The organism is Geomonas limicola (assembly GCF_014193675.1).
Taxonomy (GTDB): Bacteria; Desulfobacterota; Desulfuromonadia; order Geobacterales; family Geobacteraceae; genus Geomonas; species Geomonas limicola.
This window is the reverse complement of record NZ_BLXZ01000005.1, coordinates 1-57671: the sequence shown is the minus strand read 5'-3', so window position 1 is coordinate 57671 and position 57671 is coordinate 1. Positions and strand designations below refer to the sequence as shown.

Here is a 57671-nt window from a genome sequence, read left to right as displayed (position 1 = left end):
GTCATCAGGCGCTCGGCCGTGTGCAGGGTGGCACTCTCGTTTTCGATAACACAGGGACCTGCCACCAGGACCAGCGGCCGGTTCCCACCGATTTTGATGCCGCCAACCGCGACTTCACGAACCATGCAAAAATCTCCTTTAAGATGAACCCGTCAGGCTAAAGAACCGGCTCCGGGAAGACGTACGGGACCAAAGGGACATAAATGGGGAAAATGAACGGCCAAGGCCCGCATCCTAGTCCCTAGTCCCTAGCCCCTGCCTTTTCCCCTACCCTTTCCTGTTCGCCTTGGTGGCGCCGATGAAGGCCTTGAACAGCGGGTGCGGGCAGAGCGGCTTGGACTTGAACTCGGGATGGAACTGGCAACCGAGGAACCACGGGTGATCCGGAAGCTCGATGATCTCCACCAGGTCGGCCTCTTTGTAGACGCCGGAAATCACCATCCCCTTCTCGATCAGCGCGGCGCGGAAACCGTTGTTGAACTCGTAGCGGTGACGGTGCCGCTCGGAAATCTCGGTGCTGCCGTAGGCCTTCTGGGCGAAGGTCCCCTTGGTCAGCGAGCAGGGGTACGCGCCAAGACGCATGGTGCCACCCTTGTTCTCGACCCCGATCTGGGCCTCCATGAGGTGGATCACCGGGCTTGCGCAGACCGGCTTGAACTCGCTGGAGAACGCCTCCGGGAGCTGGCAGACGTTGCGGGCGTACTCGACGGCCGCCATCTGCATGCCGAGGCAGATGCCGAAGAACGGGACCTTGTTGAGACGGGCATACTCGATCGCCTGGATCTTCCCCTCGGTGCCGCGCTCGCCGAAGCCGCCGGGCACCAGGATGCCGTCCACGGTTTTCAGGTACGCCTCGGGCCCCTGCTCCTCGATCTTCTCGGAATCGACGTAGATCAGGTTGACGCGGCAATCATTGGCGATGCCGCCGTGGGTGAGCGCCTCGGAGAGCGACTTGTACGATTCCTTGAGGTCCACGTACTTGCCGACCACGGCGATGTTCACCTGGCCGTCGGCCGGGTTGACCAGCTTGTTCACCACCTGCTGCCAGTGGGAGAGGTCCGGAGCCTTGGTCCAGATGTTCAGCTTCTCGACCACCTGCTCGTCCAGCCCCTCGCGGTTCAGCGCCAGCGGCACCGCGTAGATGTGCTCGGCGTCGCGGGAGGTGATGACCGCCTTCTCTTCCACGTTGCAGAAGAGCGCGATCTTCGCCTTCATCTCCTGGGGGAGTTCCTTCTCGCAACGGCACAAAAGGATGTCCGGCTGGATGCCGATCTCGCGTAATTCCTTCACCGAGTGCTGGGTCGGCTTGGTCTTCAATTCGCCCGCGGTCGAGATGTAGGGAACCAGGGTCACGTGCAGGTAGAGCACGTTGCCTGCGCCGCGGTCACTCTTCAGCTGGCGGATCGCCTCCAGGAAGGGGAGCGACTCGATATCGCCCACGGTACCGCCGATCTCGATGATGGCGATGTCCGATCCCTTGGCGTTCTCCAGGATGTTCGACTTGATCTGGTCGGTGATGTGCGGGATCACCTGCACGGTGCCACCCAGGTAATCGCCGCGACGCTCCTTCTCGATGACCGAGAAGTAGACCTGGCCGGTGGTGAAATTGCTCTTCTTGGAGAGCTTGGCCGAGGTGTAACGCTCGTAGTGCCCCAGGTCCAGGTCGGTTTCGGCGCCGTCGTCGGTGACGAACACCTCCCCGTGCTGGAACGGGGACATGGTGCCGGGGTCGACGTTGATGTACGGGTCGAGTTTCTGAATGGTGACCCTCAAGCCCCGGGCCTCCAAAAGAGCCCCCAAAGAAGCGGCGGCGAGGCCCTTACCGATAGAAGAGACGACGCCGCCGGTTACAAAGATAAATTTTGTCTTCACGTAACAACCTCCGGTAATAAAAAAGCAGTTCAAGGTTCTATGGTCTAAGTTCTAGGTTTCCAAACGCTGGCTCCTTGAAGGGATCTCTCTATCGCAGAGGACCTGCAGCACGACTGACCTTTCTCGCTCTTGTGACGCAGAACGCAAAATATCGACGTAAGACCGCTGGCAGCAGTCTTTGAACCTGGAACATGGAACGTAGTACTTGGAACGGCTTTTAGTTTTTAGCTTGGAACAGCTTCTAGACGATTTTGTTTTTCAGCTTGGCCAACACTTTTTCCAGGTCGGCAGGGGTGTCCACCCCTATCGACTCGAATTCGGTCTCCACGATCTTGATCCGGTAGCCGTTTTCCAGAACCCGCAACTGCTCGAGCTTCTCGGCCATCTCGAGGTAGCTCGGCTCGAGCCCCGCAAAGACCGGGAGGAACTCGCGCCGGTACACGTAGAGCCCAACGTGCTTGTAGCAAAGGAGCTTTCCGGAGACGAAGGCCTCGTCCTTGAGATCGTTCCACTTGTCGCGGAAAAACGGCAGCGGCGAACGGGAGAAGTAGAGCACGTTCCCCTGCGGATCGGAAACCACCTTCACCACGTTGGGCGACAGGAAGTCGTGCAGGGTCTTGATGCGCGTTTTGAGGGTCGCCATCGGGATGGCGGGATCCTCGAGCAGCGGGGCAATGGCCTGATCGATCATGGCCGGGTCGATGAGCGGCTCGTCCCCCTGGACGTTGACGATGATGTCGGCGTCCAACCGCTGGGCCACCTCGGCCAACCGGTCCGTCCCGGTCTCGTGGGTCGCGGCGGTCATCTCCGCCCGCCCCCCGAACTCGCGGACCTTGGCAGCGATGCGCTCGTCGTCGGTCGCAACGATGACCTCGGAGACCAGCGTCGCCTTCAGGGCACGCTCGTAGACGTGCTGCACCATGGGGCGACCCATGATGTCGGCCAGTGCCTTGCCTTCAAAACGCGTGGATGCATACCTGGCGGGAATAACCGCAGCTATCTTCATGTGCTTCTCGGTCGGTGGCCGACACCCGGAGGGCTGATGGCGCACCTGATAACAGTAGTATTTTCAGGCGGTTGCTAGGCTGGCTTGTGCTACGGCTGTGGGCCGGGAAGCATAGCCCAAACTGGCTTGCGTCCCTCTCATTGGCGGGACGAATCAAGTTACATCAAAAGAAAGGATCGTGTCAAGGAGGGAATCAGAGCGCGGCGTTCAGGCGATCGGACCAGGTGATGGTTTCCAGCTGCGCGGCGAGCAGTTGGTCCAGCGAGATGCCGCACTGCTCCATGTGGCGATTGACGGCAGGAAAATCGGCCTGCTCCAGCTTCTCAGCCAACAGCAGGAGTTCACCCAGCGGGCCGGTGCGCGCCAACAGGGCGTCGCGCACGTCGTCCACCAGGTTGAGCTTGGTCACCAGTTCGGACATGGAGACCTCGAACAGGACGTCGATGAGCGAGAGGATCCCGGCCATGAACGCGCGGTCCGCCACCTCCTGGACCTCGCCCGCCGCACCGGCCTGCACCAGGACCTCCAGGAGTTTCCCGCGCATGGCGGCGATCTCGAGGAGCGGGCTCTGCGCGCCGCCGGAATCGCTGGTCGCGTAGAGCGCCAGGGTGATCCAGCGCTTCAGCTGCTCGCGCCCCAGGACCATGAGTGCGTGGCGCAGGGTCTTGATGCGCACCCTGAGGCCGATGGCCACCGAGTTCACCAGCCGGAGCAGGTTGAAGGTGAGGCCGGGGTTCTTCTTGAAGGTCTCCTCGATCTCCGCCAGGTCCGACTCGGCCATCACCTGCTGCATGAGCTGCAGCATGGTCAGCTTGCCGACGTCGAGCCGGTTCTGCTTGAGGACCACCGGGCGGGCGAAGTAGTACCCTTGGAACAGGTCGAAGCCGAGCTGCGCGCAGATGCCGTACTGCTCGGCGCTCTCCACCTTCTCGGCCAAAAGGACCAGCGGCCAGGCACGCAACCCGTCGACGCAGCGGGCGATCTCCTCGCGCTCGACACCGAGCACGTCGAGCTTTACGATGTCGACGATGTGGTAGATGGTGGCGAAATCGGGGGAATAAACGTGGTCGTCGAGTGCGAGGGTGAACCCCTGGGCTTTCAGGTCGCGGCAGCGCGCCACCACCTCGGTATCAAGGAGGATGGTCTCCAGGAGCTCGATGACCACCTGGTCCTTGGGGAGCAGTTCCACCGCGTCGCTCATCAGCATCTCGCGGGTGACGTTGAAGAACCCCTTGTGGCGCCCCAGGACGTCCTGGAACCCGAAGTCGCTCAGCGCGTTCACGATGACGCTGGCACTCGCCGCATGGGTATCGCGGAAGTTGGCAGCGGCGAGGCTCTCGGCGGACCTGAACAACAGCTCGAAACCCACGATCTGCTGGGCCTTGTTCAGTATCGGCTGGCGCCCCAGAAAGAATTTTTCCCCCGTCATACGAGCCTCGTTTCCCGTACTGTGAGGCCGGTCCCGCCGGACCGCCCCTTTCCCGTCACTAACTGCAGAGTTTCAACACTTCCCGCGAGATCGACTCGAGGGGGCGCACGTAATCGACACCGCCCAATTTGATCGCCTCGTTCGGCATCCCGAAGACGATGCAGGTCGCCTCGTCCTGCGCGATGTTCAGGGCACCGGCCTCCTTCATCTCCTTCATGCCGTGTGCGCCGTCGTCCCCCATCCCGGTCATGATCACCCCGACCGCGTTCTTGCCGGCGTAGCGGGCCGCCGAGCGGAACAGGACGTCCACCGAGGGGCGGTGCCGCGACACCAGGGGGCCGTCTTTGACCTCGACATAATAGCGCGCTCCGCTTCGTTTTAAAAGCAGATGATGGTTTCCCGGGGCTATGAGCGCGCGGCCGCGCACCACGGTGTCGTTGTCGGCCGCCTCCTTCACGGTGATCCGGCACAGGCCGTCCAGGCGCTGCGAGAAGGCGCGGGTGAACCCCTCGGGCATGTGCTGCACGATGACGATCCCCGGGCAGTCCGCCGGCAGCGACTCGAGGAACACCTTGAGCGCCTCGGTCCCGCCGGTGGAGGCCCCGACCACCACCACCTTCTCGGTGGTCTGCATCATGGCGTGGGTCTTGGGCTTCTCCATGATGACGTCCGCGGTGAGCTTGGGGGCCACGGTGCGGCTGGGGAGGTGCGAGATCTTGCGCAGGCGGGCCTGGCTGGCAGCCTTCACCGCATCGCAGATGCGCAGCCTGGACTCCTCGAGGAAGGCCTTGGTCCCCATGCGCGGCTTCTGGATGATCTCCACCGCCCCGTACTCCAGGGCCTTCAGGGCGGTCTCCGACCCCTGATCGGTGAGGCTCGAGCACATCACCACCGGAATCGGGTGCTGGCTCATGATCTTGTGCAGGAAGGTGATGCCGTCCATGCGCGGCATCTCCACGTCCAGAGTAATCACGTCGGGGATCTCGTCCCGGATCCTCTCTGCGGCGATGTAGGGGTCTCCGGCGGTGGACATCACTTCTATCTGCGGGTCGGAGCTCAGGATCTCGGCCATGGTCTGGCGAACCACGGCGGAGTCATCCACGATGAGGACCCTGATTTTTTTGGGCATGCTACACCTCCGTTTTTCTCAGTCGCTTGAGAAACACCTCGCCGGTGTTGATGTTAAAGATGATCTTCCTGCCGCGCGGGCCGCCCAGGTCCTGGGTCGCCACCCTGACCCCGTTCTCCTCGAGCACGAGCCTCGCCATATCGATGTTCTGCATGCCGACGCTCTGGCGCCTGTCGTCCACGGTATCGAACATGTCCGAGCCGCCGAAGACTTTCCCCTCGATCTCGCTCACCAGCACCCCGTGCAGGTTCAGCTCCTCCAGCATGACCTCGATGGCGCAGCGCACGTACTTGCCGGCTTCCCTGCAGCAGTCGGAGTGATCGTTGCGGCACTTGGGCAAGAGCGCGTGGCAGATCCCCCCCACCTTGAGCCGCGGGACGTACATGGTCACCGCGACGCAGGACCCCAAGAGGGTGGTGACCCGCAACGGTTCTCCGGTGACCACGATCTCGCCCGGCTTAAGAAATACCATCTCCAGGTCTCTGCTTTTTTTCATTACCGCTGTCCGTTAGTCGTTCATCCCTGTTTTTGGTACACGGTCGGGTAGACGCTGCCAAAGGCGACGTCGAGGCCGCTTAAGGTTTCCGAGTGCCCCATGAAGATGAGTGCGTTGGTTTTCAGATGCCGGTGGAAGCGCCGCAACAGCGCCTCCTGCGTGGGACGGTCGAAGTAGATGATCACGTTGCGGCAGAAGATGATGTCGAACTGCTCGCGCATGCCGCCGAAGTCGTCGTCCATGAAGTTGAGCCGGCGAAAGCGCACCTTCTCCCGCAATTCCGGCACGATGCGCACCAGCCCCGAGGCGCGATCCTTACTGCGCAGGAGGTACTTTTTCTTCATCGTAAGCGGCACCGGCTCCACCAGGGGCTCGGCGTAGATGGCGTTCTTGGCCTTTTCGAGGACCCGGGTCGAGATGTCGGTGGCAAGGATCTGGAAATCGAAGCCCGGATTGTGCAGGGCGAACTCGCTTAAGACCATGGAGAGCGTGTAGGGCTCCTCCCCGGAGGAGCAGCCGGCGCTCCACAGGGAGAGGGTAGCGCCGGGATGGCGTTGGCACCAGCCCGGGAGCACCTTCTGGGTCAGGTATTCGAAGTGGTCCGGCTCCCTGAAGAAGTCGGTCTTGTTGGTGGTGACCATGTCGAGCATCTGCACCAGCTCGTTTTCCTGCCCCGTCGCCGAGAACAGGTAGTCGCAGTACTCCACGAAGCTGTGCATCCCGAGGGTGCGCAGCCGCTTGGCCAGGCGCGCCTCCAGCATGGTCTTTTTCACCTCGGGCATCTTGATGCCGCAGGTGTCGTAGATGAACCGGCTCAGCCGGCCGAACTCCTTGGCCGAAAGGCTCGGGTGGTCGATTTCGCGTGCCGCACTCTCCATAACGTTCGCACTCCTGAAGATAAGTAATGTTGCGGAAAAGGTTTTCTTTGGGGGGGCCGTGATGCGCCCTAAAAAAAGACCCGCTTCCGGGGAGGCGGGTCTTTTACAACGCCTTCAGCTTCCCGGCTCCGATTCCGGCCCCAAGGCGCCGGCGCGGCGCCCGGTGCGCGCCACCTGCCTAGGCGGCCTCCGCCTCTACCGATTGGACCAGTTGCGGTACGTCGAGGATGAGCGCCACCGAGCCGTCCCCCAGGATGGTCGCGCCGGAGATCCCCTCCACGTTCTTGTAGGCGCGTCCCAGGCTCTTGATGACGGTCTGGTGCTCGCCGATCACCTGGTCCACCACGAAGCCGATGCGCGAGCCGTTCACCTCGGTGATCACGATCTGCTCGATGTCCGGGGTTTCGCCATGGATCAGGAAGCGCTCGCGCAGCGGGATATAGGGAACCAGGTGCTCGCGCACGTTGGCCAGGTGCCGGCCGTTGGAGCGGGCCACATCCTGGCGGGTAAGTTCGACGCACTCGTCCACCAGGGAGAGCGGCAGCATGAAGAAGTCCTTGCCGATGAGCACCAGGAGGCTCTCGATGATGGCCAGGGTAAGCGGGATGCGCACCGTGATCCGGGTCCCCTCGCCGTGCACGCTGGTGATGTCGATGGTGCCGCGCAGCGCCTCGATGGCCCGCTTCACCACGTCCATCCCGACCCCGCGCCCGGAGATGCTGGAGACCGTCTTGGCGGTGGAGAAGCCGGGGGCGAAGATCAGGTTGAAGAGCTCCTTCTCGCTGAGCTCCGCCTGGGGGGTGATGATCCCCTTCTCGATCGCCTTGCTGCGGATCGCTTCCTTGTCGATCCCTGCGCCGTCGTCCTTGATGGTGATGAGCACGCTGTCGCCGGAGTGTACGGCCGCCAGGTGCACGGTGCCGTGGCGCGGCTTGCCGGCGGCGACCCGGACGTCGGGAAGCTCGATGCCGTGGTCCAGGGAGTTGCGGATCAGGTGCACCAGGGGATCGTTCAGCTTCTCGATGACCGTCTTGTCCAGCTCGGTCTCGGCGCCGTCGGTGGCCATCTCGATCTCTTTGCCGAGCTCGCTGGAGAGGTCGCGCACCAGGCGCTTGAACTTGGAGAAGGTGCTGCCGATCGGGAGCATCCTGATGTTGAGCGCCGAGTCCCTCAGTTCGGCGGTCAGGCGCTCCACCTCCTCGGCGATTGCCGAGAGTTCCAGGTCGGCGCGGCCGGCGGCGGTCTGCGACAGGCGCGCCTGCACGGTCACCAGCTCGCCTACCAGGTTCACCAGGAGGTCGAGGCGCTCGGCCGGGACCCGGATGCTGTTACCGGCGTCGGTAGTCTGTTTCTCCTGGCGCACCGCCTGCACGTGGCGCTGCTCGACCAGGGCCGCCTCCACCTTGTTCTCGGTGACGATCCCCTTCTGGACCGCCAGTTCGCCGAAGCGCTTTTGCTCGGACAGGACGCTCGCCATCTCCTCGGTGGTGATGTCGCCGCGCTCCAGGAGGATCTCGCCTAATTTCTTGTACCCCTCGTCCGAGCTGTACTCGTCGTGCTCGGCGATCGCCTCGATCTTCAGGTCGCAATCGTCCTCCACGAAGATGAAGACGTCCTTGATGGCGTTGAGTCCCTGGTCGGTGGTGAGGATCACGTCCCAGTAGACGTAGCAGCTCTCCGGGTCCAGTTCCTCGAGCTCGGGCACCCCCGCGGTCTGGGCGATGACGTTGCAGACCCCGAGCTCGTGCAGTTCCACCAACAGGTTCAGGGGGTTGGTGCCGCAGGCCATGATACCGCGGCAGGGTGCGATACGGATCCGGTAGGTGACCCGGGTGCTCACGACGGCCTGCTTGGCGGCCTCCTGCGGTGCCGCTATGGCCGGTGCCTCGGCACCCGCCAAGGCTCTCAGCCCCGCGATGATCTGCACCGTGGCGCTCAGGTCGGCCCCCCCGCCACTCTCCGAAGCGTCCAGCATCGCCTTGATCTGGTCGCGCCCTGCCAGGGTCAGGTTGATGAGCGGCTTGGTGACGCTCAGCTTGCCGTTTCTGACCATGTCGAAGACGGTCTCCACCTCGTGGGTGAAGCTTGCGATGTCGTCGAAGCCGAACATCGCTCCGGAACCCTTGATGGTGTGCATGGCGCGGAAGACGCGCCCGATGAGGTCGCTGTCCTCCGGCGTTTCCTCAAGCTCTAACAGGGAAGTTTCCAGCTCGCTCAAGAGCTCGTACGCCTCTTCCTTGAATGCCTGCCGGTGAACGTCGATCATCCGAGCACCTTCTTTACAACCGCCATGAGTTGTTCAGGCTTGAAAGGCTTGACGATCCAGCCGGTGGCGCCGGCCGCCTTCCCTTCCTGCTTGCGGGAATCCTGGCTCTCCGTGGTAAGCATCACGATCGGGATGAACTTGCAGCTGGGGAGTGCGCGCGCCCCCTTGATCAGACCGATGCCGTCCAGGTTGGGCATGTTGAGGTCGGTGATCAGCATGTCGACCTTGGTCCCCGAGAGCTTTTGCAGGGCATCCTTGCCGTCCACCGCCTCGACCACCTCGTAGCCGCCTTGTTTCAGGGTAAAACTCACCATCTGCCGGACGCTCGCCGAGTCGTCCGCCGTCATGATTATCTTAGCCATCAGTAGTCCCCTCCCACCCAGATGCAGGTGTTTTTCGTATCGTGTTTACAGCCCATGTGGCGTCGGAACCCCGCCGCCTCCACGGTGTCGAGGTAGGCACGGTTGCCGCCGATCTCCAGGCAGAACAGCTTGCCTGCGAGCGTGGCGCTGCGGTGTGTCGCCTCAAGAAGCTGCAGTCCGGTCAGGTCGATCTCGCTCACCTGGGAGACGTCAAGCTTGAGATCCTTCCCCTTGCCCAGTGCCGCCACCAACTCGTCCTTGAGCCCCGCGGCCTGGGCGATGGTGACACTCCCGGTCAGCTTCATCCCCAGTGCGCCGGGAGCCGCGGGATCCTGCCAGCTTTCAATCGTCAGTTCATCCATACTGTTCCCCTGTGTGTGCCACTGATAGTCACTGGTGTAGTTTTAGAAAAGATCGACGTTGTCCCCGAGTTCGTCGTCGTAGGAAACGGCGGACTGCGCCACCGGGGCGCCGCCCGAGAGCGACTCGTGGATCTTGCGTTCGCTGTGCATGGTGTAGCGCTTGGCCAGGTCGTCGAGGTTGATCCCCTGGGAGCCGGCAGGAGCCAGGCGCCGCGCCTCGCCCACCACGGCCCCAAGGCCGGTGATGGCGTATTCCAGCACGCGGTTCACCGTGTGGTGCACCGTGATGCCGCCGGTTACCTGCTCGATCTCCGAGGAGAGCCGGGAGACCGAATCGTCCATGCGGGCCAGCGAGACGTGCAGGGTCTCGTTGACCTGGCGCAGTACCTCCACCAGCGAGTTGAGGTTGCCCACCATGGCCTGCGCCTCGTCTTCCAGCTCCTCCGACTCCTCGCAGAGACCGCCGTTCAGGTTTTCGGTCACGCCGATGATCCCCTGCAGGGTTCCGGCAACGACGGTGGTGTGGTCGATCGCCTCGATGGAGAGCCTCTGGATCGCCTCGGCGAGGACGCCGAGCGCCGCCCCCTCGTCGCCGGTATAGGCGGACTTGATCTGGGCATTGAGGGCGATGAGCTTGATCTCCTCGCCGAGCTTCTCGATGTCCCCCACGAAGGAGGCGATCTCACCTACCGTGTTCGCCACCGCGTGCATGGCGGCGCACAGGCTCTGGTTTACCTTGGAGCTCTCCTCGAGTGAGGCCGAAACCACCGAGATGTCCTGCTGCATGTCCGTGAAGAAGCTGCCGCCGGTCTGGTCCGCGATGCCGGCCATGACCCGGGTCTCCTGGGAGAGACCGGACTGTTTGCGGGCCACCTCGCGCAGGTTGCCGGCGATGGCCTGCACCGCGCGGTCCAGTTCGCTGGAGGCGTGGCGCAGCTGGGCAGTCTGCATCTCGCAGATGAGGGCAGCCTCGTCGGCCCCGGCGGAGCGGCTGGCGAGCCTGTCGTTCAATTCGACCAGGGTTTCCTCGACGTGTTCGATCTGCTGACGCACGATGTCGTGGGTCTGCATGGACATGACGACCTCGCCGATGTTGCGCGAGACCTCCTCCGAGACCGCCGAGATGTTCGCCACGGCGCTGGAGCAGCGGGCGTTGATCTCGCTTAGAGCGTCGAGGCTGGAACGGGTTTTCTCAAGGATCCCGAGGACCTGCTGGTGCTGGTGGGCGCCTGCGTCGAGCACCCCGGTCAGGGTCTGCTGGATGGCGCGGGCGAGGTCGTCGCGGCGGGTCAGGATCACCCCCGCCTTGTCGTTGACCTGGACCGCCAGCTCGCCGACGTCGTGGGCCAGGGTGTCGAACCCGGCGGCGCTCTGGCCGAGGCGGGCGCTTTCTATCTTGGTGGAGATGCCGAGCATGCGCAGCACCTTGTTGACCTTCTTGAAGCCGGACAACGGGGCGCCGACCTCGTCCAGGAGACCGAGGATGCGGCGCAGGGTGGCCGAACTCTGCTCGATCTCGTGACGGGCGCCGTCCACGTAGCGCCCCATCTCGGTCAACAGGTTCTGCAATTCGCCCATGGCGCCGAAGACCTGGTCGCCGGCTACCTCGCCCATCATCTCGGCGGCCGTCGAGGAGATCCCCTGCCCGCGCTGGTAAAAGTCCTGGAGTTTGCTGCCGATGGCCAGGAACTCGTCCTCAGTGGTACCGGCCACGACCTTGAGATGCTGGGCGATCTCCTGGAACTTGACGCTCCACTCGCTGGCCAGCCTTTCCAGTTCGGTGTCCGTTGTGGCGGCGTTCGCCGCATTGCCAACTGATATCATGAAGCCTTCCTTGTCTGCGGCGCGTGGTGGCGGTACCCCGAATTCACATGAACTCCTGCGTCCGCTTGTTTTAATGTATCGACAGGCGCTTTCATATCTTTAAGCGTTTTTTCTTTCGTAGGATGAATAGTTTAAATGGTGGGAGCCCTGTTCCGAAAAGCGCCCGAGGGCTTGTAGGATTTATCGCACAGGCACAAAAAAGGGCGTCCGTGGGGACGCCCTTTACCTTCGTTGCAGGTAGGTTGCGGAGGGGTTATTTGAAGTCGGCGTACTTCGAGATGACCAGGTCGGTGTCCTTGGCCGTTTTCAGGTGGCACTCGTAGCAGTTGGACACCGGGTCGAGGCCGGAGGGGCGGCCGTCCGGGTTGAAGCCTGCAAACTGCCAGCCGCCGGTCTGTTTGAAGTTCTTGTCCTTTTTCATAAGGACGATCATCTGTTTTTTGCCTTCGCCCGGCTTGCCGCCGGCGTCCTTGATGCCGTACTGCACCACGACGAAGGTGCTGCCTTCCGGGTAGGTCCCGCCGCTGCGGAAGGTCTTCATCGCCTTGGGGTTGACGTAGGTGTAGTGGATGCCGTAGAAGAGCGATTTTTTATCAGTGATCACCTGCTGTTTGCTCTTTTCCCACTTTTCGTATCCCTTGGGGAGAGCGGCCTTTTCGGCAGCAGAGAGCGTAAGCGGAGCCAGCGCCGCGAGGCCGAGCAGTCCGGCGAGCATTACCTTTTTCATGATGTCCTCCTCAGTAAGGTTGTCGGTCAGCAACAAAAGTCGCAGGGTAGCGGATTCGGTGGGCGGGTTCAAGTCCTAAAACGAGAAACTGTTGAGCCACGGAGCCACCAAGGGCACGGAGAGAACCGGACCCGGCAGAGCGGCAATCGCTCGTCGGTTACCTTTTTAAGAGACCCTTCAACCCGAAACCCTGAGAAACGGGTTCGGCCTTAAGCGTTAACGCAAAAGGCCGAACCAGTAGTTCTCAGGTTTTTCAGGTTTTCGCGAGATCTGCTCGGTTGCTCTCCACCGAGACGGGATTCAGTTTTTCTCCGTGAGCTTGGTGACTCCGTGGCGAAAAAGCCTTTGTTTAGCGGCGGACGAAGATCTCGCGGGCCATGGCGGTGTCGATGGCGAACTCGGAGAAGCCCACCCGGAAGATATAGGAGGGAAACGCCTGCATGAGCAGGATCCGGTTCCCCGGCAAAACCCCCATCGCCATCAGTTTCTGCATCTTCTTGCCGTCCTCGGTCTGGATGTAGGCGATGTCCCCCTCTTCGCCGCTTTTCAGCTCGGTCAGCGGCACCACGCCTAAATCGCCGTTCTTTCTCGCCTCCTCGCAGCAGTCACCCGGCGGGATCGGCTTGCCGTGCGGACAGGTGGACGGATGATTCAGCATGGTGCAGACCTTCAGGTCCACCCCTTCGTTCAACAGGTGCTCGAACTGGCAGGCCTTCATGTCGCCGCTCTCGCCGCGGATGTTCAGGACATCCATCATGAGCCGCTCCGCCAGGCGGTGACGCCTGATGGTCTTGCGCCCCTCGTCGCGCCCCTCGGGACGGAAGTAGATCCGGCTCCCCTTGATCTCGATGAGCGCTTGGGAGGACAGCTCCTGGTAGGCGGGATCGGAGGCCTCGATTACCATCTGGTCCAGCTCGGCGAATCCGCGCCCCTTTTCCTCGGACTCGATCCAGAGTGCCTCCAGTATTTCTTCCGCCTTATCAGTCAGTTTCATGTGATCTCCTTTGTTTCTCTACTGGCGAGATGATATCGAAAAAGTGTTGGTTGTCATCAGTAACAGGCTATTTTTCGCGCTTAAAGAGCTTTTTGAGCCCCTTCACCAGGGCAGGCTCCGGCGGATTCTCATAGTTGCAGCGCGGGCACTTGATCATCTTGCACCCACCGGACATCGGGCAGTTCTTGCACCCGACGTTCCCCTCTTCCTCGGCGAACTCATGTCCGCAAAACCCGCAGCGCATCTAAAACCCCAGTTCTACGTTCTATGTTTCCAGGTTCTACGTTCTTGAAAGCAAACCGTTTTGCCACGGTGGCACGGAGAAAACCTTTCTGATGAGCGCTATCTTCCGCCAGCGCCTCCCTCCCCCTTCAACGGGGAGGACAGGAGGGGATGGGGACCGTAGCAGGTAGAAAAGAGAACCTGGAGCGGCTCTTAAAGAATTCCGGTAACGAGCAGCAGGCGGTTCAAGAGCCAGCCGCTGCCGAAGGCGAAGGTAGAGACGAACACGCCGATGCCACAGGCCACCTTCCAGCCGCGCTCCTTCTTCATGATCAGGAACTGGGCCACGCAGGGGATGAACAGGGTGAGCGTCACCGCCGCCACGGTCAGCTGACGGGGATTCAAAAGCCCCTTGGTCTGCAGGTCGTAGAGGCCGGCCGCACCGTAGTCGCGCCTGAAGAAGCCGAAGATGAAGGCCACCGCGACCTCCTTGGGAAGCCCCAAGGCCGCCATGACCGGGCTCAGGCCACGCACCATGGTCTCGAAGAAATTGGTGATCTTCCCCAGCCAGAGCAGCACCGAGGCCAGGATAAAGAGCGGCAGGATCTCCATGAAGTACCACTGCATCCTGGTGTAGGTCTTGGTGAAGACGTTGGAGAGCTGCGGTGCCCGCATCGGCGGCAGTTCCATGTAGAACATCGGCGTCTCGCCGGGAAGTACTTTAGCGGCCAGAAGCCCGACCAGCAGGAAGATGAGCAAGAGGCAGACGCTCCAGACCAGAAGTGCCCCCGGTGCCTTGGAAAGCAGCGCCAGGATCACCCCCAGCTGCGCCGAGCACGGAATGGCGAGTGCCAACAGCAGGGTCGCGATCACCCTCTCGCGCACGGTCTCCAGGGTCCTGGTTACCATGGTGGCCATGGTGTCGCAGCCAAAGCCGAGCACCATGGGGATGACTGCCCGGCCGGTAAGCCCGATGGTCTTGAAGACCCGGTCCACCAAAAGCGCTAGGCGCGGGAAATAGCCGCTGTCCTCCAGCATCGAGAAGAACAGGAAGAAGGTGGCCACGATGGGGAGGATGATGCCGACCGCGTAGCGCAGCCCCAAGGTGATGATGCCGTACTCGCCGACGAAGAGCTCCTGGATGCTCTCCCAGGGGACCAGCGCCTTCACGTGCTGCACCATCCACGGGTTGATGTGCTCCTCGAACCCCTTCCCTTCCAGAAGGTCTACCAGGGTTCCCGCACCGAAGTCCCCCACGAATTTGTACAGGCCGAAGTACAGGACGAAAAACAGCAGCGGGATCCCGGTGGCAGGCCGCACGGTCCAGCGCGACAGGCGCTCGGCGAAGGTGACCACCCGTTTTTCCGGAGCCTTGAAGACGCCGTCCAGGATCCGTTTCACGATCTCTTTGCGCTCCATGGAGAGGTCCAGGTGGAACGATTCCCGGCGCTCGAAGCGCTTGTCTTTTACGGTCACCTCGACGGCCGGCGCCTCGCCCCCCTCGACGCCGCGCACCAGTTCGGCGACTTCGTCGTCACCCTGCAGCAACAAAAGCCCCAGCGACTTGCTGGAGAGCATGTAGTCCCCCTTGAGCTGCGAGGCGACCGAGGCGATGTCGCTCTCCATCTGCTTCGAATAGCTGAAGCGGTTCACCGCACTCGGCACGGTGCCGGAGATGGCGGCGCGGATCTCGGGAAGACCGATCTTCTTGGCGGTGGCGGCGGCCACCACGGGGATCCCCAGGTTCTTGGAGAGGAGCTCGATGTCGATGGTGAGCCCCATCCGTTTCGCCTCGTCCATGATGTTGACCACCAGGACCACGGGGAGCTCCGCCTCGATGAGCTGCAGGGTCATCGGCAGCATGCGCTCCAGGTTGCGGGCGTCGAGCACGTGCAAAACCAGGTGGGGGCGCTCGTTCAGGAGGATCTCCCGGGCAACCCGCTCCTCCTCGGTGATCGGGAGGATCGAGTACATGCCGGGAGTATCGACGATCTCGAAGTGTTCGCCGTTGATGGTCGCGTTGCCGCGGGCCACCTCGACGGAGGTGCCGGGATAGTTGGATACCGTCACGTAGGCGCCGGTCAATGCATTGAAAAGAACACTCTTGCCGACGTTGGGGTTACCCACCAGCGCCACCAGTTTGCCGCCGGGCTGGGAAACGGTCGGAGCTTCGTGGCAAGAACCCTTCTTCTTAAGAAATGACATGATAACAACTACCCCTCTTGACTTAGGTGATGCCAATGAAAATCACTTTCACACAAGCCCGAAAGCAAAACCCCGATCTCTTTGTTGCCCGTGACCGGTCACCCCCTGCACCTCGAGGCTGCAGGGGCTTTTTCATTGAACTGGGTGATGTGTAACAGGATGGAGCCCGGTGAGGTCACTTCCTGCAGTTGCCGCACAGGCCGTAGAGCTCCAGGCGGTGTCGTTCGATGAGGAAGCCGCGGCTGGCGGCAACTTCCGTCTGCAGCTTTTCGATCGTTTCGTTTTCGAACTCTTCGATGCTGCCGCACCTGGTGCAGACCAGGTGGTCGTGGTGCTCCCCTTCCCCGACGTGCTCGTAGCGGGTCTGGCCGTCGCCGAACTGCATCTCGCGAGCGATGCCCGCCTCGGCAAACAGTTTGAGGGTGCGATAGACCGTGGCGTAGCCGATGTTGGGGTGCTTGGCCCGAATCTTCAGGTAGAGTTCCTCGATGCTCAAGTGGCGGTCCGAGGAGAGGAAGGAATCCAGGATGACGTCGCGCTGCTTCGTCGATTTCAGCCCCCGCTGGGACATGAAGTCGGTGAAGACTTTTTTCTTGGCACGTTTCATGAGAGCTCCAGTTGAAAGTGGATGTCATAATAACGGCGGTGCCCCGTGGTGTCAACCTGTTTTTTGCTTACGCCTGTAAATTGTAGGAGAGGATGCGAATTTTCAAGAGACGATGCGAACAGTTTGCGGACCACCAAGGTGCAATGCATATATGGCATTGACAAAGGCATCCTTTGTGACGAGTTGTCTAACCGTCTTGAGAGTTCGCACGCATAGGTTGACGGTTCGATCCCGTTCATCTCCTCCAAAGAAACAAGGAGTTAGGTGATGGAGCCTTGCTCCTTTTTCGTTTGGGGTAGCGTCGTGGCCTTCCCCATTGCGTAGCGACCAAGGGAAATAGGGGGAAGATCCTTGGGCATTCGGTAACAGTGGCTGCACAAAACCCAAGGGCTGTAGTCCATAAGTGAAGGCACTGGTGGAAAGTTCTCAAGCCGACGAGAGGCAGGGCCCGCGCAGGGTGGTAGGCTACTCGACCTCAGGCCCCAGTTAGGGCCCCCCTACCCCGTGCCCCCTTTGCCTTAGTTCTCGGCTTATCTCTGGCTTGCTTCGATAACAATTTGCAGTTTTTCAAGACTGGGTGTGAATCGGCATAGAAATCTGACCCAGGAGAGGCGCCACCATTACATTAGGTCTGGTGGGCGGGTCATTCTGGACGCCGATGGCGGGTCAATCGAGGAGTTGAACATGAACGACTCCGTGTTAAAATCCTCCGTTGCTGCTCGTGGATGACAGTGTCGATGTCTGAGGCTCACCTCCGGGGTACTGGCAACTCATCCCGAGAAAGGATGCAGGCGCGGCCGCCGGAGGTGCCGAAAGCCTATTGCCCCTTCCATCGCGGCAAAGGCGGGCGCTCGAGCACCTTATGTTCCAAGCCGAGCCCAAAAAGGCGCAAGCGCCTCCACCTGAATCTCCTTATGTTCTGCAATCGCAGCCGCGAGTTCTTCAATTACTGACCAAACCGCTGTCATGGATATCGTCTGTCTCACATCTTCTGCTACAGCTTCTTTCCTTATTGTCCCTCCACCGTTTTCGTCTTTTGTTCGGATGATATGCTCGACCTCTTCGTCATCATCTCTGGTCGCCACTTTAAGTCGATGTGCGTCATGCCCCCCCTCCATCAGCTGATATTTCTCTTGTGCGATGCCACCAGCTAGGTAATGCGCAACAATATCAGTGAATGCTCGAGGCATATCATCTACGTTTTCTCCAACAAACCATCCCTGTTCGTAAAGGCGCTGTTTTCGCAACTGATCCCTATGGTAAAGTTCAGGCTCTTCCGGGTTTTCCGTGTCGTAGGGAGAAATGATGAGCTGCGAAAGGAAAGTTTTCTCCGGACCGGAGGAGGACCGGAGCCACAACGGAAAAGGCCCTCGGCTTTCGCCAAGGGCCTATTCAATTAATGGTCGGAATGAGAGGATTCGAACCCCCGCCCCCCTGCTCCCGAAGCCGACGCACTAGCAGGGTAGAGGGGAGAGCAGTGCGCAAACTGACCAAAAATAAGGAGTCCATTTAGCGCGAGGCTAGGAAAGGACGGCCTTTGAGAGCCGCGGCAGCGAGCATGGAAGACAAAGGCGAACAACTTGGACCGGAGAAAGGAACAATCCCACCACTCGCCTAAGAGGCTTCGTCCTTTGCAGTTCTGCTCTGCGACTCGGCGATCTGCATACTCCGTTTCAGCGATTCTATTCCTGATGCTGGCGGGACCAGGAGGGCCAAAACCGGCACAAAGAGTGGAGCTTTACCGCTTCACCAACGCTGCGTAAATTTTCAGGAAGTTCTGAAGGTTAGCCAGCCGCATCTCGATGTCTTCCCGCCACTGCTCCAGCTTTTCCCATCCCGCCGGTGTGAGACGGTAGACCTTCCGCGCCGGTCCGTTCCCGCTGGTATCCCATTCAAAGACGACCTCGCCTTCCTGTTCCAGTTGTTGCAGGGTGCGGTAGATGGCCCCACTGTCCGGCCGGGACAGCCCCATACGTTCCATCAACAGGGTGTGGATAGCACTGCCGTGCACCGGATTATCCGCTAGCACCAACAGGATGAACGCGGGGAGGTGCCGGTAATGCTGTCTTCCCTTTGCGCTCATACTGTCTCCTCCGTCAAGCCGGAACCGCCGTTTTCAGGCATGACTTCTCCGGGCATTATCTTTTCCATCAGGTAACCGCAGGCCAGGACGCACGGCACGGTGAACGCCAGCCGCAACAGGGCAAAGCGCAGTCCCATGAAGCTGCTTTCCATGATGATCATGGGGATTTTAATGCTGGCCCAAGTCCCCAGGAAGATCACGATGTTCCCCAACTGGGCCCCCTTGTTTTTCAAGGAAAGCGCAATGGGGAACGCGGCATAGATCGGTCCGGCGGCGGCGGTCCCAAGCAGGATGGCAAAAAAGGCGCCGCGCAGCCCAGTTCCCGGTCCGAGGTGGGCTTCCACCAAGGCCCGGGGCACCCATGCATCAAGCAGTCCCATGACTACCATGACCGGCGGAAGAACCAGCAGAACTTCGGTCAGGAATTTGAGAGAGTTGGTCACCGAATGCCCAGCCAGGGCGGGTTGCCAGAGCATCAGCGCCAGGTTGATTGTCAGGACGACCAGGAACAGCCGGTATTGCTTAAGGTGAACTGTCATCATAGAAACACTCCCATGAACAGACCGATCAGGATCGCGGCGACAAAACTTGCGGATTGGCGGAGTAGAGTGAACCTTACCCCGAAGTAGGAAGCCTCAATCGGCGCCGAAACGATGCCGACCATCGTCAGCGTGGTGATGAAAGCGGCCAGGGCGGCCGGGGCCGCTCCCACCCCCAGCAGCGAGCCTGCGAGCGGAAAGGCGATCGGCGCGGGCATCGTGACGACTGCGCCGACCAGCGAGACCAAGGCAAAGCCACCCACCCCTTTAAAAGTGAACAACCGGGTCAGCACCTCCTGTGGGACCAGCGCCAGCACCAGGCCAACCAAGGCGATCATCCCAAGCACATTCGGAACTAGCGCTTTGAGCGACCGCCCGCTGGTCTGGAGCGCCTTCTTGGTCCGGCCCGGGTCCCGCCACCAGGATGCCAGCACCGCCACCGTGGTTACTGTCCAAAAAATGAAGGCCAACATCGGACACCTCCGCATCTTACAGGGAAAAGCGTAATGCATCTATATGTAATTTACAGTAGGATGTTTGTCGCTGCATGTCAAGCGGAAACACTTGATGCACGGACTGAAAGGGGCCGCCTCCGCACTAGAGTCTCAAGGGTGGCGCAAGTGGCAGCTGGGAGACGCACCCGGAAAGCCTGGATGCTGCAAGGAGTTTCTCGCGTGGACCGGATGTTGACCGGGGCCGAAACGCAAAAAGCCCCCGGCGGATGCCCAGGGCTATTGATTTTAAATGGTCGGAATGAGAGGATTCGAACCTCCGCCCCCCTGCTCCCGAAACAGATTCGGTAACTGCGCTTTGGAATACCCACGGAAAATCCTGAAGAGCCCAACAATGCCACCCAGGATTGGTAAGGCCAAGCAGTAGCTTAAACCATTCGCAGCTGCAAATGGAATTTGCAAGTGATTCGCGCCGTCTTCTGGAATTAAGTCATAATCAGAACACCTTTAGGTCTCTAAGATCCTTGCGAAACAATTCGCATTCCATCTTGGAATTTACAACGCCCAACAAGCGGCTCGACAAAGAGAGGTTTCCCCAGTAGTCGCAGCAGTATCGGCCACGGCAAAGACACGGGCTCCCCCCGGTTTCTCTCAGAAGCGCAGGTGAACCCTTGCGCAGGGCTCACCTGCGGTGTCAGGGGAGGGAATACAGGAAACCATGACGGTTTCAGGTGCGATAAGGGGCGGAGTAGCCTGGCGGGTCTTGGCTTAGGAGACGAGGAGAGGTACATCCAGAGTGGAGCTTATGGCTTTTCCAATCCACTGGCTGAGCCATCAGCGAGGGAGGTATTTTTGGACAAGGCGGCAGGAAGCGGCCAGCTGATGATGAGGACACCGACCATGCAGATGACGATGCCGACCAGGCGCAGCCAGTGCAACTCGCCGCCGAGAAACCAGTAGGAAAGCACCAGCACCAGGGCTGACTGACAGCCGATGATGGCCAGCGCGTACCCGGCATTGGCGCCTGAGGAGGTCGCCAGGAACATGGCCCAGTTGCCCAGCACGCTGCACAGCCCGGCGCCGATCAGCAGGGGGACCGCGGTCTTCCAGATGGACAGCATCCCCCACTCGCTGGAGGACCAGGCGCCAAAGGAAACGACCAGTACCAGCGAGAGGACGAACATGGCAAAGGGAACCGAGACTCCCCGCTTGACCGCGGCCGTCATCAGCATGACCATCATGGCAAAACTGACCAGGGCCGTTAATGCTTGCGTCACGTAGTTCCACATGTCAGACCTCCCCAAAAACAGTTGCGGTCCTGCTCGTGCAGAAACCGGATCGCCCCTGGCTCACAGCACTGAAAACGACTCCCCCCGCCGGTCCAGCACCTGGCGAACCAGCGCCCCCAGCGTCGGCATCGTATAAGGTTTCATAAGACAGGCATCGATGCCACGGCCGCTGTCACTGGTTTCCACCGAATCCCTAAACCCGGTGCAGAGGATGACCGGGATTCCCGCCCGGATCGCGGCGACCTCTTCCGCGAGCACTTTGCCCGTCATGCCCGGCATGGTCAGATCGGTGATCAGGAGATCGAATGCTCCGGGATCGGAGCGGAAAATCTGCAGGGCATCCTGGCTTCTCGACGCGGTAGTCACGCGGTACCCGAGGCATTCCAGAATCTCGCGCCCCAAGACGGTGAGTGCTTCCTCGTCATCGACGAAGAGGATCCGCTCACTCCCCCGCAGGTTCTGCTCCAGGGCAACCTCTTCCGGAACCACGGCATCGCTCACCAAGGGGAGGAGCACGTCGAACCTGGTGCACACCCCCGGCTCGCTCTGGACGGAGATGGCCCCGCCATGGCTTTTAATGATCCCCTGAACCACGGCAAGTCCCAGGCCGGTTCCCTCACCGACCGGCTTGGTGGTGAAATACGGGTCGAAGATCTTGTCGAGCAGACCGGGTTCGATGCCCTTGCCGGTATCCCTTACCGAAAGCCGCAACTGGCGCGCGCCCCGGGGAGCCGGGCCGTCCCCCGTCCCGCGGCCTTCTGCCAAGGAGAGGACGATATCCAGAAGCCCCCCTCGGGGTTGCATGGCCTGGACCGCATTGGTAGCCAGGTTCATCAGCACCTGGTGCAGTTGGGTAGCGTCTGCCAGGACCTTGTCCTGGTCCGGCTCGACGCGGATCTCGGGGCGGACCTCGATGGTGGTGGGAAGCGTGGAGCGGAGCAATTTGCAGACATCCTCAACGAGAGGTATCAGGTGCACCGGCTTGGTCTCCTGGTCCCGTTTGCGGCTGAAGCTCAGGATCTGGCGCACCAGTTCGGCGGCCCGTTTCGCCGAGGTGAAGACGCGCTCCATGTCGGACCGGCCCGGGTTGTCATGCGGGACCTTGAGCAGCGCCATCTCGGTAAAACCGAGGATAGAGGTGAGGATGTTGTTGAAATCGTGGGCGATACCCGCAGCGAGGGTGCCGATCGCCTCCATTTTCTGGGCCTGACGCAGTTCCTTCTCGGTATTCCTCAGCGCGGCGGTACGCTCCTCCACACGCCGCTCCAGCAGCTGGTTTGCCTCCAGCAGTTCGCGGCTGGCGATCTCGGCGGCCTCTTTGGCGACCTCGAGTTCGGCGGTGCGCTCTCTGACCAACTCCTCGAGATGATCGCGGTACTTGATGAGTTCGGTTTCGGCGAGTTTTTGTTCGGTGATGTCAGTGCCGCTGCCGATCCAGCGCACAATGCGGCCCGAGGCATCACGTTGGGGGAGTGCACGGGAGAGGACCCAGCGGTACTCGCCGTCGTGGCGCCTGTTGCGATGCAGGCAACTGTACGGCTCGCCGGTGGCAAGGGAGTGTGACCACAGCGCGGCGGTCATGGCGACGTCGTCAGGGTGGAGGATACTGCGCCAGGGCTCCGGATCCGGCTCGCCAGGAACCAGGCCGTTGAATTCGTACCAGCGCAGGTTGGCGGTATCCTGGGATCCTTCCGGCGTGGCGGTCCAGACGATCTGGGGGATCATGTCGACGATGACCCGATACAGCCCTTCGCTTTCATCCCGATCTTCGTTATTCACACGATCCTCATTGCAGTGCTCAGCAAAGTTGACAGGAGAGGTAGCACCCTATTGTGCGGCAATTGCTTATAAGGTCAAGAAAAATTTCTCAGGTAATGGCGCAGGATTAGATATTTACAGATTTCCGCAATCCGGGGTAGTCCGAAAACTGGGCGTCCGCACCAGAAATCCCCAGGGCATGGTTAGCGGCAGATAAAAAAGGCGGGACCCCCCGTGATGCCGCACGGTATCCCGGCGCTACCGCCCTACCCGCTGTTCTTCGAAATCGCCTGTCGCTGCACCGAAGATCTTTCCCTCGGGTGGCAACTGTGCTACTACTGCCGGGACGAAATCCGCGGCTGCCAGGAGGAGCGATGCAGGAATTCCACTATTTCCCAACCCCCAATTTCGCCGCCAGACTCAGCAAGATCGAGAAGCACGACCCTCCCGGCCACGCGCGCATCCTGGACGTCATCGACCGATTGCTGAAACATCCCGGTGATGCCGACGGCTGGATGCACGGCGCCTACCAGGGACGGCTCAAGAAGTACGTGGGAAGGCGCGACTACCGGCTTATCTACCACTGGTGCGAATTGTGCCGCAAGGAAGGGAAAAAGTTCGAGGAGAAGTGCGGGTTCTGCCAGCAGGTCCAGGACAACAGCGTGGTCTTCTTCGAGATCTACCACAAAAACGAGGCGAACCGACTCTAAGCTCCCCCTCCCGCAACGGGATGGCAACCAGGCGCTCCCGACCCGACGCTGCCGTCCCGACTCCCTCCATAAGTTTTTTCCCGAACTCCCCGTCTGTTTACCATTTCCCCCTTTCCTGTCCCGGGAAATGTGTGTAAGATAATCCGACCAATCTTATCCGATTAGCCTGCGCCGTCGACCTTATCGAGGTGGCCCGGGCTGTTGCGGGATTTTCAGGAAAGGCGGTAGCAACAGATGAACGTCGAACAGATGAAACTGGTCATCAAGGAGATCGTTGCCAAGACCGATCTTACCCCCTGCGTGGTCGGGCACCGCGGTGTCGGCAAGACTGCCGGCATCATCCAGGCCTGCCGGGACCTGGACCGGAGCTACGTGAGCCTGCGCCTGGGACAGATGGAGGTCGGCGACCTGGTGGGGATACCGTTTCGCGACGGGGAGACCATGCACTGGTCCCGCCCCTCCTGGCTCCCCCGGGACGAGGACCAGCCCACGGTGATCCACTGCGACGAACTGAACCGGGCCCAGCAGGAGGACACCCTGCAGGCGATCTTCCAGTTCGTCGAACCTCCGGCGGAGGGGCGTTTGCGCGCCCTGCACACCCACAACCTCTCGCGACGCCACAAGGTGGTGGTGAGCATCAACCCGCCCGACGGCAGCTACCAGGTGGCCACCCTGGACCGTGCGCTCATCGACCGGATGGTGATGCTCTACGTGGAGACCGACTACCAGTGCTGGGCGCGCTACGCCGCGGAGCGGGAACTCTCCGGTGAGGTGCGCCGTTTCCTGGCCGGCAACGCGGGACTCTTGGCCCGCCAGGGGGCACCCATGGACCTGCAGGTGGAACCGAGCGAGCGCGGCTGGGAGATGGTGAGCACCCTGCGCAAGAGCTGCCGCTTCCCCGCCGACCTGGAGATGGAGGTCTACGCCGGCATCGTCGGGAAGGAAGCGGCCATCATGTTCATGCGCTGGCTCGCCGACCACAAGGGGCGCCCGTTGAGCGCAGCGGAGATCCTGAACCAGTGGGGCGAGGTGGCCGAGCGGGCCGAGGCCCAGCGCGACGACGTCCAGGCCGCCACCATCAACGACCTGACCGCCACCCTTGCCGCCTCCCCTGCCCTCACCCCAGAGCAGGAACAAAACCTGGTTAACTACATCGCCGTCCTGCCGCGTGACCTCTGCTTTGGCCTGGTGAAGACGCTGCTGCGCATCCCGGAGGTTGCCCTTATCCTGGTCCAGGACAAGTACGACGGAGTGATCTACGACGCGGTCGAGACGATCTCCCAGGAGGCGCGCTAAGCCGTGGCTGCTGGGCTGGAAAACGCCGTGGTGCGGCTGTTGCGCGAGCGCCCCTTCTACGGGCAGTTCCTGCTCAACCTGCGCCGCGAGGAGCGCCCTTTGGACGGCAAGCCCGCCGGCATCACGGTGCGCGACGGCATCCCGATCCTCGCGGTCGATCCGGCCCACCTCGAAGCACTCCCGCCCCGCCAGCAGTGCAACCTGCTTGAACACCTGGTGAAGCACCTTCTGCACCTGCATCCGCTGCGCCGCAAAGAGCGCAACCGTCACGACTGGGACATCTCCTGCGACCTGGCGATCAACCCGGGGCTCGGCGAACTCCCGGCCGGTGCGGTCTACCCGGCGGACTACGGCGTGCTGGACGGCCTTGCCGCCGAGGAATACTACACCCGGCTCTCGCGCCGTTTCGACCTGGGGAACCTCTCAGGAAGCGGCTTCGGTGATGCCGATCAGGAGGCGGAAGGTGCCCAGGGTGCCGGCGGCGACCTTGAACTTGGCCAAACCCTCGACGACCACGCCCTCTGGGACGAGGCCGACAGCACCCCGTTTGCACTGGGCGAAGAGATGGTGCGCTCCATCACCCGGGAGAGCCTGCGCGGCAGCGACGGCGAGGCACCCGAGGAGGTGCGCGCGGTGGTGGCGGCGCTCCTGCGTCCGGCCCCGATCCCCTGGCGCCAGGTGCTGCGCCAGTTCGTGGCGACCGCCGGCCGCACCGGCCGTACCGGCACCTGGATGCGCGAGCACCGGCGCTTCGGCCACGACACACCGGGCATCCGCAAGCGGCACCGGCTGAACCTCCTGGTAGGGGTCGACGTGAGCGATTCCACCAACATCGTCGAGTTGCGCGAGGCCTTTGCCCGGGAGCTTCTGCAGATCGCCAAAGGACGCGACGCCACCCTTACCGTACTCTACGCCAACAGCCGCATCCAGGCGATCGAGGTCCTTAAGGGAGCGCCCGCGGTGCTGGAGCGCCACGACGGCGGCGGCTTCACCGACCTCAGGCCGGTCTTCGAGTACGCGAAGACCCTGCACCCGCTTCCCGCCGCGGTCATCTACCTGACCGACGGCATCGGGCCGGCGCCCGAGCAGATGGAATTCCCCACCTTATGGGTCCTCACCGGGGCCGGAGAGAAGCCGGTACCCTGGGGGATCGAGCTACGATTGGAGGTATGACGGATGGATCAGGAGACCTACAAGCCGATGACGGCCGAATCGGTGGGCGAACTGCTCAAGGAGGCGGGAGCCGAGGTGATGGTGCGCTCCGGGCGCAGCGAAAACTACAGCGCGCCCCGGGAGTTTTCCTTCGAGGTAAAGGCGATCTTTCCCAACGGCATGGGGCTTCACGTGGTGGCGCGTCAGTTCAACTACCGCGACCCCTGGGAGGCCGAGGGACGAGTGAACGACATGGTCGACGCCATGCTGCTTAAAGACGGGGCGCTCACCCCGCTTCCCAAGGGATACCCCTTTTTCCAGGGGATCGAGGAGGAGGTCGGGCTGGACGAGGACCGGCTCCTCGAGGTAATCCGCTGCGTGGCCCAGGTAAACGTGAAGCTCTACACCCTGCAACAGATGACCGGGGATCTCTAGTCCCAGCCCGGGCTTTGGATAAGCCGGGTCATTCTACTGCCAGGCCTGCTGTTTCCGATAGGATTCCCTCTCCCCTTGTGGGAGAGGGACAGGGTGAGGGGGAAGATGCCACCTCAGCGCAGCTGGCAGCTTCACCCACCCCATCAAAAGAGGGAGGACTTCCTGACCTCCAGTTCAGGGCTCAGCCAAAGTTACTCGTTACAGCTACAGCGCGCCGGCACCCAGCATGGTTTGGCCCGTCGCCCCCTTGATGGGAGCCGTCCTTTCGTGCAGGGTGAAGAAGAAGGTCGCTCCCCTCCCCGGCTCCCCCTCCGCCCAGATCCTGCCGCGGTGCCGCTCGATGATGGTCTGCACCGTGGTGAGCCCCACGCCGAACCCTTCGAACTCCTCGCTGGGATGCAGCCTCTTGAAGACGGCGAAGATCTTGTCGCTTTGCTGCATCTCGAAGCCGATGCCGTTGTCACGTAGGTAGTAGACCCGCTTCCCCTGTACCCGCTTCATACCGAAACGGATCACCGGGTGCTCCTTGCCCGCCGAGAATTTCCAGGCGTTGCCCACCAGGTTGTTCAGTGCCACCCTCAGCAGTTTCTCGTCCCCGGACACCATGAGTCCTTCCTCGATGTCGAAGCTGACCTGCCGCTGCGGGTGGTGCATCTGCAACTCGGCCGCAATGGCGCGCACGATGTCGCTCAGGTCGAACCGGGTCGTGTGCAGCTTTACGTGGGCGAAGCGGGACAGGTTCAAGAGCGAGGTGATCAGCCCGTCCATTCCCTCAATCTCCTGGAGCACCGATTCGAGGAAGCTGCGGCACTGGTCGTCCAGGTGCCCTCCCGCCAGCTCGGCGATGGCCTGGCAGTAGCTGCTGATGTTGGTGAGCGGACCGCGCAGGTCGTGGGAAACGGTGTAGCTGAAGGCCTCCAGCTCCTTGTTGGCCCGTTCCAGTTCCAGGGCGCGCGCCGAAAGATCCGCATTCAGGGCCTTGATGCGCTGTTCCGCTTTCTTGTGCGAGGTGATGTCGTGTACCATCCCGTAGGAACGCACCACCCTCCCCGCCTGGTTGCGCAGGTGCTCGCACTTTTGGTGCAGATAGCGCACCGCCCCGTCGTTTTTCCTCACGATCCGGTGCTCGGTCTCGTATCCCTCGCAGGGGAATTCCAGGGAGCGGTGATAGCGGTCCGCCACCATCTCCCGGTCCTCGGGATGCACCGTATCCAGAAAGATCTGGTGTGCAGGATGCACCTCCTGCGGGCTGAGCCCCAGGATCCGGTAGATCTCGTCGGACCAGACCAGCTTCCCGGTCTCGTAGTCGTACTGCCAGCTCCCCAACTGCCCGATGCGCTGTACTTCCCGCATCTGCCGCTCGCTCTCCTTGATTGCCTGTTCCGCCAGCTTGCGCTCGGTGATGTCGCGCACCAACTCGATGCCGGCAACGATCTGCCCGGACTCGTCGCGTAACGGCGACGCGGTCAGTTCCCGGTACACCGTGCGCCCCTCGCGGACCTCGGCCTTTTCCACCGTGTGGATCTCCCCGTCCTGGAAGGTCTGCGCCACGGGGCAGTTTTCGCAGATCGTGGGGCACTGCGCCATGGCGAGGTAGCAGTGCCGCCCCTGGGCGTTACCGACGAGTTCAACCAGGATCTGGTTCTGGTAGAGGATCCGGAACTCCCGATCCACGATGACGAGCCCTTCGCCGATAGCCGCGATAATCGCCTCGGAGCGCGCCTTCTCCTGGGCCGAGCGCGCCAGGGCCGCCTGCAGGGCCTCCTCCACCTTCTTGCGCTCGGTAATGTCGCGATCGATGCCGCGCAACCCGGTCAGCTGTCCCCGCGCATCCAGGATAGGAACACCACTGGTCTCCAGGGTGCGCAGGGTCCCGTCCCGGTGGATATTCCGGTTTTCCACGGCCTGAAACGGTTCGGGGTGCCGCATGACCCGGTCGATCATTTCTCGCATGCGCAGTGCTTCCTCCAACGGCATGAAGTCGAAGGGTGTCCTGCCCAACACCTCTTCCGGTGTGTAGCCGAGCAGGTCGTAGACCTTGGGACTGGCATAGACGTAGCGCAGTTCCCTATCCACCTCCCAGATCCAGTCACTGGTCTGCTCTATCAGTGCCCGGAACTGCTGCTCTCTCTGTAAAGCCTTCCACTGTGCCCCGTGTCGAGCTGTCTGGAGATCTAACGGGTGCGGGTTCGGTATCATAGGTAGCCCTCACTTCGGAAAGCAGCACCAAGATGTGTCCACTCTAACCATACGGCTCACACTATACAACATTTTTTAATTACGTCCACACTATGAGCGTAAGAAAATGTGCCACAATGCTTTGTTTTTTATGAGCAAATAGGACTTATCTTCTCCGTTTTACGCCGTTGGACCGTCGCACCCTCCTACATCATACTTTTTAGATATACTCCTTGTTGAATGTGCGATATATTCCACGTGGGAGGAGTGAAGAGATGGCAGATCTGTTGATTCTGGTGGGTGTCGTGGTGTTCTGGGTGGTGCTGCAGAAGTACATCCTGCCGCGTTTCGGGATTCAGACCTGAATGTCGCCGACCTGCACCTCCGGGGACCGGGGGGATAAAAAGAACGTCGGAAAAGACGGGAAAAACGAGTAGCCAGCAAGACACGGAACATACCGCGAACCGCTCAAGACAAAGGGAGAAACCCACGGCACTGTGCCCACGGGGTTCTCCCTTCTCTTTGGTGTTCCTTCAGAGGGTTGTTGACCTTGTCTTTGATCTTTCTCCGTGTTCTCCGTGCCTCCGTTGCAAAAAAAAGGGCGTCCGGCATAGTACCGGACGCCCTTTCTCGTTACTGCCGGGGACTCCTAGTAGCGGTAGTGCTCGGACTTGTAGGGGCCTTCCTTCTTCACGCCGATGTAGGCGGCCTGTGCGTCGCTGAGTTCGGTCAGCATGGCGCCCAGGGTCTTCAGCTGCAGGCGCGCCACCTTCTCATCCAGCTCCTTGGGAAGCGTGTAGACGCCGACCGGGTACTTGCCCGGGTTGCAGAAGATCTCCATCTGGGCCAGGGTCTGGTTTGCGAAGGAGGAGGACATCACGTACGAGGGGTGGCCGGTTGCGCAGCCCAGGTTCACCAGGCGCCCTTCGGCCAACAGGATGATGCGCTTGCCGTCCGGGAAGATGACGTGATCGACCTGCGGCTTGATGTTCTCCCACTGGTACTGCTTCAGCTTGGCGACCTCGATCTCGTTGTCGAAGTGGCCGATGTTGCAGACGATGGCGTTGTGCTTCATCGCCTCCATGTGATCGTGGGTGATGACGTCGATGTTGCCGGTGGTGGTGACGAAGATGTCGGCCTTGTCGGCAGCCCAATCCATGGTCACTACCTTGTACCCTTCCATGGCCGCCTGCAGAGCGCAGATCGGGTCGACCTCGGTTACCCAGACCTGGGCCTGCAGCCCGCGCATCGCCTGGGCGCACCCTTTGCCGACGTCACCGTAGCCGCAGACCACGGCGACCTTGCCGGCGACCATCACGTCGGTGGCGCGCTTGATGCCATCCATGAGCGACTCACGGCAGCCGTAGACGTTGTCGAACTTGGACTTGGTGACCGAGTCGTTCACGTTGATGGCCGGGAACTTGAGTTTCCCGTTGGCGTGCATCTGGTACAGGCGGTGTACGCCGGTGGTGGTCTCTTCGGTCACACCTTTGATGGCAGCGGCGGTCTTGGAGTACCAGCCCGGCTGCTCGACGATACGTTTCTTGATGGCGGCGAAGAGGACCTCTTCTTCCTCGCAGGTCGGGTTGGCGACCACCGAGATATCCTTCTCGGCGTCCGAGCCAAGGTGCAACAGCAGCGTGGCGTCGCCGCCGTCGTCCAGGATCATGTTCGGTGCACCGCCGTCATGCCACTCGAAGATCTTGTGGGTGTAGTCCCAGTAGTCGGTCAGCGTTTCGCCCTTCACGGCAAAGACGGGGACGCCGGTTTCGGCGATGGCTGCAGCTGCGTGGTCCTGGGTCGAGAAGATGTTGCAGGAAGCCCAGCGCACCTCGGCGCCCAGCGCGGTCAGCGTCTCGATCAGCATGGCAGTCTGAATGGTCATGTGCAGCGAACCGGCGATGCGGGCGCCCTTGAGCGGCTGGCGCTGAGCGTACTCTTCGCGGATGGCCATGAGGCCCGGCATCTCGGTTTCGGCGATTTTCATCTCTTTGCGGCCCCAGGCTGCCAGGGTGATGTCCTTGACGATGTAATCGGTGTTCGACATGTGCTCTCCTTTGTGACGGTGGTAAAAATCTCTCGAAAGGGCCTCTCGGGATGATCCTCCCCCTCCGGTTGCGGTTTCAGCTGCTTCAATGAAGTATCGGCGTCTCAGGCGATGAGTTTATAGAGGTTTATCCCCTTCATCCCATTAATCCCTGTTGTCTTTTGTAGTTCCCGTCTTATCCCTGTTTTTTCCGGCCGCGCACCAGCAGAACCTCTTCCTGCCCGGGCTGGGCGGCAACCCGCAGCATCTCGACCTGCTCAAGCCCTGCCCCGCCAAACCACTCGGCCAGCTCCGCCTCCTCGAACCCGAGCCACTGGTCGGCCAGCTGCTCGCGGGCCCACTCACGCTCGTGCCGCGCCAGGTCGGCCAGCACCACGCACCCCCCGGGTTCCAGGACCCGGGCCATCTCCTGCAGCACCGCCAGCGGCTGCGAGGCGTGGTGCAGCACCATGTTGGCAACCACGCAGCCCGCACCGGCGTCGGAAAGCGGCAGGTGCGTCATCTCGCCCAGGCGCAGCTCGATGGTCGCCTGCCCCTCGGCCAGTACCCGGCGTCGTGCCTCCTCCAGCATGGCCGGGGAATGATCGACCCCGATCACCTGCTGCGCCTTGTCCGCCAATTCAGGGAGCAGCGCACCGGTTCCCACCCCGATCTCCAGGATCCGGGAGACCTGAGGAACCAGTTCGAGCAGGCGCTGCTGGTAGTCCGGCACCGGTAACAGTGTGCGGCTCAACGAGTCCCACTGCCGGGCGTGCCCTTCGAAAAACTCCAGGCTCTTCCGACGCCGCTCCTCCAGTACCGCCGCCAGCGCGGCCAGATCCTTGGCGCGTTCGGGGATCTGTTCCAGTTCGCGCTCGAAGGCGAGACGAATCGCACCGAAAAAGGTGTTGTCCTCGCCCGCCCGATAGTAGCTCCAGGTCCCCTGGCGCTTCACCGCCAGCACACCGGCCTCGGTGAGGATCTTGAGGTGCCGCGAGATGCGCGACTGCCCCATCCCCATGATTCGGGTCAGCTCCTGCACGGTGAACTCGCCGGCGAGAAGGACACCGGTAAGCCGCAGTCGGCAGGGATCGGCGAGTGCTTTGAAGAGTTCGAGCATGGCAATATCAACTTTGAGGGAAAGGTTAAATCAGGTTTTCTTGATATAGCACATCAGCTTTGCCTTGACAAGAGCATTTTGCGGGTATCAAAAAAGCCGCCCCAGCGTTTGCTGAGACGGCTTCTTCTAGATGTCCTGGGATCCTGGATTCGGTCAGGCGGCCTGGTGGCACTCCTCGCGGTCGGTTGCCGTTTCCGCGAACAGCTCGTCGAAGATCTCCTGCACGGTGCCGATGTGGTCGGCCTTCCAGGCGTTGGTGCCGCAGAAGATCAGGCCGGTGTCGACGTCGCCGCGCTGGGCGCGATCCAGGGCGGTAATGATGCAGAAACGCTCGCCGCTCTCCTTGTAGCTGCACTTCTTGAGGCACCCCATGCTGCAGACCGTGGCGTTATCCTGGTCGTAGCCGACAATGTCAGCCTGGTTGGTGAGGATGGCGCGGCCCGGCAGCCCGGCGGGGCTCATGATGAGTCCGATATCCCCTTTCTTGCAGTCCAGGTAGGCCTGTTTGTAGGCGGGTTCGGCGTCGCACTCGACGGTCGGCACGAAGCGGCTCGCCATCTGCACGCCGTCGGCACCCTCTGCCAGGGCATGCAGGAGGTCGGCGCGGTCCCAGATGCCGCCCGCTGCGATGATGGGGATGTCCAGGCCGTACTCGCTGCGGAAGAACTCCTTCACGCCGCGCACGGTGGCGTACTGGTCGTAGTCGCCGTTGCCGATGTTCTCCAGCTTCTCGCCCAGGTGCCCGCCGGCGGTGTCGGGATCTTCCACTACCACGGCATCGGGGAGCCGGTTGTACGTTTTGTCCCATTTCTTGGCGATGAGCTGCGCCGCGCGTACCGAGGAGACGATGGGGACCAGCGCCACGTCGGGTGCGTGGGCGGTGAGCCCCGGCAGGGTCATGGGGAGCCCGGCGCCGCAGACCAGCACCTTGGCGCCGGCTTCGACCGAGGCGACCACCAGCTCTTCGAAATCGGAGAGCGCCACCATGACGTTCACGCCGATGATGCCGTCGGGGGCGATCTCGTAGGCTTTCTGGATCTCCAGCTTGAGGGCCTGAGCGTTGGTCTGCAGGTAGTTTCTGCCGTTGTAGAGACCACTGTTGAGGGTGATGCCGGGGGAGGCCACCAGCCCCACACCGCCGCATTTTGCCACATGGCCGGCCAGCGAACCGCCGGAAATGCGAACCCCCATGCCCCCCTGGATGAGCGGGAAACGTGCCTCGTGTTTACCAATGCGCAACGGCTTGAACATGACTACCTCCTGGGCCTGATTCGGTAGTGTAGACATTACCAGATAACGGCGTCAGCTTTTGTAATAGAAATGTAAAAAGAGACGCCGGCAGCGCGCCAGAATACCCCTTGCAAAAACACCACCGCGATGCTATGGGATGGATCATGAGAATCCACCGGAAGTTGTCCAATCCATTGATAGCATTGATCGGCATCCAGCTCGTCTGGGTGGGCGTGGTCGTCTTCTGGATCTACTGGTTCATTGGAAGAAGCAAGGAGTTCAGGGAGCTCGCGCTGCGCTACAAGCCGGAGCTGGTAGCCAAGGGAGTCGAGTGGCTGGTGCTGGTCGAGGGGCTTTTGATGCTCCTGGTCATCCTGGCCGGCGTGTACGTCATCTTCCTGTACTGGCGCCGCCAGGCCAAGCTCTACCTGCAACAGCGCACGTACATCTCGCAGCTCACCCACGAACTGAAGTCCCCGCTTGCCTCGATCCAGCTGCACCTGGAGACCGCCAAACTGCGCGAGCTCCCCAAGGAGAAGCTGAACATCTTTCTGGACACCATGCTCTCGGACACCGAGCGGCTGAACCACCTGATCAGCAACCTGTTGATGGCTACCCGCATCGAGTTCAGGCAGTTGGGCGAGCGGGCCAAGCGCATCGACTTCTCCCTGTTCGTCTCCGAGTACCTGGAACGCAAGCGGAGCGAACTTCCCGAGGGGGGGCGGCTCACCGTGGAGATCGAGCCGGGTATCACCGCCGTGGTGGACAGCGAGGGAATGGAGATGGCCCTCCGAAACCTCTTCGAGAACGCCCTGCTCTACTCGCCGGTCTCCCCCGAGATCCGGGTCCGGCTTAGGCGCAGCGGCCGGCAGTGCCTGCTCGACTTTCAGGACAACGGGATCGGCATCGGCCAGAAGGATCTGGACCAGGTCTTCGAGATGTTCTACCGGGTGCGCAATCCCGGCGAGAACATCCGCGGCACCGGTCTTGGGCTCTACATCGTGAAGTCCGTGGTCGACGCCCACGGCGGCCGCGTCTCCGTGGTGAGTGAGGGGATCGGCAAGGGGAGCACCTTCCACATCATGCTGCCGCTTTCCGGCGGGCAGCACCAGAGGGGTCAGTAGATGAACGGGGAGAGACCGCAAATCCTCCTGGTCGAGGACGAGATTCACCTGGCGCGGGGGATCACCTTCAATCTGGAACAGGACGGCTACCTGGTAAGCCACGTGGAGAGTGGCGAGGAGGCCCTGGAGAAGGTCAAGATCGAGAAGTTCGACCTGATCATCCTGGACGTGATGCTGCCGGGGATCAACGGCTTCGAGGTCTGCAAGCAGATCAGGGGGCTCGACTCGCGGGTGCCGGTCCTCATGCTGACGGCGCGTTCCGAGGAGCGGGACCGGATCGCGGGACTGGCCGGCGGGGCCGACGACTACCTGGTGAAACCGTTCAACCTCAAGGAATTCTTGCTGCGGGTCTCCGGGATGCTACGCCGTTCCGCCTGGTACCGTCCCGACCCGGTCGAGGAAGGGTACCGTTTCGGGGAGAACGAGGTATTCCTGCTCTCCTACCGGGCCCGGACCCCCCAGGGGGAGATCGATCTCACCGATCTCGAGGTGAAGATGCTCTCCCTGTTCTTCCACCGCGAGGGGGAGGCAATTCCGCGCGGCGTGATCCTGGAGAGCGTCTGGGGCTACTCCACCGACGCCGAAACCCGCACCCTCGACAACTTCATCGTCAGGCTCAGGAAGTACTTCGAGCCCGAGCCGTCCAAGCCGATCTACTTTCAGACCGTGCGCGGCGTGGGGTACCGGTTCAGCAGAAAACCCTGATAACCCGGCACACGGATTACACGGAAACCCAGGCAAAAAGGCAGGATAGCTATAGTCCTTGGTTAAAACCTTGAAGCTGTATCCGGCCGTTTTGTCTTTGTTTCAGATGGTATCCGTGTGCGTGGTTTTAACAAAAAAAGGGGCCACCTGATTACCAGGCGGCCCCTTTGCTTTTGCGTTAACTCGATCTGTTGTTACAGCCCAGCCTTTTCCTTGATGAGGGCGGCCTTGTCGGTACGCTCCCAGGTGAACTCGGGGAGTTCGCGGCCGAAGTGACCGTAGGCTGCGGTCTTGCGGTAGATCGGACGCAGCAGGTCGAGCTGCTCGATGATGGCGCGCGGACGCAGGTCGAAGACTTCACGGACGATCTCGGCGATCCGCTTGGACGGGATCTTGCCGGTGCCGTTGGTGTCGACCATGACGGAGACCGGCTCGGCCACGCCGATGGCGTAGGCGACCTGGACTTCGCACTTCTCGCACAGGCCGGCGGCTACCAGGTTCTTCGCCACGTAGCGACCCATGTAGGCTGCCGAACGGTCCACCTTGGAGGGGTCCTTGCCGGAGAAGGCACCGCCGCCGTGGGCACCGTGCCCGCCGTAGCTGTCCACGATGATCTTGCGGCCGGTCAGACCGCAGTCACCCATCGGTCCGCCGATGACGAAACGGCCGGTCGGGTTGATCAGGAACTTGGTTTTGGCGTCCATCAGGTTCGCCGGGATGATCTTCTTGATGACTTCCTCGATGATCCCTTCCTTGATCATCTCGTAGGACACCTCGGGGGTGTGCTGCGAAGAGATGACCACGGTGTCCACGTGCACCGGCTTGTCGTCGATGTACTGGATGGAGACCTGGGACTTGGAGTCCGGACGCAGGAAGTCGAGCACACCGGCCTTGCGGACGTCCGCCAGACGGGACACCAGCTTGTGGGCCAGAAGGATCGACATCGGCATCAGTTCCGGGGTCTCGTTGCAGGCAAAGCCGAACATGAGGCCCTGGTCGCCGGCGCCCTGCTCCTTGTAGAGACCGTCGCCCTCGTTGACGCCCTGGGCGATGTCCGGGGACTGCTTGTCGATGGAGGTCAGGATGGCACAGGTTTCCCAGTCAAAGCCCATTGCGGAATCGTTGTAGCCGATTTCGCGGATGGTCTCACGGGCAATCTTCGGGTAGTCGATCACGGCATTGGTGGTGATCTCGCCGGCGATCACAGCCATGCCGGTGGTTACCAAGGTCTCACAGGCCACGCGCGCTCTGGGATCCTGGGTCAGGATAGCGTCGAGAATGGCGTCAGATACCTGGTCGGCAACCTTATCGGGATGCCCTTCTGAGACAGACTCGGAAGTAAAAATGAAATCCTTCATCTCCATATGGAATGAACCCCCTTCTGTGGTGTACAGCAACTATCGATCCAAAGTTCGGAATTGTATTATCGGGCTCTGTATTTGTCAACGAATTAAACAGTTCCGAGCCTGACACTGAGCCAGTAACTGGTAGTACGGCAGCCACTGGGGTTTCTTTTCGGAAATACATGGGGCAACTTGAGATGACATTGTTAATTGCAACTCATTGTTCGCCAGCTAGAATTTCCGGGCGCGGTTGATCGACAGCTCTCCAGGATATGACGCGGCGGATGCGTAAGGAGGAAACATGAGGTTCCTGATTCTGATGGTGTTATTGGCTGCGAACCTACTTTCTGGCTGCGGCACAGGTTCCGGCGCCGGGGGCGTTATGGATGCCACGGTACCGCCTCGCAACCTGACCGTACAGCTGGCGACCCAGGCCGCGAATCCCGCGACGGTGTATTATTCCGCCGAACTAACCCTGCGGCTTCCGGCGGGGGTAACGGTGCAGGCGGCCGCGGATACCGGTGTCATCGCCGCCGACGTTTTCGTCGCCGCCGACCCGACGGCCTTGGCCGGCGCCCGTTTTGTGGCGGCCTCGACATCCAAACCGGCGACCGTCAAGGTGATCGTCGCCAACCCCACGGGCATGGTGGTCGGCCCGCTCGCCACCCTCACCTGCAGCACCGCTTCGACCACGCTTCCCGGCGCCAGCTCCTTTTCCCTCGAGGAGTTCGTGGTTAAAGATGCTTCGGGCATCCCGCTTGATACCGTCACACCGAAGCTTGCGGTGCAGCCCCTCTAGCTTCCCGGCAGATCGGACGCAAAAAAGCCCCACCGGTGACGATGGGGCTTTTTCTTTTTGATCCGGATAAGGCTGCAGTGCCCTATTCGGCGAGCTTGATCGAGGTGATGAAGATCGGTTCGGCCGGCACATCCTGGTGACCGGCCTTGTTACCGGTTTTCACCTCGCGGATGGCATCGACCACGTCCATACCTTCGAGAACCTGGCCGAACACGGCATAGCCGAAGCGGTCCGGGGTTTTGCCGGAGTGGTCGAGGAAGGCGTTGTCCACGACGTTGACGAAGAACTGCGAAGTGGCGCTGTCCACGACGGAGGTGCGAGCCATCGCGAGGGTGCCGCGCACGTTCTTGAGACCGTTGGTCGCCTCGTTCTTGATGGCGAATTTGGTCTTTTTGGGCTGCATGTTCTCATCCAGACCGCCGCCCTGGATCATGAAGTTCTTGATCACGCGGTGGAAGATGGTGCCGTCATAGTAGCCGTCCTTGACGTAAGACAGGAAGTTACGCACCGAGATGGGAGCCTTGTCCTTGAACAGTTCGATTTTTACCGTTCCCATCGAGGTTTCCATGACCACCTGGGGATTTTTTTCTTCGCTCATGTAGTGACGCTCCTTTTAGTAGAGTTATGTGTTCAGAGATTCATCCGGTATTTTTATCATACATACCCCCAGAGGTGAATAGTTTTTCCTCATTGAGTTGCATTTTGACGAGAGCCAAGGGTATTATTAGAGACCTGCAGGGCGCTCAGAGAAATCCTGAGTTCTCGATTCGTACCTTCCCGGAGGAAACATCATGAAACTTTCCGCGCTGCTTTTGCTCGCTGCCCTGATATTCCCGGCCGCGACCCCGGCCTTTGCCGCTCCTCCCGCCCCAGCCCACGTGGCCAAGGTCGGCGAACCGGCTCCGGGGTTTGTACTCGATGCCTGGGTTAGTCTCCAGAGTGGAAAAGAATTCAAGACGATAAACCTGGCCGATTACCACGGCAAGTGGGTAGTGCTCTTCTTCTACCCGATGGATTTCACCTTCGTCTGCCCGACCGAGATCCGCGGGTTCAACGCCGCCCTCGACAAGTTCATGGCACTGGATGCGGTGGTGCTGGGAGCCTCCACCGACAGCAAGTTCTCGCACCTCGCCTGGGTGCAGCGTGGCGACCTTGGTAACCTGCAGTTTCCGCTGCTCTCCGACCTGAAGAAGGAGACCGCCGCCAAATACGGCTGCCTCGATGAGAAAGAGGGGGTGGCGCTGCGCGGGCTCTATATCATCGACCCCGAGGGGATCCTCCAGTACCAGGTGGTGCACAACCTGGATGTGGGGCGCAGCATCGAGGAGACCCTGCGAGTCCTCGAGGCGCTGCAGACCGGCTCCCTCTGCCCCTTGGGTTGGCATCCGGGCGACAAGACGATTAAGAAAACCAATTGATAATCAAACCAATTGATAACTGACGATGGACAATCATCTCGAGGCAAGGCCTGACGACAGAGGCGCACAGAGGGAGACAGGGGAACGGCAAAAACTAGTCATGTTTTTGGTTGTACCCTGTGTTCCTCTGTGCGCCTCTGTGGTTCAAGCTTTTGATCCAGGCTAGCTCTACCTCTACCCCATCATCGCCCGCATCTTGGCGAAGAAACCTTCCGCGCTCTTCTCTGCTTCTTCCTCCGAAGTCTCCTGCACCACACCACTTTGGATCACGTTCAACACCCCCGGCGGGATCTCTTCCAAAAACCGGGACGGGATACGCTCCTGCAGCTTGCCGTACTTCTTGCGGAACAGGGTGCGGGTCATCACCAGCTGCTGGCGCGCCCGGGTGATCCCGACGTAGCAGAGCCGCCGCTCCTCGTCGATGGAATCGTCCTCGTAGATGGAGCGCTTGTGCGGCAGGATCTCGTCCTCCATTCCCACCAGGAAAACGAAGGGAAATTCGAGCCCCTTGCTGGAATGCAGCGACATGAGGGTCACCGCATCCTTGCCGTGATCCTTCTTGTCCTTCCCTGAGAAGCGGTCCTCGTCCATCAGCGAGACCTTTTCCATGAACCCGTTGAGCGTCGCGCCGGGGACCCGGTCCTCGTAGGCCGCCATCGAGTTGATCACCTGCTCGACGTTCTCCACCTTGCGCCGGGCCGCCTTCTGGTCGTCGATGGTCCGGTAGATCTCCGATTCGATCCCCAGGCTGTCGAAGAGACATTTTCCCTTCTCGGCAATGTTCCCCTCGCCGCGGAAACGCTCGGATGCGTCGACCAACAGGTCGTGGAAGCCAAGCACCTTGTCCCTGATCGGCTCGGTAACCCCCTCGATCTCCCCTACCCTTCCCAGCGCCTCGAAAAGCGGCACCTCGTGTTCCAGGGACCACTGGTTGATCCGGATCACCGTGTGGTCGCCGATGCCGCGCTTGGGGAAATTGATGATGCGCAGCAGTGCCACCTCGTCCAACGGGTTCGCGATCACCCTCAGGTAGGAGATGGTGTCCTTCACCTCCTTGCGCTCGAAGAACTGGGTCCCCCCCACCAGCACGTAGGGGATGTCCTCGAAGCGGAGTTGCTCCTCGAACGCGCGGCTTTGCGCGTTGGTGCGGTAGAGGATGGCGAAGTCGCTGTAGGGGGTGTCTTTTTTGAAGCGCTCGAGCTGGATGCGCTCCACCACCGAGGTCGCTTCCTCCTCGTCGTCCTGCACGATGCACAGGTCGATGAGCGGCCCGGTCCCGGTGGCGGTCCAGAGCTTCTTGGCCTTTCTCACCTTGTTGTTGCTGATGACACTGTTGGCCGCGTCCAGGATGTTGCCGGTCGAACGGTAGTTCTGCTCCAGCTTTATGGTGCGGCACCCCTTGAAATCCTTCTCGAAGTCGAGGATGTTGCCGACGTCGGCGCCGCGCCAGCCGTAGATGGACTGGTCGTCGTCGCCCACCACGCAGAGGTTGCCGCAGCCGGCCGCCAGGTGGTTCACCAGCAGGTACTGCGAGGAGTTGGTGTCCTGGTACTCGTCAACCATGAGGTAGCTGAAGCGGTCCTGCCAGTGCTTGAGCACCTTGGGGTGGTGCTGCAGGAGTTCGGCGGTCAGCATGATGATGTCGTCGAAATCGATGGCGTTGTAGGCCTTCAAGGCCGACTGGTAGCGCGGGTAGACGAGCGCCGCCATCATGTCCACGTCGTCGGTAGGGTTCGGCGTGAAGCGGTCCGGCGGGATCAGCTTGTTTTTCGCCCCCGAGATGCGCCAGATGATCTGCTCGGCATCGTACTTCTTGTTGTCCGAGTTCACCTCGCGCACGATCTGGCGCACCAGTCCCACCTGGTCGGCGGTCGAGTAGATGGAGAAGTTCTTCTTGTAGCCCAGGCACTCGATGTCGCGCTTGAGGACCCGGACCCCCAGCGAGTGGAAGGTGGAGAGCACGATCCCCTTGCAGTTCTTGCGTCCCACCAGGTGTTCGACGCGCTCCTTCATCTCTTTGGCGGCCTTGTTGGTGAAAGTGACCGCAAGGATGCGGTCCGGCGGCACCTTTTTGTTCAGGATGAGGTGGGCGATCCGGTAGGTGATGACGCCGGTCTTGCCGGAGCCGGCACCGGCCAGGACCAAAAGCGGCCCCTCGGTGTGCTTGACGGCGGCAAGTTGTTCGGGGTTCAAACGGGAAAGGTCAAGCATGCAAACCTCTTGATAGTGCGTCCTTTTTTGCTGCAGAACTTGAACGCAGGCCAAAAAAGAGCCGCCGGTCGGGAAGACGGCGGCCCGTAATAGTTACCAGAACCGCCGTGGCAAATCAAGCCGCTATATCCATGCCAGTTTCCTTCTGGTTGGGCATATGCTATACAGAGTGATTTTGAAACAAGCTTTAACCACTGAGGCGCACAGAGGCACCCAGAGGAAAGGCTTAGAGAGTTGCATGACGCTCTGGGGTCGAGCGCTACCGCAAACTGGGACGCTAAAGCGTCCTCATTTCCAGGCAGGAACGTAAAAACGAGCAAAAGCAGGAAGCCCGGATGACTGCGACCAGCGATGGAGCACCGGATTTTGATTCCGGCATTCCTGAGTTCGATCCGGTCCTCCCCTGTGATCCTCTGCGCACCTCTGTGGTTCGAACTTTTGCCGTAGTTATCGCACCTCTCAAACTTCCGCATTTTAAATATCTGAAGGAGTTTCACCTATGGACCAGCAGCAAGCAGCTCAACGCATCGGCTTTCTTGCCAAAGAGATCGAGCGGCACAACCGGCTCTACTACGAAAAGGACATGCCGGAGATTACCGACGCCGAGTACGACGCGCTCTTCAAGGAGCTGCTGGATCTGGAGACGACCTTCCCCGAGCTGGCCCAGCCGGACTCGCCGACCCACCGGGTGGGGGGCAAACCGCTCGCCAAGTTCTCCCAGGTGCGCCATTCCACGCCGATGCTCTCGCTGGAAAACGGCTTCACCGAAGAGGACATCCGTGACTTCGACGAGCGGGTGAAACGCTTCCTCGGTCTCGCCTCCGACGCTCCGGTAGCCTACATGTGCGAACCGAAGATGGACGGCCTCGCGGTGGAACTGGTGTACCGGAGTGGCCTCTTCGAGATAGGCTCCACCCGCGGAGACGGTCTGGTCGGCGAGGAGATCACCGAGAACCTCAAAACCATCAAGGACATCCCCCTGCGCCTGCGCGCGAGCGAACCGCCCGAACTCTTCACGGTGCGCGGCGAGGTCTACCTGCCGCTCGCCCCCTTCCGGAAGTTCAACAAGGAGCGCGAAGAGGAGGGGCTCCCGGTCTTCGCCAATCCGAGAAACGCCGCCGCCGGCTCCCTGCGCCAGCTCGACTCGCGCATCACCGCGAAACGCCCGCTGACCATCTTCTGCTACGCCCAGGGCGAGACCCAGGGGATTTCCTTCGCCTCGCAGAGCGACTTCCTCGCCAGGATCCCGGAATGGGGGCTGCCGGTCAACGAGCTGGCCCGCGTGGTGCCGGGGATCGAGGAGGTGCTCGCCTACTACCAGGGGATGATGGAGCGCCGTGACGAACTCCCGTACGAGATCGACGGGGTGGTGATCAAGGTGGATTCTTACGAGCTGCAGCGCGACCTGGGCGAGAAGAGCCGCTCGCCGCGCTGGGCCATCGCCTGGAAATTCCCGCCGCGCCAGGCAACCACCGTGGTCGAGGACATCGTGCCGCAGGTCGGCCGCACCGGGGTGATCACGCCGGTCGCCCACCTGAAACCGGTAGAGGTCTCCGGCGTCATGGTCGCCCGCGCCACCTTGCACAACTGGGAAGAGATGCAGAGAAAGGACATCCGCAAGGGCGATACCGTGGTGGTGGAGCGCGCCGGCGACGTAATCCCGGCGGTCGTGAAGGTCATCACCGTCGAGGGGGCCGAGCGCCAGGAGCCGCTGCCCATCCCTGCGTCCTGCCCTGAGTGCGGGGGCGAGGTGGTGCAGGTGCCGGGCGAGGTGGCGGTGCGCTGCGTGGGGCTCGCCTGCCCCGCCCAGATCCGGGAGTCGCTGAAGCACTTCGCCTCGCGCCGGGCCATGGACATCGAGGGACTTGGCGAGAAGTTCGTCGAGCAGCTCTTGAGCCTGCAGCTGGTTAAGGACGTGGCGGACATCTACACCCTCACCAAGGAAGATTTCATGCAGTTCGAGCGCATGGGGGACAAACTCTCCGAGAACCTGTTGACCGCCATCGAGAACAGCAAGACCCGCGAGCTCTCCCGCTTCATCTTTGCGCTCGGGATCCGCAACGTGGGCGAGCACACCGCGAAGCTGCTGGCGAACGCCTTCGGCAGCGTCGAAAACCTGGCCCAGGCGACCGAGGAGGAACTCACCTCGATCCGGGAGGTCGGCCCCCAGGTGGCCGAGAGCATCACCGACTTCTTCAAAAACCAGGAGAACCAGGAGATCATCCGGCGGCTTTTGAACGCCGGGGTCACCCCGTCAGTGGAGGAGAAGCGCCTGGGCGGCAGGTTCACCGGCAAGACCTTCGTCTTTACCGGCACGCTGACCCGATTCACACGAGATGATGCGAAGAAGATCGTCGAGCTGGAAGGGGGGCACGCCGCGGGGAGCGTTTCCAAGAAGACCGATTACGTGGTGGCGGGGAGCGAAGCGGGGAGTAAGCTCGAGAAGGCCCGGCAGCTGGGGGTGCCGGTCCTTACTGAAGACGAGTTCCTGGAATTGGTAAAGTAGCGCGGCTCTTCCAGGGTAACGGGAGCGCCGCGTCGTTGGCGCTAGCTGACCAGGTGCGCACGCAGGAAGTAGTGCTTCAGGATGGCGATCAGCCACTGCCGAATGCTCGAACCGCCCGTGCTGTGGGGATGGCTGCCGGCGAGCTTACCGACATCGTCGTCGGCCAGCGGCTCCCCCACCCGGGGCCCTTCCTCCCGGCTCTCCAGTACCCGGAAATAAAAGGCCTCGAGGTCCGCACCCAGCTTGCGCCAGTCGTACAGGTTCACCGCGACCAGGCGCGCCTGCTCGCCCAGCCGGGCCGCCAGGTTCGGGTTGTGCAACAGGTGCAGGATCTTCGCGGCGAAATCCTCCGCGTCCCAATCGGCCAAAAGCCCCACCTGCTCCTTCTCGAAGAGACTCTTGATGTCTCCCACCGGGTTGGCCACCGTCGGTCTCCCCAGGCTTAGGTACTCGCACATCTTGTTGGGCCAGCGCCCCCAGTTGTAGGGGCGGTCAGCCATCGGAAGCAGGAACAGGTCCGCGCACCCCAAGTACCAGGGGAGCGCCTCCAGCGAAACGTAGCCGGTGAAATGCACCTGCGCCTCCACTTCGAACTCCCGCACCATTTCGCGCACCGCCTTGCGGGCTTTGCCCGTAATCACCAGCATCACATCCGGATATTCCGCGGCTACCCGCTTCAGCGCCTTGAGCACGATCTCCAGATCGAAGTGCGAGGTCGAGGAGCTGAACCCGAGGATCTTCGCCCCCATGGGGAACCCCATGCGCAGCCGACACTCCTGCTTGGAGCGCGCCTTGAACCAGTCGGGGAAGGTGCCTCCCGGGATATGGCAGACCTGCTCGGGAAGCAGTCCCAGCCCGCTGGCGCGGTCGGCCAGTGCGGTCGAGATCACGGTGAGGCCGTCTGCCTTGGGACGGAAGGCCTCCTCGTAGTAGGTCTCCAGTCCGCCGAAGATGGTCCGGTACCAGCCGGGCCGGTTGATCTCGATGAGCCCTCCCCTGCCGAACCAGTCGTTCCAGTCTGTGATCCAGGGGAGGTTGTGCTTGCGCACGAAGTACAGCGCCGGGTAGATGGTCGCGGGCCGCGTTTCGAAGCAGTGCACCAGGTCGTAGCGCTCCTTCTCCCGGCTTAAGAAGTAAATCCGGTTCAGGGTGTTCCAGGGATCCCAACCGGTGCGCATCCGTCCCCAGAGCAGATCCGGAATCTCCACCGCACGCACACCGTCCCAGTCGAAGGTCCTGATCCCGAAGCGGTCGTTCACCGAATGCAGCAGCAGCGTGACGCGGTGCCCGCGCCGCACCAGCTGCGCGGCCAGCGCATGGGGCCGCGCGTAGGCATCCAACCGGTTGCGGTGGCAGATCATCAGGATGTTCAGGCTGCGTCGTGTCATGGTTCCCTCCAGCAAACCTCGTGAAGTGCGGGCGAGGTTCTGCCCCTCCAGCACCCGTTAAGTTTATAGACTCTAATCTTTCCGTCAATGGCACCACCAGCTCCCCACCCTTACGCGGCACACCCCGGACCCGGCTCCCCCCAGAGAGGTTCCGCCTGAACGGATCGTCCCCCTCCGCCCCGGAACGCACAAAGGCCCGCCCTTCGGGAAGGGCGAGCCCTGGTGGTCCTTTTCAGTTGCTGAGGGTTACGGGTTAACGGCGAAATGAGCGGTGATGTTCTGGCTTGCCGCTGCGTTTTTGACCCGTAGCGGGTTCTCGGTGCTGGTGAGGAAACCGTTGTCGCCGGTCCAGTTGACGAAGTGGTAGCCGGCACTGGGAACGGCAGTGATGGGATCGCTCCAGCCGCCCGGCCAGAGGATCTCCGGAGTGGTCCCGTTGATGCTGCCGCCCGGACCCGCGCTGAAGGTGAGCGTATAGGTGGACTGGTCGGCTGCAAAGTTGGCGCGGATGTTCTGGCTTGCCGAGGCGTTTTTCACCCGCAGCGGATTCTCGGTGCTGGCGACGAAGCCGTTGTCGCCGGTCCAGTTGAGGAAGTGGTAGCCCGCATTGGGAATGGCGGTAATCGGGTCGCTCCAGCCGCCCGGCCAGAGGATTTCCGGGCTCACGCCGTTAATGCTGCCGCCGGCCCCGGCGCTGAAGGTGAGTGTGTAGGTGGTCTGGTCAGCGGCAAAACTGGCGGTGACCGTGAGGTCTCCGCGTACGTTAGTATCGGTGCGCGAGGCGCTGGTCAGGCCGTCACTCCAGGAGACGAAGTGGTAGCCCCAGTTGGCGATGGCGTTAACCTGCGTTCCGCTCCCCCCGAGCGGCACCACCTGCGAAGCGGCACCGCTGAGGCTGCCGTTGGGGCCGGCGCTGTAGCTTAACCGCGCCGTCGATACCACGGGGGCGAAGTTGGCGGTGATGGTCTGCGTGGCGGAGGCGTACCTCAGCTGCAGCGGGTTTTCCGAGGTCGTAAGGAAGCCGTTGTCCCCAGTCCAGTTGACGAAACGGTAGCCGGCATTCGGGACCGCGGTGATGGGGTCGCTCCACCCGCCCGGCCAGAGGATTTCCGGTGAGGTTCCCTGGACCGATCCGTTGGGGCCGGCCAGGAAGGTGAGTGTGTAGGTAAGCGGTCCCGCGGTAAAGGTTGCCGTGACGTTCAGGTCGGATCTCACGTTGGTATCGGTGCGGGAGGCACTGGTCACCCCGTCACTCCAGGATCCGAAGTGGTAGCCGGATGCGGGCACGGCGCTAACTGGGCTCCCGCTCCCCCCCTCGGCTACCGTCTGCTGGCTTTCGCCCGAGATGCTCCCTCCGGGGCCGGCACTGTAGCTTAGGCTGTAGGTCTGCGCGCTGCCATAGCCTTCAAATACCTGGACCCGATTGTTGTTGGGGTCGACCACGTAGACCCTGGTCCCCCGCCGGTCGCAGGACAGGGTGCCCACCCGGTCGAACTGGCCCGGTCCGTTACCAAAGGCACCCAGTTGCGCCACCAATCCTCCGGTGTTGCTGAAGACCTGGACCCGCGAACCGTCGGCCACGTAGACATTGCCACTGGTGTCGGCGGCAATGGCGTCCGGACGGGAAAACTGTCCCGGCGCCGAACCGGTGCTGCCCCAGAGGGTAACGAAGTTGCCGAGGCTGTCGAATTTCTGCACCCGGTCGTTGTAGGTATCGCTTATATAGAGAAAGCCGTTACGGTCGCTGGCAATACCGTAAGCAAACTGGAGCCTCCCCGGCGCCGAACCTGATTGATCGGGCCAGGTCTTCAGGTGGTTCCCCGAGCTGTCGAACTGCTCCACCAGGCCAAAATGGGTATCGAGCACGTAGATGTTGCCGGCGTCATCCGCAGCAATGCTGTCCGGTTGGATCAGGAGCACCGTTGGCGGTCTGCCGAAATCCAGCAGGAAGGTCCCGTTATTGTCGAGTTTCACCAGGGGAATGAACCCCGCCAGGTAAAGGTTGTCGCTGGCGTCAAAGGCCATGTTGACCGCCTCCGGGTAGCTCCAGCCGGCCATGAACTGCCCCGATGGCGCGAACACCTGGATCCGATTGCCGAAATCCGAGACGTACAGGTTGCCCAGCCTATCGACGGCGGCACCCTGCGGGTTCCCGAGCTTGCCGGGGTCGAGGCTCCCGGTCTGGGAGAGATAGCTACCGGCGTTAGTAAAGATCTGCAGCCTCCGGTTGCCGTAGTCGTTCACATAGAAGTTCCCGGCTCCGTCCACCCCGTTTCGGCCGGGGAAGTTAAGCTGGCCGTTACCGATCCCTAGGCTGCCGAACTGCATCAGGAAGTTACCGGAGCTGTCGAACTTCTGGACCCGGTTGTTGCCGGCATCGCTGACAAACAGGTTCCCTTGGCTATCGACCGATATCCCCGAAGGGTTGTTGAACTCCCCGGGTCCGGAACCGTGGTTCCCCACGCGGAACAGGAAGGTCCCCGTACTGGTGAATTTCTGGAACCTGTCTATTTGGAGCAGGTAGACATTGCCGCTGCCATCGACTGCCAGGTCCTGGGGGCCATTGATTTGGCCGTCGGCGTCGCCCTGAGTCCCCCACCGGGCCAGGAAGTGTCCGGAACTGTCGAACTTCTGGACCCGCGAACCGGAATATTCAGCAACATACACGATTTGGTTGCGGTCGACGGCCATCGCTATAGGCGCGTTGAACTGCCCGTCGCCTTGCCCGTAGCTCCCCCACTGGGTGAGGTAGTTGCCTGACGAGTCGAACTTCTGGATCCGGTTGTTGCCTTGGTCCACCACGTAGACGTTGCCGTAGCTATCCAGTGCGACATCCATGGGGTGCTGGAACTGGCCATTGCCGGTACCGAAGCTCCCCCACTGGGCGAGTACGTTTCCGGCGCTGTCCGCCTTGATGACTGAGCTGTCGGTGAGCAGGTAACGGATGGTGCCGGAGCTGTCCACCGTCTGAAAAAATGCCCGCGCGTAGACCGTAGGTTCACCGATGCTGAAAAGGAAGTCGCCCGGCGCGGCCTGAGCCGCAGTCGCGAATCCCACCAGAACCAGGAGAAGCTGGACCAGCGCTGTGATGGCTTTGCTGATGGCATGGTGTCTCATTTCTCACCTCCCGGGAAGCTGGTAACTGGAAAGGCGTGCTCGGTTCCGTCTTCGTCGAGGTAGCTGCCGGTGAAACGGAGGGGCAGCAGCGCAACCTGTTTGGCACCGGATACCGGGTGCGCCTGGAGCGTGAGGGAAAGGGTTCTTTTCTGGCGAGGTTCCAGGGTCCCGACCTGGACCGCGGCTTCTCCCCCGGTAACCGGCGCCATCGGCACAACCGAAAGGCTCACATCTTTAAGGGTCGCATTGCCAGGATTGGTTACCTGCAAGGCAATCTGGACTGTTGCTGCGGTGTCCCCGGCACTCCACCCGGTGACCGCGTGGCTTGCGGCAACCGGCACTCCCTGGGCCACAGCCAGGACAGCGGGAAGCATCAGGGCCGCCAACGTGAAGATTCTGGCTAGCACGGTTCTCATCACATAACTCTCCTTTTGCAGCTCTTTTTTTGGCTGTCTCTCCCGAACTTACGACCCCGCCCGGTCCCTCCCGGTTACCATCGATGCAGCACAGAGCATGTTGAGATCCTCGATCCCGTGCACCTCCTTTACGATTTCCGCAGCCTTCCCGCAGGTGAGGTCATTCCAGGAAAAAGCGCAGCATTAAATTAATGCTTACAAATTTGATACCGATTAATCTCTAACAATAAGATCACCTAGATGCCTGATATTACATTGACTAATCGACTCTCAGCCATTTCGGGAGGCACGGCGGCAGGTGATCATGAGCTGCACAGCAGAAAACCGCAGAGGAAGAGCAAAAGCTGTGCTGCCAGGGGCGGTACCCGTCGGGTGGAGTGCTTGGGGCAGGTGCAACCTTTGAACAGGGGGGCCAGCTCTAGAGCTGTCGAGACGAGGTTCGAAGGAAAACGAAAAAAAGCCACCCCCGGGCAGGGGGTGGCTTTCGTCTGTATCTAGCGGGTGATAACTAGCGGTTGGCGCTGGCGAGCTCGATGCGCTTGAGCATCCCCTTGGCCTTGGCGTCGCCCTGGGAAGCGGCCTTTTTGTACCAGAGGGCAGCCTCTTTCAGGTCCTTGCTGCCCGCCTCACCGCTGAAGTACAGCCAGCCCAGCGCGACCTGGGCCTTCAGGTTGCCGGCCTGCGCGGCCTTTTTATACCAGACCACCGCTTCCTGCTTGTCCTGCGGCACCTCTTTGCCGGAGCTGTAGCACCAGCCGAGGTAGAGCTGCGCCTCGACGTCGCCGGCCTCGGCGGCCTTGCGCTTCCTGGCGAGCGGGCTCGTTTCGGCAACGGGTGCACTGGCAACCGCTTTCGGCGCGCTAACTGCGGCCGGTTTCGGTGCGGGGGGGAGTGCCGGTTTGGCCACCGGCTGGGGCGCCGGAGCTGCCGCGGGCTTTGCCGCAGGGACCGGTTCCGCCTTCTGAGCCATCATGCTGCCGAAGCGCAATTCAGGCATGTCGTCCGCCTCGGCTGCGGCAGGGGCGGCGACCGGAGCCGTAGGCGCAGCTACCTTGGCGACCGTGACCGGCGCAGGGGCCGGTTTTGCAGGGGTCGGTACCGGGGCCGCGCTTACCGTGGCTATCGGCACCACGGCGGCCGGCTGGGGTGCAGGCTTCGCCACAGCCGGGGCAGGCAGGGTGCGCAGGGAGTCCAGGCGCCTGAAGTTCTCCAGGGCCTTGGCGTCGCCGTTCTCGGAAGCTTTTCCGTACCAGACCAGCGCCTTGGCGAGGTCGCGGTCGGTACCCTGGCCGGTTTCGTAGGCCTTGCCCAGGCTGAACTGCGCCGGGGCGACCCCACCCTCCGCGGCCTTCTTCAGCCAGGGGAGCGCCTGCTCCGGATTGCGGCTCACCCCCTCCCCTGCCTGGAGCATGCAGGCCACCGTGCTCTGGGCCCGGGCGTCACCCGCCTTGGCCAGCGCCAGGTACTCCTGGTAGGCGGTGACGAAATCGCCGCTTTGGTAGGCCTTGACTGCAGCGGCGTAGTCGGCGTGGCCGACTGCCGGGACCAGGCCGACCAGCGCCAGGGCGGCGAGCGTCAGCAACGTTTTCTGCGGGTTCATATCATCCCTCCTGTCATCGGCATTTATCTTTCACCCAACGATTCGTTCAGCGTCTTGGACAGCGGCTTGGTGAGGTAGTTCCAGACCGTCTTGTTGCCGGTCTTGATCTCCACCGAAGCCGTCATCCCCGGCTGGATCTTGATGGTCTCGGCCGCCTTCCCCAGGTAGTTCTTCCCGGTCGCCCGGACCCGCACCTTGAAGTACGGCTTGTCGTTGGGGGTGCGCACTTCGTCGCTCACCGTGTCGGCGCTGATGTAGGTCACCACCCCCGAGAGTGAACCGTAGATCGAATAGTCGTAGGCGTCCATCTTGATGGTGGCGGGGAGCCCCGGCTTCACGAAGGCGACGTCGGCGGTCTGCACCTTCACCTCGAACTCCAGCTTGTCGTCGCTGGGGACGATCTGCATGATCTCCTCGCCGGGGCGCGCCACCCCGCCGCGGGTGGTGATGCGGATGTTGCGGACCACCCCGTCCATGGGAGCCTCGATCACCGTGTTCACGTACAGGTCCTTGCGCTGGGTCAAAACCTGCTGCACGGACTCGAGGTCGTCGGTCGCCTTGGAGAGCTCGGCCTGGGAGTCCTGCAGGTACTTGTTGCGGATGCTGGAGATCTTCCCTTCGATCTCCACCACGTTGCGCTGCAGCCTCAACACCTCGGCCTTGCTGACGTCGCCGGTCTTTAACAGCGGCAGGTTCATGGCGAGCTCGTCCTTGGCCAGTTCCCGGGACTTATCCAGGGTGGCGAGGTCGTCTCGGATGGCAGCCTGGCGCTTGCGGAACAGGGTCTCGTTGTTGGTGATCAGTTCAGGATAGGCGCGCAGCTCCTTGGGAAACTGGGGCTCGCGCCCGGCGATCTCGGCGTTCAAGCGCGCGATGGTCGCCTTGAGGGAAGCGGTCTTCGCCAGGGTCTCCAGGTAGGAGGTCTGGGTCTTCACCTGCTCGAAGATCACCAGCTTCTGCCCGCGGCGCACCGTGTCGCCTTCCTTCACCAGGATGTCCTTGATGGTGCCGCCGTCGGCCGCCTGGATCACCTGGTTGTGGGCACTCGTGATGACCGATCCCGGCGCCCGGATGATGATGTCGATCTTGGCCCAGGCCGACCAGGCGCAGAAGGTGGCGATCACCACGGCACTCGTGATGAAGAGGATCTTTCCTGAGGGTTTTGCGGCGCGTCGTTGGTCTTTCATATCGGTATAACCTTTCCTCGCTGGTACTCGTTGTGTTCCGGTTTCCGCCCTGCCCTACCCCTGCCCGGAGAGCCGGGAGAGCACCGCGTCGCGCGGGCCGTCCATGTAGAGTTTCCCCCCTTTCATCACCAGGAGGCGATCCAGGAGCGGCAAGAGCGCGCTCTTGTGGGTGGCCACCAGGAGCGTCGCCCCTTGCGAGACCACCTCTTTCAGGGTGGCGACCAGGAGCGCCTCGGTGCCGGCGTCCATGGATGCCGTCGGTTCGTCGAGGAGGATGATCTGCGGCTTGGCGAGGAGCATCCGGGTGAGCCCTATCGCCTGGCGCTGCCCGCCGGAGATCCCCCGTCCCCCTTCGGAGATGGGGAGCGCGAGCCCCTTGGGATGCTGGCGCACCAGCTCGAAGAGCCCGGTCTTCTTGGCCGCCTCGAGGATAGCCTCGTCGCCCGGATCGGGCAGCCCCTGCAGCACGTTGTCGCGCAAGGTGCCGCTCATCAGGTGGATGTCCTGGGGCAGGTAGAAGATCGCCTGGCGCAAGACCCGCGGCGAGATGAGCGAGATGTCCATGCCGTCCAGCAAAACGCGCCCCGCGGCCGGCCGGTAGAGTCCCGAGGCTAGTTTTAAGAGGGTACTCTTGCCGCTGCCGATCGATCCGATGATCCCGACCCGCTCGCCCGGCCTGATGTCCAGGTTGGCCACTTCGAGGGCGGAAATCTCCCGGTCGTACCGGAACACCGCCTGTTCGACCCTGAGCTGCCCCTCCAGGTGCCCCGGGATGAGCGCATGGGCCCGGTCGTCCAGTTCGTTGGGGAGGCTCAAGAGCTGGTCCAGCCCCTGGATGGCGGATTTCGCGTGCCCCCAGCGCATCATGAAGCCGGGGAGCTGCCCCAGGGGAGACAGGATGCGCCCCGAGATGATGCTGCAGGCGATGAGCGCCCCCATGGTCATCTGGTGCAGGGTGACCAGGTAGGCACCGAAGCAGACCAGCGCCACGTAGGCCATCTGGGAGAGGAAGCTCACGATGTTGCCGGGGAGCACCGAGTAGCGTTTAAGTTTGTCGTCCACCTCGGCCGCCTCGTTCCCCAGGGCGTTCCAGCGGCTCTGCAGCTCGAACTCGGCGCCGTTCGCCTTGACCATCTCGATGGAGTCGATCGACTCGACCAAAAGCCCCACCTTGCGGTTACTCTGCCCCTGGTTCAGCTGGGTGTACTTCTTGATCTTCCAGAGAAAGAGGATCCCGGAGAGTGCGGAGATGAAGAAGAAGATGAGCGGTACCACGGCAACCAGGCCGCCAATGAGGTAGATGATGTAGATGAAGAAGAAGGCGAAGGGGATGTCGGCCAACAGGAACAGCGAGGCAGAACTCATCACGCCGCGCACCAGCTCGAGACCCTTGATCTGCGAGGAGAGCGTCCCCACCGACTTGGGGCGGAAGCTTAGGTGGATCCCCAGCGCGCGCTCGAAGAACCACTCCGAGAGCTCCTGGTCGATGAGCGTCGAGGTCTTGTCCAGGATGGTGCCGCGCACCTGGGTGAGCACCACGTTGAAGAGCGTGGCGAGCACCACCCCGGCGGTCAGGACGAAGAGCGTCTGGTAGCCGTTGTGCGGAATCACCCGGTCGTAGACCTGCAGGCTGTAGATCGAGGTGGCGATGGCCAGGAAGTTGATCAGGAAGGTGGCCAGGAGTGCCTCGGCGAAGACGCTGCGGTACTTGCCGACCGTCTGCCAGATGACGTCTAGCGAGCGGGTCGTGCTTCCCGCCACCACCTCACGGGCCGGGATGCTCAGGCACTGCGCGGCGGCCGCGTCGATGGAGACCTTGCCCCCCGCCGAAGCCTGCGCGAGCCAGCTGCCGTCCGGGTTGCGCGAGACAGCGACGCACCAGCCGTGCTGCGGATCGCGGGCCAGAAACGGGCAGTCCGGGGCGTCGGGGTTCTCCAGGGGTTTCGGGAGCCCGTCCAGGCGCCCCGCCTTCCAGACCCGCTGCACCAGGGAGGCCAATTCTTCCTGTTCACCCGCCCGGTCGATCTCCTTGGCCATGTCGTTCAGGCAGGCGCGCGGGACCGCCTGGCCCACCAGCATGGCGGAATGTTCGATGATGGGAATCAAGGTCGAGTCGCTCATTTTTTCACTTCCAGTCTCAGGTTGTCGGTGTACAGCGCCAGTTTCAGGGTGGTGACCGCCAGTTGGGCCCGGGCGTCGACGACGCTCAGCTCCGACTGGGTTGCCTCGCGCACCGCGTTAAGAACGTCGAGCCAGGCCTTGCGGCCGATGATGTACTGCCGTTTGTAGGATTCCGCCACATCCTGGGCGCTCGTGCGGGCCCGGTTGGCGTACTCGAGCTGGTTGCGCGCGGCCTCGCGGTCGTTCCAGGCGTTGGAGATCACCCGCTCCAGGTCGCGCATAGTCGCCTCGCGCTCCTGGCGGGCCGCCCGGGTGCGCGCCTCGGCCGAGGCCACCCCCGTGAAGGCGGAGAGCCCGGCGCCCGGCTGGGCCTGGACCACCGCCATGATCCGGTTGTCGCTGGTAGCCCCGTAGATGCTCGCGTTGTTGTTGAAGCTCTTTTCGTAGCGCAGCGCCACCTGGGGCCAGAGCGCCGCCTTTTTTACCGTGACCTGGGCCTCGGCGGCGCGCTCCTCGAAGCTGAGTCGCGCCAGCGACGGGGAAACCGCCACCGCATCGTGCACCGCGAGGTCCCGGGTCGCGGGGACCGCTATCGAGGCGAGTTCAAGCGGGGTGGCTTCGGTCACGGAATGCCCGGAGAGCTGGGAAAGCGTGGTGAGGCTGCGGGACAGTGCCTGGTCGATGACCGAGAGGTCGTTCACCGCCTGGGAGAGCCGGGACAGGGAGAGCTGGTGGTCCACCTCGGGGCTGATCTCGGAGGCGACCCGGCGCTTGATGGTATCGTCCAAAAGCTGGTGCTGTTTCAGGTTCTGCCGGCTGATTACCCGGCGCTCCTGCTGGCGTACCGCGTCGACGTAGGCCTCGATGAGTTGGGAGACCACGTCGTACTGGGCCTCGCGGATCGCCTTGTCCGAGGCGTCGTACTGTGCCCGCGCCGCCTGGATGCCGCCGGTGATGCCGCCACCGGCCCAGAGCACCTGCTGCAGCCGGAACACCACGTTGTTGTTCCCCGAGCGGTCGGTGTTGGTCTCGATGCTGGGAGCGGGAAAACGCTGCCACTCGGCACTTTTCACGTCGGCTGCCGCAGCCTCGCGAGCCGACTCCCGGGAGAGCACGGTGGGGTAACTCGCCGAAGCGGCGCTCATCAGTTGCTCGAAGCTGTACCTTTCTGCCTGCGCCGCGGGGACGCAGATGGTGGAAGCGACCAGTCCTGCCAGTAATGCGGTTCGAAGCATTGTCACCTGTCCTGGGTGGATGTTGCGGGGAACCCGCCCGCCACTGTCCTCGTCCGACGAGGGCCTCGGCACGCGGGAAGAGTCAATTTTTTGAACCGGTGTCAAGTGGAAGAAATACTTTTGCGTGGTGTTTACGTTTCCTTGACACGATTTCTCTCAAAACGATCCGAAACGGTCTATCTGCCACGGTTCGCACTGAGTGTTTGCAATGGCTGTGCCTGTTAAGGCTTAAACTTTTCTTTCGTTTTGACTGCACCGACCGCACAAAAAAACGGTGTCGCACCGTTTCCCCCGGTACGACACCGCCATTGACAGTGTCACATTATCTTGTGCTTAACCTATTAGCCCAGATGGAAGGTATGACCGTCGCCCTGCAGGGTCACGGTGCTGTAGGTACCCGCCAGGGTGAGCGACTCGACCGCGTTGTGGGCGCTGTCGAAGTAGGTCAGCGTGTTCCCCACGAAGGACCACTGACCGGCCGAGGTGACCTCGCCCGCGGTGGAGACGTGGTGAGCGTCGTTCAAGAGGGTGCCCACGCCGGAGTCGAGCTGGATCACGTCATGGTCAGCACCGCTGAGGCCGGAGATGACCGAGCCGCCGTTTTGTGCGGCATCCAGGATGAAGGTTTCGGTTACGCCGTCGGTCGCGCCGATGGTGTGGTTGCCGGTGCCGCCCAGGTGGATGGTGGTGTCGCCGGAGTCGCCCAGGCTCACGAAGTAGTTGCCGTTGGCGGCTCCGCCCAGGACGATGGTGGAGTTGCCGCCGTAGTTGTGCAGGGCAAGGCCCGTGGTACCGGCATCGTTGAGGATCACGGTGTCGTCGCCTGCCAGGTGCGCCGAGCCAGCCAGGAAGTTGCTGAATTCGGTGGCGGTCAGGTGCAGCACGTTGTCCGAGGCGTCCACGGTGACAGCGTGCTGCACCAGGGACATGCTCGGGTCGGCGTCCAGACCGCTCTGGATATGCGCCGCGGTATCCAGGATGCTGTAGGTGAGGATGCCGGTAGTGTCGGCGGTGTGGATGGTGTTCATCTGCGCGATGGTTGCGGTGCCGTCCACTATTACATGGACCCCGTTGGTGACGTAGGTGCCGGCTCCGGCGTTGGTAGCCGCGTCGGCGGCCAGGTTGGCGGCCGTGTCCAGAACGGCTGCGGAGGTGACGACGGCGGCGTAGCCGTCGACGGTGGCGAGCTCGGCGACGGTCGCCGAGTCGGTGACATGGACGTTGTGGCCGGTGCTGTAGGCGGAGCCGACGTTGTCGGCCTGGATGTGGGCCAGGGTGTCGCTCACCGTGCTGGCGGTGACCGTGGCGGCGTAGACGTCGATCGCGGTCAGTTCGCCTACCGTGGCGGCATCGGTCACCGTGACATTGTGGCCGGTGGTATAGCCGGCACCGGTGTTGTCGGCCTGAATGTGGGCCAAGGTGTCGGTGACGCTCGAGGCGACCACGGTCCCGACGTTCGCCAGTGCGTCGAGGGTTGCCAGTTGGGCGATGCTTGCGGTGTCGGTCACGTTAACCGTGTGGCCGGCGGTGACGTAGGTACCCGCACCGGCGTTGGTTGCCGCGTCGGCGCTCAGGTTCGCCAGGGTGTCGCTGACCACGGTTGCTACCACCGAGCCCCCTGCCCCGTTCATGCCGTCCAGGATGGCAAGCTGGGTGAGGGTCGCCGCGTCGGTGACGGTGAGGTTGATGTTGTTGGTTACGTAGCCCCCCGTGTTAGCCATGAGGTGAGCCTCGGTGTCGGTGATGGCGCTGTAGGTGACCGTGCCGGCCGCGGCATCGATGTTGGTCAGCTGCTGGATGCTGGCAGGGTCCGTGACCGTCACGTTGTGGCCGACCGAGACGTAGGTTCCGGCCCCCGCGTTGGTTGCCGCATCGGCGGCCAGGTTGGCCGCGCTATCGGTTACCGTGGTGTAGGTCACGGTGCCGGCTGCCGCGTCGATGGCGGTCAGCTGCTGTACGCTCGCCGTGGTGCTGACGGTCACGTTGTGGCCAACGCTGACGTAGGTTCCCAACCCGCCGTTGGTGGCAGCGTCGGTGGCCAGGTGTGCCGCGGTATCGGTAACCGTGGTGTAGGTCACGGTACCGGCTGCCGCGTCGATCTCGGTGAGTTCCTGCACGCTCGCCGTGGTGTTGACGGTTACGTCGTGGCCCACCGAGACGTAGGTACCGGCCCCGGCGTTGGTGAGAGCGTCGCTTGACAGGTTAGCCGCGCTGTCGGTCACCGTGGTGTAGGTCACGGCACCGGCTGCCGCGTCAATGGCGGTGAGCTGCTGGACGGTCGCCGTGGTGTTGACGGTAACGTCATGGGTTGCGGTGACGTAGGTACCGGTACCGCCGTTGGTGGCGGCATCGGTGGCCAGGTTGGTGGCGGAATCGGTCACCGTGGTGTAGGTCACGGTGCCGGCTGCCGCGTCGATGGCTGCCAACTGGGCGAGGCTCGCGGTGGTGTTCACGGTGACGTCGTGGGTTGCCGTCACGAAAGTACCGGTACCGCCGTTGGTAGCGGCGTCTGCCGCCAGGTTGCTGGCGGAGTCGGTCACCGTGGTGTACGTCACGTTGTCGGCCGCCAGGTCGATGGCGGTGAGCTGGGCCACGTTTGCAGTACCGCTCAGGATCGCGTCATGGCCGGTACTTACGTAGGTGCCCGCTCCTGCGTTGGTCGCGGCGTCGGTCGCCAGGTTGGTGGCGGAGTCGGTCACCGTGGTGTAGGTCACGGTCCCTGCTGCCGCATCGATGGCGGTCAGCTGCGCGACGGTTGCGGTGTCGGTAAGGGTGACGTTGTGGCCGGCGATCACGTAGGTGCCTGCCCCGGCGTTGGTGGCGGCATCGGTCGCCAAGTGGGCTGCCGAATCGGTCAGTGTGGTGTAGGTAAGCGTGCCGGAGCCGTTGGCACCGTCGATTGCTGCGAGTTGAGCCACGGTGGCCGAATCGGTGACGGTCACGTTGGAGCCGGAGGCGATATGAACCGAAGCGACGCCGGCCGGGGTGAGGTTGGCCGCGGTATCGGAGAGGTTCATGGCGGTGACCAGGCCGGTGGTGTAACCCTCGAGAGCTACCAGGTCGGACAGGGCGACACCGTCGGTCACCGTGACGTTCACCGAACCGGTGACATAGAACCCGGCATCAGCACTGAGATGGGCCGAGGTATCGGTAATTGCACTGTAGTTGAGGGTTCCGCTGGTGTTGGCATCAATGCTGGCCAACTGGGCAATGGTGGCGGCGTCGGTGACCGTCACGCCGTGGCTGCCGGTTACGTAGGTGATGGCATCCGCGGTTCTGGTGCCGGCCGCATCGGCGAAGTCGGCAGCGATCCCAGTGATGCCGGCGTATGCAGTGATGCTGTTGGTTGTGGCGATGGTAGCAAGCTGCGCCAGGGTAGCGGCATCGTTCACCGTGACGGAGTAGGCATTACCGGTACCGTGCAGGCCGACCAGGTCGGCGGCATTGCCGCTCAGCGTTGCGGTTATGGTGCCGCTGGTGGCTAGGTCGATGCTGTTCAGGTCGGCCACGCTGGGGTTACCGGTGATGGTGATGTCCTCGGTACCGGATAGGGTGATGCCCGAAGCTCCGATCACCGTGAGGACATCTGCCGCCGAACCAGTGATTGCAGTGACCCCGCTGGCGTCGATGGTGAGCGTAGTCGCCGAGTCGATGATACCGAGCTCGCTGGCATTGGCGGTACCGGCAACGGTAACGGTGTAGGCATTGCCCGTGCCGTTGAGGCCTGCCAGGGTCGCTGCCGAGGTGTCGCTCAGGGTCGCGGTGATGACACCGTCGGTCACTGCCTGGATCCCGTTCGCCTGGGCCACGGTCACTGCGTCGGAGACAGTGACCGCCTCGTGGGTCGACAGGGT

General features: G+C 62.1%; 46 protein-coding genes (1 of these 46 running past the window's edge). 9 read left to right on the top strand and 37 right to left on the bottom strand.

What is annotated here, in order from left to right; all coding sequences use genetic code 11:
* The 22 genes from kdsA to H7688_RS12835 all read right to left on the bottom strand — a co-directional run.
* Nucleotides 1–125, bottom strand: partial view of a 3-deoxy-8-phosphooctulonate synthase gene (gene kdsA / locus H7688_RS12940; RefSeq protein WP_183361545.1) — the 5' portion only. Its footprint begins 694 nt before the window's first position; the window shows 125 of its 819 coding nt (coding positions 1–125); its start codon is at nucleotides 123–125; the stop codon falls past the left edge of the window.
* Nucleotides 126–267: 142 nt separating this feature from the next.
* Complete coding sequence (pyrG, locus tag H7688_RS12935; RefSeq protein WP_183361544.1) at nucleotides 268–1872, bottom strand: CTP synthase; 1605 nt, start codon at nucleotides 1870–1872, stop codon at nucleotides 268–270.
* A gap of 241 nt (nucleotides 1873–2113) precedes the next feature.
* The gene (gene kdsB, locus H7688_RS12930) at nucleotides 2114–2878 is read right to left on the bottom strand and encodes a 3-deoxy-manno-octulosonate cytidylyltransferase (RefSeq protein WP_183361543.1); all 765 of its coding nucleotides are present in this window, start codon (nucleotides 2876–2878) and stop codon (nucleotides 2114–2116) included.
* A gap of 193 nt (nucleotides 2879–3071) precedes the next feature.
* Entirely contained in the window at nucleotides 3072–4307 is a 1236-nt protein-coding gene (locus H7688_RS12925; RefSeq protein ID WP_183361542.1) for an EAL and HDOD domain-containing protein, read from the bottom strand.
* Between the two features lie 58 nt (nucleotides 4308–4365).
* Nucleotides 4366–5436 (bottom strand): protein-glutamate methylesterase/protein-glutamine glutaminase, encoded by a 1071-nt coding sequence (locus H7688_RS12920; protein WP_183361541.1) that lies wholly within the window; start codon nucleotides 5434–5436, stop codon nucleotides 4366–4368.
* 1 nt (nucleotide 5437) lies between these two features.
* Nucleotides 5438–5932 (bottom strand): chemotaxis protein CheD, encoded by a 495-nt coding sequence (locus tag H7688_RS12915; RefSeq protein ID WP_183361540.1) that lies wholly within the window; start codon nucleotides 5930–5932, stop codon nucleotides 5438–5440.
* Nucleotides 5933–5952: 20 nt separating this feature from the next.
* A complete protein-coding gene (locus H7688_RS12910) occupies nucleotides 5953–6810 on the bottom strand; it encodes a CheR family methyltransferase (RefSeq protein ID WP_183361539.1) in 858 nt (285 codons plus the stop codon).
* 178 nt (nucleotides 6811–6988) lie between these two features.
* Nucleotides 6989–9076, bottom strand: a complete 2088-nt coding sequence (locus H7688_RS12905; RefSeq protein WP_183361538.1) for a chemotaxis protein CheA — start codon at nucleotides 9074–9076, stop codon at nucleotides 6989–6991.
* Complete coding sequence (locus H7688_RS12900) at nucleotides 9073–9438, bottom strand: response regulator (protein WP_183354199.1); 366 nt, start codon at nucleotides 9436–9438, stop codon at nucleotides 9073–9075. Before H7688_RS12900 ends, H7688_RS12905 begins: the two co-directional genes overlap by 4 nt.
* Entirely contained in the window at nucleotides 9438–9800 is a 363-nt protein-coding gene (locus H7688_RS12895; protein ID WP_183361537.1) for an STAS domain-containing protein, read from the bottom strand. The genes H7688_RS12900 and H7688_RS12895 overlap by 1 nt, the downstream gene beginning before the upstream one ends.
* 42 nt (nucleotides 9801–9842) lie before the next feature.
* Nucleotides 9843–11624: a methyl-accepting chemotaxis protein gene (locus tag H7688_RS12890; protein WP_183361536.1), complete on the bottom strand. Its 1782-nt coding sequence runs from the start codon at nucleotides 11622–11624 to the stop codon at nucleotides 9843–9845.
* A gap of 253 nt (nucleotides 11625–11877) precedes the next feature.
* Nucleotides 11878–12351, bottom strand: coding sequence for a cytochrome P460 family protein (locus H7688_RS12885; protein ID WP_183361535.1), 474 nt, complete (start codon nucleotides 12349–12351; stop codon nucleotides 11878–11880).
* 349 nt (nucleotides 12352–12700) lie between these two features.
* Nucleotides 12701–13345 (bottom strand): metal-dependent transcriptional regulator, encoded by a 645-nt coding sequence (locus H7688_RS12880; RefSeq protein ID WP_183361534.1) that lies wholly within the window; start codon nucleotides 13343–13345, stop codon nucleotides 12701–12703.
* A gap of 67 nt (nucleotides 13346–13412) precedes the next feature.
* Nucleotides 13413–13589 (bottom strand): hypothetical protein, encoded by a 177-nt coding sequence (locus H7688_RS12875; RefSeq protein WP_183361533.1) that lies wholly within the window; start codon nucleotides 13587–13589, stop codon nucleotides 13413–13415.
* Between the two features lie 191 nt (nucleotides 13590–13780).
* Nucleotides 13781–15772, bottom strand: coding sequence for a ferrous iron transport protein B (gene feoB / locus H7688_RS12870; RefSeq protein ID WP_183361532.1), 1992 nt, complete (start codon nucleotides 15770–15772; stop codon nucleotides 13781–13783).
* A gap of 175 nt (nucleotides 15773–15947) precedes the next feature.
* Nucleotides 15948–16379, bottom strand: coding sequence for a Fur family transcriptional regulator (locus H7688_RS12865; RefSeq protein ID WP_183361531.1), 432 nt, complete (start codon nucleotides 16377–16379; stop codon nucleotides 15948–15950).
* Nucleotides 16380–17239: 860 nt separating this feature from the next.
* Nucleotides 17240–17737 (bottom strand): hypothetical protein, encoded by a 498-nt coding sequence (locus tag H7688_RS12860; protein ID WP_183361530.1) that lies wholly within the window; start codon nucleotides 17735–17737, stop codon nucleotides 17240–17242.
* A gap of 380 nt (nucleotides 17738–18117) precedes the next feature.
* Nucleotides 18118–18462, bottom strand: a complete 345-nt coding sequence (locus tag H7688_RS12855; RefSeq protein WP_183361529.1) for a PadR family transcriptional regulator — start codon at nucleotides 18460–18462, stop codon at nucleotides 18118–18120.
* Complete coding sequence (locus tag H7688_RS12850; protein WP_246329800.1) at nucleotides 18459–19004, bottom strand: permease; 546 nt, start codon at nucleotides 19002–19004, stop codon at nucleotides 18459–18461. Before H7688_RS12850 ends, H7688_RS12855 begins: the two co-directional genes overlap by 4 nt.
* Nucleotides 19001–19474 carry a permease gene (locus tag H7688_RS12845; protein ID WP_183361528.1) on the bottom strand — a complete coding sequence of 158 codons (474 nt, stop codon included), beginning with the start codon at nucleotides 19472–19474 and terminating at the stop codon, nucleotides 19001–19003. The genes H7688_RS12850 and H7688_RS12845 overlap by 4 nt, the downstream gene beginning before the upstream one ends.
* Before the next feature lie 782 nt (nucleotides 19475–20256).
* Nucleotides 20257–20742 (bottom strand): EamA family transporter, encoded by a 486-nt coding sequence (locus tag H7688_RS12840; protein ID WP_183361527.1) that lies wholly within the window; start codon nucleotides 20740–20742, stop codon nucleotides 20257–20259.
* A gap of 60 nt (nucleotides 20743–20802) precedes the next feature.
* Nucleotides 20803–22521, bottom strand: coding sequence for a hybrid sensor histidine kinase/response regulator (locus H7688_RS12835; protein WP_246329799.1), 1719 nt, complete (start codon nucleotides 22519–22521; stop codon nucleotides 20803–20805).
* 353 nt (nucleotides 22522–22874) lie between these two features.
* Here H7688_RS12835 and H7688_RS12830 point away from each other — a divergent pair, with 353 nt between their 5' ends.
* The 4 genes from H7688_RS12830 to H7688_RS12815 all read left to right on the top strand — a co-directional run bounded on the left by H7688_RS12830 (nucleotide 22875) and on the right by H7688_RS12815 (nucleotide 26093).
* A complete protein-coding gene (locus H7688_RS12830; RefSeq protein WP_183361526.1) occupies nucleotides 22875–23210 on the top strand; it encodes a toxin in 336 nt (111 codons plus the stop codon).
* Between the two features lie 234 nt (nucleotides 23211–23444).
* A complete protein-coding gene (locus tag H7688_RS12825; protein WP_183361525.1) occupies nucleotides 23445–24506 on the top strand; it encodes a hypothetical protein in 1062 nt (353 codons plus the stop codon).
* A 3-nt stretch (nucleotides 24507–24509) separates the two neighbouring features.
* The gene (locus H7688_RS12820; RefSeq protein WP_183361524.1) at nucleotides 24510–25679 is read left to right on the top strand and encodes a vWA domain-containing protein; all 1170 of its coding nucleotides are present in this window, start codon (nucleotides 24510–24512) and stop codon (nucleotides 25677–25679) included.
* A gap of 3 nt (nucleotides 25680–25682) precedes the next feature.
* Nucleotides 25683–26093, top strand: a complete 411-nt coding sequence (locus H7688_RS12815) for a hypothetical protein (protein ID WP_183361523.1) — start codon at nucleotides 25683–25685, stop codon at nucleotides 26091–26093.
* Between the two features lie 204 nt (nucleotides 26094–26297).
* Here the strand turns inward: H7688_RS12815 and H7688_RS12810 are convergent, their stop codons facing one another.
* The 4 genes from H7688_RS12810 to H7688_RS12795 all read right to left on the bottom strand — a co-directional run bounded on the left by H7688_RS12810 (nucleotide 26298) and on the right by H7688_RS12795 (nucleotide 32668).
* Complete coding sequence (locus tag H7688_RS12810) at nucleotides 26298–28292, bottom strand: PAS domain-containing sensor histidine kinase (RefSeq protein ID WP_183361522.1); 1995 nt, start codon at nucleotides 28290–28292, stop codon at nucleotides 26298–26300.
* A 628-nt stretch (nucleotides 28293–28920) separates the two neighbouring features.
* The gene (ahcY, locus tag H7688_RS12805) at nucleotides 28921–30318 is read right to left on the bottom strand and encodes an adenosylhomocysteinase (protein ID WP_183361521.1); all 1398 of its coding nucleotides are present in this window, start codon (nucleotides 30316–30318) and stop codon (nucleotides 28921–28923) included.
* A gap of 175 nt (nucleotides 30319–30493) precedes the next feature.
* Nucleotides 30494–31417 (bottom strand): ArsR/SmtB family transcription factor, encoded by a 924-nt coding sequence (locus H7688_RS12800; protein WP_183361520.1) that lies wholly within the window; start codon nucleotides 31415–31417, stop codon nucleotides 30494–30496.
* A gap of 153 nt (nucleotides 31418–31570) precedes the next feature.
* Nucleotides 31571–32668: an NAD(P)H-dependent flavin oxidoreductase gene (locus tag H7688_RS12795; RefSeq protein ID WP_183361519.1), complete on the bottom strand. Its 1098-nt coding sequence runs from the start codon at nucleotides 32666–32668 to the stop codon at nucleotides 31571–31573.
* Between the two features lie 143 nt (nucleotides 32669–32811).
* Here H7688_RS12795 and H7688_RS12790 point away from each other — a divergent pair, with 143 nt between their 5' ends.
* Both H7688_RS12790 and H7688_RS12785 read left to right on the top strand, forming a co-directional pair.
* Nucleotides 32812–33771 carry a sensor histidine kinase gene (locus H7688_RS12790; protein ID WP_183361518.1) on the top strand — a complete coding sequence of 320 codons (960 nt, stop codon included), beginning with the start codon at nucleotides 32812–32814 and terminating at the stop codon, nucleotides 33769–33771.
* On the top strand, nucleotides 33772–34476 hold the full coding sequence (locus H7688_RS12785) for a response regulator transcription factor (RefSeq protein WP_183361517.1): 705 nt from the start codon (nucleotides 33772–33774) through the stop codon (nucleotides 34474–34476). It begins immediately after the preceding gene.
* Between the two features lie 194 nt (nucleotides 34477–34670).
* Here H7688_RS12785 and metK read toward each other — a convergent pair whose 3' ends face one another.
* A complete protein-coding gene (metK, locus tag H7688_RS12780) occupies nucleotides 34671–35840 on the bottom strand; it encodes a methionine adenosyltransferase (protein WP_183361516.1) in 1170 nt (389 codons plus the stop codon).
* 280 nt (nucleotides 35841–36120) lie between these two features.
* Between metK and H7688_RS12775 the strand changes: the two genes are divergently transcribed.
* The gene (locus H7688_RS12775) at nucleotides 36121–36618 is read left to right on the top strand and encodes a hypothetical protein (protein WP_183361515.1); all 498 of its coding nucleotides are present in this window, start codon (nucleotides 36121–36123) and stop codon (nucleotides 36616–36618) included.
* 82 nt (nucleotides 36619–36700) lie between these two features.
* Here H7688_RS12775 and H7688_RS12770 read toward each other — a convergent pair whose 3' ends face one another.
* The gene (locus H7688_RS12770; protein ID WP_183361514.1) at nucleotides 36701–37216 is read right to left on the bottom strand and encodes a peptidylprolyl isomerase; all 516 of its coding nucleotides are present in this window, start codon (nucleotides 37214–37216) and stop codon (nucleotides 36701–36703) included.
* A gap of 193 nt (nucleotides 37217–37409) precedes the next feature.
* Here H7688_RS12770 and H7688_RS12765 point away from each other — a divergent pair, with 193 nt between their 5' ends.
* Nucleotides 37410–38036, top strand: coding sequence for a peroxiredoxin (locus H7688_RS12765; RefSeq protein WP_183361513.1), 627 nt, complete (start codon nucleotides 37410–37412; stop codon nucleotides 38034–38036).
* A gap of 174 nt (nucleotides 38037–38210) precedes the next feature.
* On the opposite strand, the gene H7688_RS12760 is transcribed toward H7688_RS12765, so the two are convergent.
* Nucleotides 38211–40247, bottom strand: coding sequence for an ATP-dependent helicase (locus H7688_RS12760; RefSeq protein ID WP_183361512.1), 2037 nt, complete (start codon nucleotides 40245–40247; stop codon nucleotides 38211–38213).
* 499 nt (nucleotides 40248–40746) lie between these two features.
* On the opposite strand from H7688_RS12760, the gene ligA reads away from it, so the two are divergent.
* Nucleotides 40747–42753, top strand: a complete 2007-nt coding sequence (gene ligA / locus H7688_RS12755) for an NAD-dependent DNA ligase LigA (RefSeq protein WP_183361511.1) — start codon at nucleotides 40747–40749, stop codon at nucleotides 42751–42753.
* 41 nt (nucleotides 42754–42794) lie between these two features.
* On the opposite strand, the gene H7688_RS12750 is transcribed toward ligA, so the two are convergent.
* The 8 genes from H7688_RS12750 to H7688_RS12715 all read right to left on the bottom strand — a co-directional run.
* Nucleotides 42795–44141 carry a glycosyltransferase family 4 protein gene (locus tag H7688_RS12750; RefSeq protein ID WP_183361510.1) on the bottom strand — a complete coding sequence of 449 codons (1347 nt, stop codon included), beginning with the start codon at nucleotides 44139–44141 and terminating at the stop codon, nucleotides 42795–42797.
* A gap of 246 nt (nucleotides 44142–44387) precedes the next feature.
* Nucleotides 44388–47258: an InlB B-repeat-containing protein gene (locus H7688_RS12745; protein WP_183361509.1), complete on the bottom strand. Its 2871-nt coding sequence runs from the start codon at nucleotides 47256–47258 to the stop codon at nucleotides 44388–44390.
* Nucleotides 47255–47674, bottom strand: a complete 420-nt coding sequence (locus tag H7688_RS12740) for a hypothetical protein (RefSeq protein WP_183361508.1) — start codon at nucleotides 47672–47674, stop codon at nucleotides 47255–47257. Before H7688_RS12740 ends, H7688_RS12745 begins: the two co-directional genes overlap by 4 nt.
* Before the next feature lie 508 nt (nucleotides 47675–48182).
* Nucleotides 48183–49274, bottom strand: coding sequence for a tetratricopeptide repeat protein (locus tag H7688_RS12735; protein WP_183361507.1), 1092 nt, complete (start codon nucleotides 49272–49274; stop codon nucleotides 48183–48185).
* A gap of 23 nt (nucleotides 49275–49297) precedes the next feature.
* On the bottom strand, nucleotides 49298–50461 hold the full coding sequence (locus H7688_RS12730; RefSeq protein WP_183361506.1) for a beta-barrel domain-containing protein: 1164 nt from the start codon (nucleotides 50459–50461) through the stop codon (nucleotides 49298–49300).
* 54 nt (nucleotides 50462–50515) lie between these two features.
* On the bottom strand, nucleotides 50516–52582 hold the full coding sequence (locus H7688_RS12725) for an ATP-binding cassette domain-containing protein (RefSeq protein WP_198424495.1): 2067 nt from the start codon (nucleotides 52580–52582) through the stop codon (nucleotides 50516–50518).
* Nucleotides 52579–53817, bottom strand: coding sequence for a TolC family protein (locus tag H7688_RS12720; protein WP_183361505.1), 1239 nt, complete (start codon nucleotides 53815–53817; stop codon nucleotides 52579–52581). The genes H7688_RS12725 and H7688_RS12720 overlap by 4 nt, the downstream gene beginning before the upstream one ends.
* 341 nt (nucleotides 53818–54158) lie before the next feature.
* Nucleotides 54159–57671: beta strand repeat-containing protein (locus H7688_RS12715; protein ID WP_183361504.1), on the bottom strand; the 3513-nt coding region annotated here is incomplete at its 5' end.

Bases quoted from the DNA above. Each gene is read 5' to 3' on its own strand.
- feoB (WP_183361532.1), bottom strand. From the start codon at position 15,772: ATGTCATTTCTTAAGAAGAAGGGTTCTTGCCACGAAGCTCCGACCGTT.
- H7688_RS12735 (WP_183361507.1), bottom strand. From the start codon at position 49,274: ATGAACCCGCAGAAAACGTTGCTGACGCTCGCCGCCCTGGCGCTGGTC.
- H7688_RS12740 (WP_183361508.1), bottom strand. From the start codon at position 47,674: ATGAGAACCGTGCTAGCCAGAATCTTCACGTTGGCGGCCCTGATGCTT.
- H7688_RS12790 (WP_183361518.1), top strand. From the start codon at position 32,812: ATGAGAATCCACCGGAAGTTGTCCAATCCATTGATAGCATTGATCGGC.
- H7688_RS12750 (WP_183361510.1), bottom strand. From the start codon at position 44,141: ATGACACGACGCAGCCTGAACATCCTGATGATCTGCCACCGCAACCGG.
- metK (WP_183361516.1), bottom strand. From the start codon at position 35,840: ATGGAGATGAAGGATTTCATTTTTACTTCCGAGTCTGTCTCAGAAGGG.
- H7688_RS12775 (WP_183361515.1), top strand. From the start codon at position 36,121: ATGAGGTTCCTGATTCTGATGGTGTTATTGGCTGCGAACCTACTTTCT.
- H7688_RS12925 (WP_183361542.1), bottom strand. From the start codon at position 4,307: ATGACGGGGGAAAAATTCTTTCTGGGGCGCCAGCCGATACTGAACAAG.
- H7688_RS12800 (WP_183361520.1), bottom strand. From the start codon at position 31,417: ATGCTCGAACTCTTCAAAGCACTCGCCGATCCCTGCCGACTGCGGCTT.
- H7688_RS12895 (WP_183361537.1), bottom strand. From the start codon at position 9,800: ATGGATGAACTGACGATTGAAAGCTGGCAGGATCCCGCGGCTCCCGGC.
- H7688_RS12865 (WP_183361531.1), bottom strand. From the start codon at position 16,379: ATGAAACGTGCCAAGAAAAAAGTCTTCACCGACTTCATGTCCCAGCGG.
- H7688_RS12815 (WP_183361523.1), top strand. From the start codon at position 25,683: ATGGATCAGGAGACCTACAAGCCGATGACGGCCGAATCGGTGGGCGAA.
- ahcY (WP_183361521.1), bottom strand. From the start codon at position 30,318: ATGTCGAACACCGATTACATCGTCAAGGACATCACCCTGGCAGCCTGG.
- H7688_RS12920 (WP_183361541.1), bottom strand. From the start codon at position 5,436: ATGCCCAAAAAAATCAGGGTCCTCATCGTGGATGACTCCGCCGTGGTT.
- H7688_RS12765 (WP_183361513.1), top strand. From the start codon at position 37,410: ATGAAACTTTCCGCGCTGCTTTTGCTCGCTGCCCTGATATTCCCGGCC.
- H7688_RS12890 (WP_183361536.1), bottom strand. From the start codon at position 11,624: ATGATATCAGTTGGCAATGCGGCGAACGCCGCCACAACGGACACCGAA.
- H7688_RS12855 (WP_183361529.1), bottom strand. From the start codon at position 18,462: ATGAGCGCAAAGGGAAGACAGCATTACCGGCACCTCCCCGCGTTCATC.
- H7688_RS12845 (WP_183361528.1), bottom strand. From the start codon at position 19,474: ATGTTGGCCTTCATTTTTTGGACAGTAACCACGGTGGCGGTGCTGGCA.
- H7688_RS12730 (WP_183361506.1), bottom strand. From the start codon at position 50,461: ATGAAAGACCAACGACGCGCCGCAAAACCCTCAGGAAAGATCCTCTTC.
- H7688_RS12785 (WP_183361517.1), top strand. From the start codon at position 33,772: ATGAACGGGGAGAGACCGCAAATCCTCCTGGTCGAGGACGAGATTCAC.
- H7688_RS12915 (WP_183361540.1), bottom strand. From the start codon at position 5,932: ATGAAAAAAAGCAGAGACCTGGAGATGGTATTTCTTAAGCCGGGCGAG.
- H7688_RS12825 (WP_183361525.1), top strand. From the start codon at position 23,445: ATGAACGTCGAACAGATGAAACTGGTCATCAAGGAGATCGTTGCCAAG.
- H7688_RS12770 (WP_183361514.1), bottom strand. From the start codon at position 37,216: ATGAGCGAAGAAAAAAATCCCCAGGTGGTCATGGAAACCTCGATGGGA.
- H7688_RS12910 (WP_183361539.1), bottom strand. From the start codon at position 6,810: ATGGAGAGTGCGGCACGCGAAATCGACCACCCGAGCCTTTCGGCCAAG.
- kdsB (WP_183361543.1), bottom strand. From the start codon at position 2,878: ATGAAGATAGCTGCGGTTATTCCCGCCAGGTATGCATCCACGCGTTTT.
- H7688_RS12720 (WP_183361505.1), bottom strand. From the start codon at position 53,817: ATGCTTCGAACCGCATTACTGGCAGGACTGGTCGCTTCCACCATCTGC.
- ligA (WP_183361511.1), top strand. From the start codon at position 40,747: ATGGACCAGCAGCAAGCAGCTCAACGCATCGGCTTTCTTGCCAAAGAG.
- H7688_RS12760 (WP_183361512.1), bottom strand. From the start codon at position 40,247: ATGCTTGACCTTTCCCGTTTGAACCCCGAACAACTTGCCGCCGTCAAG.
- H7688_RS12885 (WP_183361535.1), bottom strand. From the start codon at position 12,351: ATGAAAAAGGTAATGCTCGCCGGACTGCTCGGCCTCGCGGCGCTGGCT.
- H7688_RS12725 (WP_198424495.1), bottom strand. From the start codon at position 52,582: ATGAGCGACTCGACCTTGATTCCCATCATCGAACATTCCGCCATGCTG.
- H7688_RS12850 (WP_246329800.1), bottom strand. From the start codon at position 19,004: ATGATGACAGTTCACCTTAAGCAATACCGGCTGTTCCTGGTCGTCCTG.
- H7688_RS12905 (WP_183361538.1), bottom strand. From the start codon at position 9,076: ATGATCGACGTTCACCGGCAGGCATTCAAGGAAGAGGCGTACGAGCTC.
- H7688_RS12900 (WP_183354199.1), bottom strand. From the start codon at position 9,438: ATGGCTAAGATAATCATGACGGCGGACGACTCGGCGAGCGTCCGGCAG.
- H7688_RS12875 (WP_183361533.1), bottom strand. From the start codon at position 13,589: ATGCGCTGCGGGTTTTGCGGACATGAGTTCGCCGAGGAAGAGGGGAAC.
- H7688_RS12830 (WP_183361526.1), top strand. From the start codon at position 22,875: ATGCAGGAATTCCACTATTTCCCAACCCCCAATTTCGCCGCCAGACTC.
- H7688_RS12745 (WP_183361509.1), bottom strand. From the start codon at position 47,258: ATGAGACACCATGCCATCAGCAAAGCCATCACAGCGCTGGTCCAGCTT.
- H7688_RS12810 (WP_183361522.1), bottom strand. From the start codon at position 28,292: ATGATACCGAACCCGCACCCGTTAGATCTCCAGACAGCTCGACACGGG.
- H7688_RS12840 (WP_183361527.1), bottom strand. From the start codon at position 20,742: ATGTGGAACTACGTGACGCAAGCATTAACGGCCCTGGTCAGTTTTGCC.
- H7688_RS12795 (WP_183361519.1), bottom strand. From the start codon at position 32,668: ATGTTCAAGCCGTTGCGCATTGGTAAACACGAGGCACGTTTCCCGCTC.
- H7688_RS12880 (WP_183361534.1), bottom strand. From the start codon at position 13,345: ATGAAACTGACTGATAAGGCGGAAGAAATACTGGAGGCACTCTGGATC.